This is a genomic window from Agromyces sp. NPDC057865 (genome assembly GCF_042796995.1).
Lineage (GTDB): Bacteria > Actinomycetota > Actinomycetes > Actinomycetales > Microbacteriaceae > Agromyces.
In genome coordinates this window covers 1-53,610 of the sequence record NZ_JBHVMJ010000002.1, presented here as the reverse complement: position 1 = coordinate 53,610, position 53,610 = coordinate 1, and the positions used below count along the sequence as shown (strand labels likewise).

Sequence of the window (53,610 nt, the reverse complement as noted above, 5' to 3'; positions counted from 1 at the left end):
ACACGTAGGCGGCCACGACACCGCCGCCGACCGCGACCCGCGTCATCTCGGCGAGCCCGCGGTCGGGATCGGGCACGAAGTTGAGGGCGAGCCCCGACACCACGACGTCGATGGAATCGTCGTCGATCGGCAGCGCCTCCGCCCCGGCCCGGTGGAAGGTGACGCGGTTGCCGAGCTCGGTGACCGCCGCCTCGAGGAAGCCCTCCGAGGGGTCGACGCCGTCGACGGTGGCGGGCATCGCCTGCTCGATGATGGCGGCGCTGAGCGCACCCGTGCCGCATCCGACGTCGAGCCACCGCAGCCCCGGCGGCTGCCGCAGCCACTCGAGGAAGCGCGGGGCGATCTCGCGACTCCACCGTCCGACGTAGGACTCGTACGCGCGTCCGTGCGCCCACGTGTCGGGCTCGCGTTGCTGAGCCATGCCCTTCACGCTACCCGGGCACGCCGATGCGGTCGAGCGCGTCCTGCACGATCGTCAGGCCGTCGAGTCCCGGCATCCCGCTGATGCTGTCGTCGACCTTGCGTGCCGCCCGCCGCCCTTCGGGGCCGCTCATGAGGTGCGTCATGACGTGCCGGACGTCATCGTCGGACGAGATGCTCGAGCCGACCGGCGCCCAGAACCGGCTCAGCGCGAAGCGCGTCACCTTCCGCGCCTTCGCGCTCGCCGCCAGCCGTTCGCGCGCCTGCGAGGTGTAGAACGCGACGTGCCTGGCCTCCTGCTTCGCGATGCGGCGCAGCAGCTCGGCGAGCACCGGATGCTCCTCGAGGTCGGCCATGCGCTGGTACGCCGTGATCGCCGACCACTCGTTCGCCGCGCCCCACGACATGTGCACCGCGACGAAGTCCGAGCCGACGAGGGAGCCGAGCACGGACTGCTTGATCGGGTCGAGCCGGTCGCGCCAGCCGAGCTTCAGCCGGCTCGCCTTCAGGGCGTCGTAGTCGACGGTGACGTCGTGCATCGCGAGCACCGCCGCGAGCGCCTCGCCGTGCCAGAACTCCTCGCGGTTCCACATCGTCATGAACGCGCTGACGTCGGCCTCGCGATGCGACGGCGTGGTGAGCAGGTCGCGGGTGTAGCAGACGGTGTGGTACTCCACGTCGGCCATGTAGCGCAGGGTGCGCAGCGACTCGGCCGGCAGCGGCGAATCGCGGAACGACTCGAGGTCCAGGTCGTCCCAGTGCACGCTCACCGAGGTCGCCGTGTAGCGGTCGATGTCGAACGCCATCAGGCCCCCTTCCCGCCTGCGACCATGCAATCACGCCGCGGGCCGGGCCGCGAGGGCGGCGAGGCTTGCGTTGACGGATGCCGCGGTGCGGGTGTCGAGGCCCGGCAGCCCCCGGATCTCGTGCTCGAGCCCGCGCAGCGCGGCGCGGCCGGCATCGCCGCCGAACGCGAACCGCCCGAACGCGTCGAGCTCCGCCGGCTCGAGCGCCGACCCGCCGAGGGGCCACGAGGTGCGACGCAGCTCGCGACGGGCGAGCCGTGCCGCACGCGCGGAGGTCCCGAGCCGCGCCCGCGCCTCCCCCTCGAAGAACTCCGCGTGGCGAGCCTTCACCCGCAGGATGCGGTCCACCGCGTCGGCGAGCGGTGGGCTGCCCGCGACGTCGACGACGCGCAGGTGGGCGGCGCGCAGCATCCGGTCGTCGACGAAGCCGACGGCCATGTGCACGCCGACCACGGCCCAGCCCTGCGTGAATCCCGCGAGCGCGCGGCGCACCGGCCCGCGCCCGGCGGATGCCGCAACCCGGCCGGTCGGCGCAGGCGCCGCGTCGGGCTCGCCGGCCGAGGCCGGCTCTTCGCCGGCGCCCGCCGCGACGATCGCGCGCAGCGCGTCTGCGATCCAGAACTTCTCGAACGCCCAGGTGACGAGGAACGCGGTCACCCGGGCGTCCTTGTGCGTCGAGGTCACGAGCACGTTGCGGAGGTGCGCCATCGTGGCGCCCTCGAGCAGGGCGAGGGCCGCGAGCGTGCGCGCGACCTCGTGCGAGAGCGGCTCGGCGGCGATCGCCGGGAGGTCGAGGTCGTCGCGCAGGCTCCCCTGCGCGGTGCGGGCGAACTCGCGCACGTCGAATGCAGGCGGCTCATGGTGGGCCGCGCTCACCGTCATGGGCCGAGGCTACTCCCAGCTTCCGGCTCTGGCGGCGCGATGCGGGCTGCCGTAGCGTTCGGCGTGGCGACCGGAGACGAGTCGCCGCTTCGTATCGAGGAGGGGAAACGACATGACGGATGCGACGACGAAGCCCACGATCGTGCTGGTGCACGGGGCGTGGGCCGACGGTTCCAGCTGGGACGCCGTGACGAGGGCGTTGCAGGCGCAGGGCTATACCGTGCTGGTGCCGCCGAACCTGTTGCGCGGACTCGCCGACGACGCCGCGTACGTGGCGTCGTTCCTCGCCCAGCGGACGAGCGGGCCGGTCGTGCTCGTCGGCCACTCCTACGGTGGCGCCGTCATCACGAACGCGGGGAACCAGGCCGGCGATGTCCGAGCGCTGGTGTACGTGAACGCCTTCATGCCCGATGAGGGCGAGAGCGTGCTGCAGATCCTCGAGGGGTCGTCGTCCGCGCTCGCCGTCGCGGACCCTACCACGGTGTTCGACATCGCGGGCTATCCCGGCGCTCCCGAGGGCGCGGCCGAAGTCTTCCTGAAGCCCGAGGTCGTGCACGGGTCGTTCGCGCAGGACCTGCCCGAGGCCGACCGCTGGACCATCGTCGCGAGCCAACGGCCGGCGTCGCTCGTGGCGAACGTCGTCCCGTCGGGGCCACCCGCCTGGCGCACCATCCCCAGCTGGGCGGTGATCGGTACGGCCGACCGAGTCATCCCGGTCGATGTCCTCCGCCGCCTGGCGGAGCGCGCCGGGTCGACGGTGAGCGAACTCGACGCGTCCCACGTGTCGATGGTGTCGCATCCGGATGCGGCGGTGGACGCCATCCTCGCCGCAGCAGGTTCGATCGAGCCGTAGCCCGGTCCCGAGCGCCCCGGCCGCCGCGGCTGCGGCGCGGCCGGGGCGCTCGTCGTCGGAACGGCTAGAACTTCTCGCCGAGCGCCTTGCGCTTCAGCGCGTCGTACTCGCCCGCGCTGATGACCCCTTGGTCGCGTAGCGCAGCGGCCTTCGCGATCTCCTCCGACGGACTCGCGAACGAGATCTTGCGCAGCTCCTCGTCGGAGTACTCGACGTACTGCGGCCGGCGCTCGGCCGAGCGCTCGGCCATGCCCTTGCCGCGCGCGATGAGGTAGACGAGCGCCGTGATGAACGGCACGAAGATCAGGAAGATCAGCCAGACGGCCTTCAGCCAGCCGTTCAGCGAGTGGTCGCGGAAGATGTCGATGACGATGTAGATCAGCACGAAGAGGTAGGCGACCCACACGAACACCCAGAAGAAGAACCAGAAGATGTCCCAGACACTGCCGATGAAGTTCATCGATTCCCTTTCGCCCCGCCCCAGGACCCGCCGGCGCGGCAGGTCGTCACATGCGACAACCTACTCGCGGGGTGCGATCGGGCGCTCGTGAATTCCGTGTCGGCGTGTCGTGCAACTCGCGGCGGGCTCACAGGATCGATCGGATACAGTCCCGTCGGGAGCCCTGAGTTCCACCCCCGCCGCGCGAGGGATCCGAGGAGTCGACGAGGACGTCGGCGGCCTCGTCGAGAACTCGCGCGGCGGCACAGCGGGTGTCGCGTGTCGAGCTCGCGCGCACCGCATCGGCTGCTCAGTGCGTCGCGGCCAGCCCCGTCAGGAGCGCCCGCACCGACCTGCGGAACTGCTCCTCGGAGCCGTAGTCGGCGAGCGTCTCGGCCGCGGCGGCGGTGTGCGGCAGCCCCTCGACGTCGCGGATGCGCCCCACGACCTCGTCGCGCTCCTGCGCGTCGGGCGAGTGGCCGGCCGCGGTGGTGAACGCCGCCGTGCCGTAGACCACGGCGAGGGTCGCCGTGAACGCGACCGCCGCCGTGCGGGGATCGAGCCCGCGTGCGAAGGTACGGAGGTAGTGCTCCCCCGCCATCGCCGCCGCCGGGCCCGGGTTCGGGCGTGCGAGCAGCACGGGCACGGCCCATGGGTGCGCCGTGAGCACTGCGAGGTGCGCGGACGCCCGGTCGACGCCAGCGTCGATCCAGTCGCCGGTGCCGTCGTCGGGACCGGGGAGCTCCGCGAGCACGCGGTCCGCGACGGCGTCGAGCAGGTCGGCCTTGGTGGCGATGTGTGCGTACAGTCCCATCGGCGACGCGCCGATCCGAGCGGCGACGCTCCGCAGGCTCACGTCGGTCGCGCCCTCCTGGTACAGGTCGAACGCCGCGGAGACGATCTCGTCGCGGCTGAGGCTGTTCCGCCGTCGTCTGGCGATCGGCCCGCTCGTCGTTTCCATAACGTACATCGTACGCTATGCTTTGCCGCATGATCGCGCTCGCCGTGCTGCTCATCGCCACACCGCTCCTGTTCAACGCGGGCTACGCCGGCCTCGCCGTCCGCTTCGACTATCCGGGCATCCTGCGCCGGCCCACGGGCGAGATCCTCGAGCGCTTCCGCGCGGGCGGCACCGGGCTCGTGCTCCTCTGGTTCGCGTTCGCCTGGTCGGCACTGCTGTTCATCCCCGTCGCGGTGCTCGCCGGCGGGCTCATCGCCGACCCCGGGCTCGCCGCGCTCGCGGTCGCGGTGGGCGTGATCGCCGGCACGGTGCAGGCGCTCGGGCTGCTGCGCTGGGTCTTCGTCGTGCCGTTCCTCGCGCGCGAGCATGCGGCGGGAGCCGACCGACCGACGGTCGACCTCGTGTTCCAGGTGCAGCACCGCTACCTCGGCGTCGCCGTCGGCGAGCACCTCGGGTACCTCACGACCGGTGCGTGGACCATCCTCGTCGCCGCGGCCGGCGGTCTCCCGCTCTGGCTCGCGATCCCCGGCATCGTGATCGGTGCGATGCTCGCCCTCGGCTCGCTCGAGTTCGTGGGTCCGTTCGAGCAGCGCGGCTGGTCGGTCGCCGGCGTGCTGGTGCCGATCGGCTACACGCTCTGGTCGCTGTGGCTCATCGCGCTGGGTGTGCTCCTGCTCGTGCGCTGACCGCGAGCGGGGATCAGGCGCCCAGCAGGTCGTCGCGCTCGACGACGCGCTCCTCGTCCCACGGCTCGACCCAGCCGAGCTCGTCGAACATGCGCGACAGCATCAGCCCGGTCACGCCCCACACGACGCGCCCGCCGACCTCGAATGCCGGCGATCGCCAGGTGCGGCCCTGGTAACTGCCGACCACGTTGCCGCGGTTCGCGGGATCGAGCAGGTCGGCCACGGGCACGCGGAACACCTCGACCGACTCGTCGTGGTCGACCGCCGCGACCTCCGACGGACGCGTCCACCAGGCCGGCACGGGTGTCACGACGTGGTTGCTCACGGGCACCGGCATCGGCGGCAGCGTGCCGAGCGGATCGATGCCGTCGGGGTCGAGCCCGGTCTCCTCGACCGCCTCCCGCAGGGCTGCGGCGATCGGGCCGTCGTCGGATGCCTCGAGGCGCCCGCCCGGGAAGGCGATCTGCCCCGCGTGGCTGGCGAGCGTCGCCGCCCGCCGGAGCAGCAGCACGTCGAGGTCACGTGGCATCGTGCCGGCCGATCGGGCGGGCACGGAATCGAGGACGCCGAACAGCACGAGCACCGCGGCCGGACGCGCTCCCCCGGCATCCGCCAACGCCCGCGTGAGGTCGGGCCGCCACTCGAGGCCCCGCTCGCACAGCGCCACGAGCTCGGACCGGGGATCTGCTGACGTCGGCGGCATGGGTTCATGCTACGAGGGCTCTCGGCCGGTCAGTCCACCGGCCGCTCGCTCGCCGGCTCGGGTCGATCGGGAAGGACGCCCGCGGCCCGGGCCGGTTCGGCGTACGCGCACGCCAGGTCGGCGACCGTCGCGTGCGCGTTGAGCCCGCTCGGGTTCGGCACGACCCAGAGTTGCGCGTCGGCGATCGGCTCGTCCTGCCGCCCGGCGCGGGACTTCGGGCGGTCGAAGCCCTGGCGGTACGCGGTGAGGCCGACGATGGCCACGACGCGGGGCCGCCAGCGCGCCACGTCGTCGGCCAGGCGCGCGGCGCCCGCGCGCAGCTCGGCTCGGTCGAGCTCGTCGGCGCGGGCGGTCGCGCGGTGCACGAGGTTCGAGATGCCGATGCCGGCATCGAGGAACATCCGCTGGTCGGCCTCGCTGAGCCCGTTCGCGAACTCGGGGACCCGCGGGATGATGCCGGCCGCGGCGAGCGCCGGATAGAAGCGGTTGCCCGGGTACGCGAAGTGCGAGCCGGTCGCCGCCGTCCACAGCCCGGGGTTGATGCCGACGAAGACGAGCCTCGGATGCTCGGGCATCAGGTCGGCGACGCTCGCTCCGCGGAACGACTCGAGCTCCGCACGCGTGAATCCCATGAGACGATTCTGCGGCCCGCGTGTGACCTTCGCCTCGCCGGCGACATTTCCAAGGTGAGGAGGTGCACGTGGATGCAGAGGAGGACACCGATGCCGAGCTCTTGCGGAGAGTGGCGGTCGGTGACCAGAAGGCGTTGTCGATCGTGTTCGATCGCCACGCGAAGGCCGTGACCCGGTACGCGTGGGCGCTGGCCCCGAGCCGCATGGACGTCGAGGAGGTCGTGCAGGACACGTTCGTCACGATGTGGCGCAAGGCGGCAACGATCACGATCGCCGAGGCGTCGCTGCTGCCGTGGCTGCTGGTGACCTGCCGGTTCCTGGCGCAGAACGCCGTCCGCAAGGCGGCGCGCAACCGGGCGGACGCCCTGCCCGAGGAGCACTCGCGCGACCTGCTCGCGCTCGGCGGCCGGCGCGACGACGCGGATCGTGCGCGTGAGGACCTGCGGTGGGTGCTCGAGGAGATCGAGCGACTCGATCCGATCGATCGTCAGGTGTGCGAGCTGTGCCTCGTCGAGGGCGTGCCCTACGCCCAGGTCGCACGCCGGATGAACCTCACCGTGGGTGCGGTGAAGCAACGGGTGTCCCGAAGCCGGGCACGACTGCGGAAGGCGGTGACCGTCGATGAGAACTGATCCTCCCAAGGGCGACGAGCTCGATCGCATGCTCGCTGACCTCAAGGGCCGGGTGCTGGATGCCGCGGCGCACACTCCTGCGTCCCGTCGCACGCGATTCGACCGCATCGTCGGCGCCGTCGTGGCGGCGGTCCTGGCGCTCGGGCTCGGATCCGCCGGTGCGGCCTTCGCGTTCGGGATCCTGCCGCAGGGCCCGGCGGCTCCGCCCGTCGCTACGACGGTCGCGAGCCCGACCGCCACCGCACCTCCTGCACGCACGTTCCCGGTCGAGACGGCACCGCCGGTAGCGGTCGATCCCGGGCCGACGCCCCGGATCGGGCTGACCTGCGACGACCTCGTCGACACGGCCAGGCTCGACACGTTCCTCGGCGATCGAGGGGTTCCGCTCACTGGGCCGATGAGCCCGTTGACGGTACCGGCAGGAACGGGGCTGTCGAGCGCGGATCGCGCTGCGGGCGAGCAGCTCGGTGCACTGGAATGCGAATGGCGGAGCGGCTCCGACGACGTGTGGGCCGCCGGTACCGGTGGGCAGGCCTTTCTCCTCCGCGTGCTGCCGGAAGGCACCGAGGACGCCGTCCGCTACATCGACGATTTTCAGCTCCGAGACCCGACGTACGGACCGAACGTGCAAGGGCCGCGTTGCCTGTCGGATGGGGGCGGCATCGGCGTGGGCTACTGCGAGCTCTTCGGCGTGATCGGCTCAACCTGGGTCGAGCTGCACGCTTCGGGGATCGTCGCCGTCGGAGTCTCCGACGAGGAGTTGCGTGCATCGTTCCTTGCCGTCACCGATCCGCTCGTGGAGCGCCTGAGGAACGCGTCGATCTCCGACCGGTGGGTCCCGCGGACGACGAGTCCGACCTCCTCCGCCGACTGCGACGCGATCGCGGCGACCAGCGTCGTTGCTCCCCTCACCGGTGTGGACGACCTCCACGTGGCCGAATGGTGGGACGGACCGAGGATCGGACAGTACTGGTACGCGAAGGGGCAGGTGGGAGCTCAGAGCTGCTCGCTCCAATTCGGCACGGGCGATGCGTCTCTCGGCGCCATCGGAGTCCTGCCGAACGGTGCTTGGGCCGTCGCGCGACACGCCGAGGCATGGTTGTCCGACGGTGGCCGAAGGATCGAACTGCCAGCTGCGACGACCGGATCGGCCATTCTCCGATGCGGCGATATTGGCAGCGTGTGCCGTCTCGACTTCGTCGCGGGCGACGACTGGGTGAGCGTTCTCGTCCCCCCGTCCCCGGAGGGAGAGGGTGTGGATCGCGCGCCATTCGAGACGACCCGGGCCAACATCCTCGCCATCGGGACGATCGTGGCCGAGCGGATCGCGGCGCTGTCGAAGTAGGTCCGACAGACGGAGCTCTGGTGGACACCTGTCCACCAGGGCTCCGTCGTGCCCCGTGCGGCGCGTCAGCCGACCAACTCGTCGGTACCCATCTCGCGGGCGATGACCTCGAAGTCGTGCTTCGTGAGCTCGAGGTGACCGCGCCGCAACTGGAAGCCCCAGTTCGCGTTGCCGCGCGTCAGGTCGAGCACCGGCAGGAGCGGGGCGATAAGCGCGGCGTGGGCGTGAGACGAGTAGGCCACCGCACGCCGCCACGGGCGGAATCCGGCCATGAGGTTCGGGTCCGACTCGGCCTGGTAGACGTCGCCGTCGGCGACCCGGCCGATCGCGGTGAACTCGCGGAGCGGGTCGCCGTCGGGGTGGCTCGTCTTCGGCGAGTAGTACACGAACCCGTCGCCCGGCTGCATCCGCTGCACGCCGGCCCGCTTGCCGTGGTTGGTCTGCGCGATCCCCCACTCGACGCCGAGCAGTACGTGCGCACGCTGCACCACGCCGAGCCAGTACCTCGTCATGCGCACATCGTGTCACCGACCTCGGACACGGCGACGCGGCATCCGAGCGGCCTCGGTCTCATCGATCGCTGAACGCTTCGAGGAATCGGTCGCGGAAGTCGTTCATCGGCCAGACGGGCGCGTCGGGCGACGGCAGCATCCCGTCCTGCCAGCGCCATCCGTCGATCGCTGCGAGCACGGCCGGGTCCTTCGCGATGATGCTGATCGGCACGTCGTGGCCGGCGCCCTGCCCGCTCACGATCGTCGCCGGCTGGTGGTCGCCGAGCACGACGATCACGAGGTTCGGATCATCGGCCTGGTGCAGGAAGTCGAACGTCGCGCCGAGCGAGTACTCGACGGACTGCCCGTACGCCTGGCGCACCCGGTCGGGATCCCGCCAGACCTCGGTCGCCGACGGCCCCTGTTCCGGCTGAGGATCGAAGACGGAACCGTCGCCGATCTCGGACCAGGGCACCAGCTTCGGGAGCGGCGCCCACGGGGTGTGCGAGGAGACGAGGTCGATCTCGGCCATGACCGGCCGGTCGTCCCGGGCGAGCTCGGTGTCGGCGAAGTGCTTCCAGGTGTACTGGTCGGGGATCCGCGCGTACCCGAAGGACGGGCCGCCGTAGCCCATGTTGTGCGCATCGAGCAGCGTGTCCCAGTGGTAGAACGACGTGCCGAACGGCCACGGGTCGGTGTTCGACGGGATGACGCTCACCGTGCGCCATCCGGCCGCACCGAAGGCGTCGCTCAGCGTGAACCGATCGCTCCGGATCAGCTTGCTGTAGAGGGGCTGCCGGTCGATCCACAGCCCGGTCTGGAGCGTCGAGTGCGCGAGCCAGCTGAGCCCGCCGAAGGTCGGCGAGGTGAGGAACGCGCTTCGGGAGGCGTAGCCGTCGGCGCGGAGCTGCTCCTCGCCGTCGCGCAGCACCCGCCGGACGCCGGCCGAGAGGTCGGAGCCCTCGACCGCGACCCGGCCGTAGCTCTCGACGAAGGCGAACACGACGTCCTTGCCCTTCAGCGCGGTCAGGAGCTCGGAGCCGGGGACGCCGCGGTAGGGATCCGTCGCGATCTGCTGCGAGAGCTCGGCGACCGCGGCGATCCCCTCGGCGGCCTGCGTGGTCGATGCGGAGATCGAGCCGAATGAGGCGGCCGCGGCGGTCGGCTGGCCCGCCACGATGTGAGCGCCGACCAGGGCTGCGATGATCCAGGCCGCGGCGATCGCCGAGAGCACCGCTGTGCCGCGCACGCGCGGCCGAAGCACGCCGGCCACGCGGAGCGCCGCCCATGAGAGCCCGACGATCGTGCCGACGGCGACGAGCACGAGCAGGGCGAGCAGCGCGCTCGCGGCGGGCCCGCCGACCGACCCTTGGACGACCCCGTATGCGTCGCTCAGCTGCTGCCAGTCGAGCGGATCGAAGTGGATGTCGAGCACCGTCCGGTAGCCGGAGTCGATCGCGGCGAGCACGAGCGCGAGCACGATGAGGACCCCGAAGCCGACCGCCACCACGACGCGTGCCACCCGCCAGGAAAGCAGCACGAGCAGGGCCAACACGATGATCGACTCCACCGGAAGCCCGATGAGCGGCGCCGGCGAGCCGTGGGTGATCGCTGCCGGCGCGAGCGGCACCTCGACGAGGATCAGGACGGCAACGACGAGCCAGACGACCTTCCACGCGGTCAGCCTCGGCGCGGGTGAACCCTTTGGGCCGCCGTCTCGTGTCACTCCTAGCGTCTCCGCCGGAGGCTTCGATCGGAAGCGAGTCTGACCATGACTGGAAACACTGGCACGACCATGACCCGAACCCCCAACACGACCCTCCTCTGGGTCATGCGGATCCTCAGCGCGATCGTGCTCCTCGCCGTCGGCGGGATCCACCTCTACCTGGTCTTCGTCGGCGTCGGCGGCCTGCTCGGCGTGCTGTTCGTGCTCAACGCCATCGCGGCGCTCGTGCTGGCGATCGGCATGCTGTTCCTGCGCGGACGGCTGCTGAGCATCACCACGGTGCTGAGCCTGCTGTTCGTGATCGCGACGCTCTCGTCGCTCCTGCTCGCGCTGACGGTCGGCTTCTTCGGCATCACCGAGGTGTGGAGCTTCACCCTCGTCCCCGAGACCGTGATCATCGAGTCGATCGGCATCGTGGTGCTCGCGATCGCCACGGCCGTCGTGCTCCGCGCCCCGCGGACGGCATGACCGCTGCTCCTCCTCGGCCGGTTCGGCGGGTGCATCGATCACGGCGCATCCACCTCGGCTGGGCGCGCTCCGTCGCCGGCGAGGGTCCGAGCGGTGCCACGGCGGCGCAGCGCGAGCCAGATCACGTCGCGACCGAACGACTCGACGAGCAGGGCCAGCGCGATCGCCACCCCCACGCCGGCGAGCATCGGCGCCAGTCCGGATGCCGCGAGCGCCAGCGCGATCCCCTGCACGGCGGTCACGACCTTGCGCCAGTACCGCGGCGGGAGGTGCCCGCGCATCCAGGGCAGCACCCATCCGGCGACGACGAAGGCGTACCGCATCAGCCCGATCGCGAGCACCCATGGCCCCAGGAGCTGCGCCACGAACGCGCTGAGCACGAGGAGGAGGAACGCGTCCACCTCCATGTCGAACCGCGCGCCGAGTTCGGTGATGGAGTCGGTACGACGCGCGACCCAGCCGTCCACGGCGTCGAGCGCGAGCGCGGGCACGGCCAGTCCGATGAGCAGCCCAACCGGGATCGGCTCGATGAAGGAGGCGACGACCAGTCCGGTGATGATGCCGACCAGCGCCGATCTCGTGGCTGTGACGACATTCGCCCAGCCGAATCGAACCGCCTGGCCGCGTCGCAGCCCACGCAGCAGCAGCGCGGTGCTCACCACGAGGTACGTCAGCGCCGCCCACCAGCCGACGGCGGGCAGCGCATCGGCGGCCCAGATCGCCGTGACGCCTCCGGCGCCGAGGGCGGCCAGCGCGACGGGTGGGAGCTGAACCTCGTCGCTCGCCATCACGTGTCCTTGTTCAAGAGCGTCGCACGGAGCATATTCATGAATACGGAGGAGATCGTCGGATGGTTCATCGAGGGAGACGTGTCGGTGCGTGAGGCCGTGGCCTTCTGGGTCGACGAGCCGGGCGTCGGGGACCTGCGCCGCGAGTCGATCGCCGGCGCGAGCGAGGGCGAGGTGCTGGTGCGCACCCGGTGGACGGGCGTCAGTCGCGGCACCGAGGCATCCGTCTTCCTGGGGCATGTGCCGCCGAGCGAGCGGGAGCGGATGCGCGCGCCGTTCCAGGAGGGCGACTTCCCCGGACCAGTGAAGTACGGCTACCTCAATGTCGGCGTCGTCGAACAGGGGCCCGACGCGCTCCTCGGGCGCACGGTCTTCACGCTGTTCCCGCACCAGTCCGCCTTCGTCGTCCCCGCCGAGGCCGTGGTGCCGGTCCCCGACGGCGTTCCCGCTCGCCGCGCGGTGCTCGCCGGCGCCCTCGAGACCGCCGTGAACGTGCTCTGGGATGCCGCTCCCCTCGTCGGCGACCGGGTCACCGTCGTCGGTGCCGGCATGATCGGATGCTGCGTGGCGCGCCTGGCCGGCGGCATCCCGAGCCTCGACGTCGTGCTCGTCGACGTGGACCCGTCGCGTCGTGCGGTCGCCGACCGACTCGGGGTCGGCTTCGCGGAACCCGGCGACGCACCGGGCGACCGCGACCTCGTCGTGAACACGAGCGGGTCGGAGGCCGGGCTGCAGCTCGCGCTCGAGTCCGTCGTGGCGGACGGCGAGGTGATCGAGGCCAGTTGGTACGGCGACCGGCCCGTGACGCTCGCCCTCGGCGCGGACTTCCACTCGCGCCGGCTGACGATCCGGTCGAGCCAGGTGGGCGCCGTTGCCCGACGTCGACGCGGAACACGTTCGACGCGCGATCGGCTGGCGCTCGCGCTCGACCTGCTGCAGGACGACGCCTTCGACGCCCTGCTCACCGGCGATTCCCCGTGGAGCGAGCTGCCCGCGGTCATGGCGGAGCTCGCCGAACGACCGGGCCCCGAACTCTGCCACACGATCGATTGGACGGACGCCTCGTGACCTTCACCGTGACCGTGCGAGACCACATCATGATCGCCCACAGCTTCACCGGGGAGATGTTCGGCCCCGCGCAGCGCCTGCACGGGGCGACCTTCGTCGTCGACGCGTCGTTCCGCGCGAGTGAGCTCGACTCCGACGGCGTGGTCGTCGACATCGGGCTGGCGTCCGAGGTCCTGGCCGAGATCACGGGCGCGCTGACCTACCGCAACCTCGACGACGAGCCTGAGTTCGCCGGGGTGAACACGACCACCGAGCGGCTGTGCCAGGTCATCGCCGACCGCCTCGCCGAACGCGTCGCCGACGGTCGGCTCGGGGCATCCGCCGCTCGGCTCTCGTCGATCGAGGTGACCCTCCACGAGTCGCACATCGCGTGGGCGAGCTACGAGCGCGAGGTGTGAGCGGATGACGGACGCGACCGTGCACTTCCTCGTCCCCGACGGTTTCGACGACGACGAGCGCGTCAGCGGCGGCAACGTCTACGACCGGCGACTCGCCGAGACGCTGCGAGCTCGAGGCTGCGACGTGCGGATGGTTCCCGTGGCGGTCACCCGAGTGACGGATGCCGCGCGCGCGATGTCGGCGCTCCCCCACGACGCGCTCGTGCTCGTCGACGGCCTGCTCGCCGTCGCGGCATCCGCCGTGCTGGAGGCTCAGGCGAGCCGGCTTCGGATGGTCGTGCTCGCGCACATGGTGGCGAGCGCCCTGCCGGGCACGCCGGGCCATGCGCGAACCGCCGAGCGGGAACGCGTCGCCCTCGGTGCCGCGCGACGCGTGATCACCACCAGCGAGTGGACCCGTTCCGAGCTGGTCGCGCGGGGGCTCGCGGACGCGGATCGGATCACGGTCGCCCTGCCGGGCACGTCCCCGGCGACGGCGGCTTCCGGCTCCGGATCGGGAGGCCACCTGCTCAGCGTCGGCGCCGTCGTCCGGCACAAGGGGCAGGACGTGCTCGTCAACGCGCTGGCGGGCATGACCGACCTGCCCCGCTGGCGTTGCACGATCGTGGGCTCGCTCGATGCCGATCCCGAGTTCGCGGATCGCGTGAGGGGCGTGATCCGCTCCGGCGGGCTCGTGGATCGAGTCGTCCTCACGGGCGTGCTCACCGGCGGCCGGCTCGAGGATGCGTACCGCACCGCGGACCTCGTCGTCGCGCCGTCGCGGTCGGAGAGCTACGGGATGGTCGTCGCCGACGCGCTCGCCCGTGGCATCCCGGTCGTGGCCGCGCAGGTGGGCGGGGTGCCGGAGTCGATCGCCGGCAGCCGGGGCGGCATCCTCACGCGACCCGACGATCCGGTGGCGCTGCGCGCGGTCCTGCGGCGGTGGCAGGTGGATCGCGGATGGAGTGCCGTGCTCGAGGCGGAGGCGATGCGCTCGCGGACGGTCTTCGCGACGCGGACCTGGGATGCCACGGCGACGATCGTCACCGCGGTCCTGGGTGAGCTCCGCAAGGCGGCCGACGTCGAGTTCGAACGGCGGCGCACCGCATGAACGAGATCATCGAGGTCAGCAGCGACTGGCTCGCGCTGCGCGAACCCGAGGACGCGCGGGCGCGGTCCCGCGAGCTCGCCGTCGCGGCATCCGGCCTGCTCCGACCCGGCCCCGTCGAGGTCCACGACCTGGGCAGCGGCACGGGCTCGATGATGCGGTGGCTGGCGCCGCTGCTGCCGGGCCCGCAGACGTGGGTCCTGCACGACTGGAACCCCGACCTCGTCGAGCTCGCGACGAACGGCGCGGCGCCGCTCGACCGTGACGGGAGGTCCGTCGCCGTCCGCACGCGAACGGGCGCGCTCGGGGCGCTCGACGCCGGCGAGCTCGACGGCGCGTCCCTCGTGACCGCGTCGGCGCTGCTCGATGTGCTCACCTTCGAGGAGCTCCGCGCGATCGCACGGGCGATCATCGCGGTCGGATGCCCCGTGCTCCTGAGCCTGAGCGTGACCGGCGACGTGCTGCTCGATCCGCCCGATCCTCGCGACGCCGGGGTCGCGGCCGCGTTCAACGCGCACCAGGAACGCCTCGTCGGCGGGCGCCGGCTCCTCGGGCCCTCCGCCGCCGCACTCGCGCAACTCGTGTTCCGCGAGGCGGGCTGGAACGTCCGCACCGCCGAGACCCGCTGGCGGCTCGGCCCGCACGAGCCGGACCTCCTCGAGCAGTGGTTCGACGGCTGGATCGATGCGGCGCTCGAGCAGCGTCGCGACCTCGAGGGCGAGTGTGCCGCCTACCGCGCGCTCCGGTCCGGACAGTTGCGGCGCGGCGCGCTCTCCGCCGTCGTCGTGCACGCCGATCTCCTCGCGTGGCCGTGATGTCCGCGTCGACGAGCGCCCCTCGGATCCGCGCGATCCTGTCGTCGACGTGGTTCCGGCTCGCCGCGCGTTCGCTCGTGGGCATCGTCGTGCTGGTCGCGGTCATCGCGCAGGTGGGGTCCGGGCCGTTCCTGGAGGGACTGGCCGGCATCGACCTCCGCGTGATCGCGCTCGCGCTCGCGCTCTCGTTCGTCGCCACGGTCGCGGCGGCCTGGCGCTGGAGCATCATCGCCGGGCGGCTCGGCGTCGGCCTTCCCCTCCGGCAGGCCGTCGGCCTGTACTACCGCTCGCAGTTCTTCAACACGGTGCTCCCCGGCGGCGTGGTCGGCGACGTGCAGCGGGCGGTCACGCAGGGTCGCGACGCAGGCAACGTCGCGCAGGGCGCCCGCGCCGTCGTCATCGAGCGCACCATGGGCCAGGTGGTGCAGATCGTGATCGCGGTCGTCGTGCTCGCCGCCTTCGGCTTGGAGTTCGAGGGGTACGTGCTCCCCGCGCTCGGCATCGTCCTCGCGGTGATCGCCCTCGCCGTGTTCGTGACCACCGCGACGAGCGCTCGTGCGCGGCGCGCGCTGCGACGCGAGCTCGGCGAACTGTCGGCGGGCGTGGGCTCCCCCGGTGCGTTCGTGCGCGTCGTCGCCGCCTCGATCTTGGTGGTCGGATGCCACGTCGCGACCCTCGGCATCGCGGTCGCCGCCGTCGGGGCGAGCGTGCCGCCGCTCCGCCTCGCCGCGCTCGCGCTCGTGATCCTGCTCGCCGCGTCCATCCCGTTCAACGTCGGAGGCTGGGGTCCGCGTGAGGGCATCGCCGGCTGGACGTTCGCCGTCGCCGGCCTGGGCGCAGCGACCGGGGTCGCGGCATCCGCGCTCTTCGGCGTGCTCGCCATGATCGCCGTCGCACCCGGGCTCGTGCTCGCCGTGGCCTCCGCGGTTCGCCGGACTCGAACCCCGGAACCGGCATCGGCGGTCGAGCTCGCCGGTGCGCGTGGCAGGGTGGACTCGTGAGCGATCGGCCCTATGTGATCCTCAGCGCCGCGATGTCGATCGACGGCTACCTCGACACCGCAGCCCCTCCGCGCCTCGCGCTCTCGAATGCGGCGGACTTCGACCGGGTCGACGAGGTGCGCGCGCACAGCGACGCCATCCTGGTCGGTGCGCGCACCGTGCGCCTCGACAATCCACGGCTACTGGTGCGCAGCGACGAGCGACGGACCCGGCGCGAGGCGGAGGGCCTGACGCCCACACCCGTGAAGGTGACCGTGACCGCGACCGGCGACCTCGATCCAGCCTCGGCGTTCTTCGCCACGGGGCCGACGGAGAAGCTCGTGTACTGCCCGCGATCGGCGGCCCGCGGGATCCGTGACCGGCTCGGTGAGCTCGCCACCGTGGTCGGGCTGGGCGAGGAGGTCACGATGGCCGACCTCGTCGACGACCTGGGCGACCGGGGCGTACGCGCGCTGCTGGTCGAGGGCGGGCGGACGATGATCACGCAGTTCCTGGCGTCCGACCTCGTCGACGAGCTCCAGCTGGCCATCGCCCCGTTCTTCGTCGGCGACCCGCGAGCTCCGCGGCTGATCGGCGACGGCACGTTCCCGTGGACGCCCGAGCGTCACGCCGTGCTCGCCGAGAGCCGCCAGGTCGGCGACATGGTGCTGCTGCGGTACGCCCTCTCGGAGCGCTGCGTCACCCGCTCGTGAATCCGGAAGTCAGCGGGTCCGCATGCTCCGCTTCGCGAACTCGTCGAGGTTGCGGATCACGTCCTGCGCCACCCACAGGCGGTTGCGGCTCTGCGACGTCGTCTCGGTGAGCACGCCCCGCTCGACCAGCTGGTCGAGGCCGCGGAACACCGCCGGCCCCGACCTGTCGACCTCGGCGCGCACGAAGGTGGAGGTCAGCACGGGGTGGCCGATGGCGAGCCGGGCGATCTCGCGGGCCGCCGAGTCCGAGCGCAGCCCCGACATCCGCTCGGCACAGTGCTCCTGGGTCGCCTCGATGTCGTCGACCAGCTGTCGCCCGTTGACGATCGCCAGCACGGCGCCGTCGGCGAACACCCGGACGATCGGCTCGACCTCGCCGGAGCGGTAGGCGTCCAGCGCGTCGAAGTACCGGTTCCGCTGCTGCAGGATGCCCGACGAGATCGGGACCGTCACGCTGCGCGTCAGGCCGGTGCGACGGAGCGCGGCCTGCACCAGCGCTCGCCCGGTGCGCCCGTTGCCGTCGGGGAACGGGTGGATCGTCTCGAACTGGGCGTGCGCGACCGCGATGCTCGCGAGCGGGAGGGTCGCCACCCGGCCCGAGTACGCCTCGAAGTCCGCCATGGCGGCCACGACGCGATCGTGGTGCGGCGGGATGAAGTCCGCGTCGTGCGGGCTGTAGCTGCCGCCGCCGATCCACACCTGCTGGGTGCGGTACGTGCCGGTGATGTCGGGATCCGTCCGGAACAGCAGCTCACGATGCATCCGGATGATCGTCTCGGCGTTCAGGTCGTCGGCCGCGTCGAGCGCAGCCTGCAGCGCGCGGACGTTGTTCACGATGAGCGGCGCGTTGCCGTCGGCGCGCTCGCCGAGCTCCGCCTCGGCGATCGCCCGCGCCCCGCTGGTGAGGTTCTCGATCTGCGAGCTCGACGCCGACTCGCTCCGCAGCAGGATCGACGCGAACGGCGCCGTGACCGACCCCACCTCCGTGTCGAACCGCACGAGCTGCTGCTGCGCGTTCGTCACGTCCTCGACGAGCTCGTCGGGCAGGTCGAACTCGAGGCCCGCGATGACGGCCGGCACGGATGCCTCGTAGGGCCGCGTGATCCGCTCCCAGACGCGTCGACTGACCACGTCCTGCGCGATCGTCGGGCGCCACGGGCGCGACTCGAAGCCCACGGCCGTCCCGGCGGCGGACTGGTGCGAGATCGACGCTGCCATCCACGTATCCTTCATCACGAAGCGAACGTGGTTAACGTTATCGCATAAACGCAACTATGGCGACGCCACGGTCAATGATGCGGCATCCGCCCGAATGCGCTACGAAAGAAGACCGATGAACATCGCAGACTCCCCCGACATGCAGCCCCGACTGATGAAGGCCCTCCGAGCCCACGCCCGGGGCGGGCCCGAGCAGCTCGTCTACGAGGACGCGCCGCTGCCGCCGCCGCCCACCGGCTCCGATGTCTGCGCCCGGGTGACGGCGGCCGCCGTCACGTTCGACGAGCTGACGTGGCCCGAGACCTGGGAGTCCGACGGAGTCGACCGGACCCCGATCATCCCGTCGCACGAGTTCGCGGGGGTGGTCTTCGCCGTCGGGCCCGACGTGCACGACTACTCGATCGGCGACCAGGTCTTCGGCCTCGTGCCCTTCGACCAGGACGGTGCCGCAGCGGAGGTCGTTCGCCTCCCGGCCGCCAACCTCGCCCGCAAGCCGGCGAACGTCTCGGACGTCGTGGCGGCCGCAGCGGTGCTCCCCGCACTCACGGCGATGGAGGCGGTCGAGGAACACCTGCGACTCGAGTCCGGGCAGCGGCTGCTCATCCGCGGCGGCACCGGCGCGGTGGGCTCGTTCCTGATCCAGTTCGCGCACCGCGCGGGGATCGCGGTCACCGCGATCGTGCGGTCCCGCGACGCGGTCGAGGTCGTCGAGCGGCTCGGTGCGCGGGAAGTGCTCGTCGGCGACGAACCCGACGAGGTCGCGCCGGCGAGCTTCGACGCCTCGATCGACTCGGTCGGAGCGGGAACTCCCGAGTGGTTGTATCGGGCGGTTCGTCCTCGGGGGCGGGTCATCACACTGCAAGAGGCACCGGATGCCGCGCTTGCCGAGGCGTTCGACGTCGATGCGCAGTTCTTCGTCGTCAGCCCCGACGCCGAGCACCTCGATCGACTCGCCGCGCTGCTCTCCGACGGAGGCATCGAGGTCGCCGTGGCGCAGACCTATCCGCTCTCCGAGGGGCGCGCCGCCTACACCGACCGGGGTCGGGCGGGCCGTCTCGGGAAGACCGTCCTCGAGGTGCCGACGTCGTCGGAGTGAGTCGAGCGGACATGCCGAGGGTGCTTCTTCCGCGCCCTTGCGGCCGTGGCCCCGCAGTGCGATCCTGCTGATAATCCGCACGTGCGGAATTCCTTGGTCCGAAGGACGAGGCAGATGGGCGAAGCGAGCCGGGCACTCTCCGTCGACGAGGACGTCGCCCTCGTCCTCGATCTCGCGCAACTGTCGGCCGACGACCTCGCGGCCGTCGGCGGCAAGGCCGCGAACCTCGGCGAGCTGATCCGCGCGGGCTTCGACGTGCCGCCCGGCTTCTGCATCACCACCGAGGCCTATCGGCTGGCCGTACGGGGAACGACCGTCGAGGCCGGCACGGGCACGGATGCTGCGGCGGCGCGTGCGGCAGTGCTCGATGCACCCTTCCCCGAGTCGGTGGCCGCCGCAGTGCGGGACGCGTACGCCCACCTGGAGTCCGGCACCGACGGACCGGTCGCGGTGCGATCGTCCGCCACCGCCGAGGACCTGCCCGGCGCGAGCTTCGCCGGCCAGCAGGACACCTACCTGAACGTGAGCGGCATCGACGACGTGCTCGACGCCGTGCAGCGCTGCTGGGCGTCGCTCTGGACCGATCGGGCGGTCGCCTATCGCGCGGCCCAGGGCATCGACGGCTCCGGGGTCGCGCTGGCCGTCGTCGTGCAGCGGATGGTGGACGCCGAGTCGGCGGGCGTGCTGTTCACGGCCGATCCCGTGACCGGCCGGCGACGGCAGGCCGTCCTGGATGCCGCGCGCGGCCTCGGCGAGGCGGTGGTGTCGGGTGCCGTGGACCCCGACCACTTCGTCGTCGACACCGGAACCGGGCGGATCCTCGACCGGCGGCGGGGCATCCCCTCCACTGGACAGGCGGCCGTCACGGACACCGAGGTGCGAGCGCTGGCATCGCTCGGCGACCGCGTGGAAGTCGCGTTCGGCAGCCCGCAGGACGTCGAGTGGGCCGTGGACGAGGACGGACACCCGTGGCTGACGCAGTCCCGGCCGATCACGACGCTGTATCCGGTCCCGGTGCGCGCAGTGCCACCGCCCACGGACGAAATCCGTGCCTTCTTCTGCATCACGCTTGCGCAGGGCCTCCACCGGCCCGTCACGCCGATGGGCATCGCCGCGCTCCGGGTGATCGGCTCGGGATTCCTGAACCTCGTCGGCCGTCCACCCGAGCGGATCGTCGACGGGCCCGGCGGGTTCGCCGTCTCCGGGGGTCGCATCTTCGTCGATGCCACGCCAATCCTACGTTCGTCGGTGGGCCGGGAGATCTTCCCCCGCGCGCTGGACGTCATGGAGGCGCGCTCGGCCGTCGTGCTCCGAGGGTTGTTCGACGACCCGCGGTTCTCCGTGCTGCCGAGGTCACGGCGCCGCTTCGCGGGACCCGCACTGCGTCTTGCCGCCCGGGTCCGGCTGCCGCTTCTCGTCGCGCAGGCACTTGCCAGCCCGGCGGCGGCCCAGCGCCGCGTGCGGCGACTCGCGGATGAGGTGCGCGCCGGGGCCGTGCCGGCGGGCGACATCCGGACGCGCGTCGACGGCGTCGTCGACCTGCTCTTCCGCGCGATGCCGCTCGCTCCGCGCAGCCTGCCCGGAGCGGTCGTCGGCTTCGGCATGCTCGGGCTCGCGGGGCGCCTGCTGCGAGGATCGGCGCAACCGGGCGACCTGCAGACGGTCCTCCGAAGCGCGCCCGACAACGTGACCACCGAAATGGATCTCGACCTGTGGAACGTCGCCCTGCGCGCGCGGGACGACGCCGACTCCGCGGCCGCGCTGCGCACGCAGACCGGACGCGAGCTCGCCGACGCCTACCGCGGCGGCGGCCTGCCCACCGTGCTGCAGCGCGCCATTACGGCCTTCCTGGACCGTTACGGCCATCGCGCCGTCGCCGAGATCGACCTCGGGATGCCGCGGTGGTCCGAAGACCCCACGCACCTGTTCGGCGTGCTCTCGGGGTACCTCCGCCTCGACCCCGACGCGGCCACGCCCCAACAGCACTTCGCCGACGGCGCGCGCGACGCCAAGGCCATGATGCGCACGCTGGTCGGGCGTGCACGGCGGCGCGGCCCCATTCGTGCCGCGGCGGTCCGGTTCTGCCTGCGGCGCGCCCGGGCGCTCGTCGGGATGCGCGAGATGCCCAAGTTCCTCGTCATCACGGCGATGAGCGGGGCGCGAGCGACGATGTCGCAGATCGGGCGCGAGCTGGCCGAGTCGGGCCGCATCGCTGAGCCCGAGGACGTGTTCTTCCTCGACTTCGACGAGACGAAGCGTGCCGCCGCGGGCGACGACCTGCGGGCGACGGTCACCGAGCGACGGGAACGCTACGACGCCGAGCTGCGGCGCCGGCACGTGCCACGGGTCCTGCTGTCGGACGGGACCGAGCCCGAGGCCGTCGGCTCCGCGTCGGCGGTCGCCGCGGGGGCGTTGCGCGGAACCCCCGCGTCGGCCGGGACCGTCACCGCGCCAGCCCGCGTCATCCTGGACCCGGTCGGCGCACACCTCGAGCCGGGCGAGATCCTGGTGGCACCGTCCACCGACCCGGGCTGGACGCCGCTCTTCCTCACGGCCGGCGGGCTCGTCATGGAGATGGGCGGCGCGAACAGCCACGGCGCGGTGGTCGCGCGCGAGTACGGCATCCCCGCGGTCGTCGGCGTGCCGCGAGCGACGGAGGCGATCGCGACCGGTGCCGAGGTGACCGTCGACGGAGCCGCGGGCGTGGTGAGCCTCGCGACGCCTGACACCGAGTCGAGTGGCGATACCGCGTAGGCTCGCTCACCATGGCGACTGGCGCAACGATCCACACCTTCGCGGTACAGCTGGCCGACATGGACCGCGGTGTCTACGAGGACCTCACGCTCCGCGTCGCACGCCATCCCTCAGAGACGGACGCGTTCATGTTGACGCGCCTGCTCGCGTACTGCCTCCAATTCCAGGAGGGGATCGCGTTCAGCGACGGCATCTCGGCGACGGACGAGCCGGCCGTGTACGTACGCGACCTCAGCGGCAAGCTCATCGCGTGGATCGAGGTCGGCGCACCGGACGCGACCCGGCTGCACTCCGGGAGCATGCAGGCCGAGCGGACCGTCGTGTACACGCACCGCGACCCGGCGAAGGTCGCCGCACCGTGGGCGGGCAAGCGGATCCACAGAGCGGACGAGATCGCCCTGTTCAGCTTCGACCACGGCTTCCTCGACGCCGCCACCGCGCTGCTGGAACGACGCAACTCGATCGCGCTCTCGATCACCGAGCACCGCATGTACCTCGAGATCAACGGCACGATGCTGGAGTCGGTCGTCCACGAGTACCCCGTCGCATAGCGGCGCTGCGAAATGGGTGTCCGGACATCTGAACACAGTGGGAGGAAGGCGGGATGCTCGAGATTCTCACGTTCCCTGATCAGCTGCGGCTGATCGACGAACGGTCGGCCGCCTTCCTCGCTGCGGTCGCCGCAGCACCCAGCCTCGACGTGCAGATGCCGACCCATCCCGAGCGGACGCTGTTCGATCACGTGGAACACGTGGGCATGGGCCGCCGCAAGGCAGCCGCAATCGTCGCCGCCGGACCCGCGGACGCTCCGCCGGACGAGTCCGCATGGGGAGGCGGCACGGGTGCGCCTCGGGAGCGCGAGGCGCTCCTGGCCTGGTGGGTCGAGTCCGTCGAGCACCTGGCGAGCGTGCTTCGCGAGGCGGGCCCGGATCGCGCCTGCTGGACCTGGTGGGGTGACTCGCCGTCACCGCAGACCTCCGGGGCCTGGGCGCGGCGCCAGCTCCACGAGATCGCGGTGCACACCTACGACGTCCAACTCTCCGGGGGCGCCCCGCAGCCGATACCGGAACGAATCGCCCTCGACGGTTTCGACGACTGCCAGTTCACCCTCTGCGCGACGACGGTCGCCTGGCCGCACGACCCCGCCCTCGTCGACTACCACGCAACCGAGGGCCCATCCTGGCGCCTCCGGCTGTCCCACGACGGCGCACAGGTCGCCCGCCTCACGCCCGCCGCCGGCGAGGACCCCGACACGGCCGACGCCTCCGCCCGGGGCACGGCCAGTGACCTGGTCCTGTTCTTCTACGGCCGCATACCGCTGGATCCGCTGGAGTTCGACGGCGATCGCCGTATCTTCGATCAGCTCGCGGCCTGGGACCCGTCGGTGTGACACCCTGGCGGGACGACGAAGGCCCGGCAAGATTTGCGTCTCACCGGGCCTTTCCCGCGTCGGGCTGACAGGATTTGAACCTGCGACCCCTTGACCCCCAGTCAAGTGCGCTACCAAGCTGCGCCACAGCCCGATGCCGACCGATTCCTCGGAAGGCAACTCGACCATCATAGCGGCATCCGGAGGCGTGCTCGTGCACGCACGGGCCCGCGAGCAGCACTCGGCAGCACGACGAGCCGCCCAGCCGATGCATCGTCCGGACATACCTCCCTCATAGGGTTCGGGCATAGGCTCTCCACAATCCATGCGTTCGATCGTCGAACGCCCGCGCCCGCGCGGACCATTTCCCCGGAGGACACCTTGCCTGACGCCACGCCCCGCCGCCTCGCCCTGAACATCCCGCTCATCGTGCTGTGGGTCGCCTCGATCGCCGTCGGCGCGATCGGCTACTGGCAGCTGCGCACGGGCAACGCCGGCCAGGCCGACTTCTACAACAACGGCGGATCCGACTACCTCACCTACCTCGACCTGCAGACGCAGTCGACGGTCGGTGGGATGCTGCTCATCGCCGGCATCGTCGGCGTGCTCGTCGCGCTGGCCGTGCACGCGCGCAACCGCCACGCGTCGGTCGTCGCACGCGAGGCGCTCGCCGCCGCGGCGCCCGTCGGCTTCGTCGAGGTCGACGAGTACGAGCTCGACGACCTCGACGAGGCGGATGCCGCGACCGACGTCCCGGCCCGCGACGAGGCCGTTGCTGCGGTTCCCGCCGCCGCATCCGCCGAGACCGCGAGCGACGTGCCGGCCGAGGCATCCGCCGCCGTCACCGCGACGGAGGCGCCCGGCCCCGACGCCGAGCCCGCTGCGGCCGAGACCGCCGACGTCGCGGCATCCGATGCCCCCGTTGCCGACGCCCCCGTCGCCGACGGCGCGCCCGCCTCGACCGAGACCGACGGCGACACCCCGAAGGCCTGACCCGCGGGTCGCCGCCCGGAGGCGTTCAGAGGTGCTTGCGCACCTCGTCCATGAACGCCTTCGGGTCGTCGGCCCAGATCCGCACCGCGGTGATCTGCTGCGCACCGCCCTTGGGGGGATGACCCGGCAGGCGCACGATCGTCGGTCGCTCGAGCTCGATCTCGATGACCGTCTCGTCCTGCATCCGGAACGTGAGCGCCCGCCCGGCCTCCGTCTCCACGATGCGCAGTGACTTCGGCTCGTCGACGCGCTTCACGCGCGCGACCGACGCGATGTCGTCCCAGGCGAGCGGGAGGTCGACCTCGAGCCCCTGTCGCACGCGGATGCCGTCGGGCCCGACGGTGTGCGGCCGCATGAGGTAGGCGCTGAGCAGCCCGAACATCCAGGTGACGCCCCAGATCCCGAGGACGAGGAACCCGATTCGGACGGCCGGCCACCGGTGCACGATCAGGTCGACGATCGGGATCTCGACCGCCGACAGCACGATGAAGATGACGAGCACGGTCAGCACCGGCCTGTGGTAGCCGAACCCGGCCGCACCGCGCGGGATCGCCGGGCGGCGGGCGATGAACCGCCCGATGTTCGCGTAGATGCCGAGTTCGACGCGCAGCGCCCGCTGCAGGAACGACCCGGTGCGCCGCCAGACGGATGCCGCGGGGCGGCGCTCGATCGAGACGCTCATGCCCCGGCCGCCTCACGCGCGGCCCGCGCGGCGACATCGGCCGCGACGAGCTCGCGCAGGCGTGCGGCGATCGCGTCGACGCCGCGCTCGAGCGCCGACCGGTCGGCGGGGTCGACGGCGCCGAGCAGGTCGGCGGTGAGCTCGGCGTGCTCGCGCTGCATCTCGCGCATGCGTCGGCGAGCCTGCGCCGTGAGCGACACGATCGTGGCCCGGCGATCGGTCGGATGCGGCGACCTCGCCACGTGACCGCCGTCCTCGAGTGCGTCGACCAGGCCCGTGATGTTGCGGGCGCTCACCTCGAGGCGCGTGGCGAGGGCCTGCTGCGTCATCGGACCCGCGTGCGACAGCTCCCAGAGCACGCGCACCCGCGCCGGCGTGAGCGACGTGCCCTCGAACGCCCGCGCCATGTCGTGCTGGAACAGTTCGCCGATCTCGAGCAGGCGATCGAGCACGGTCGGGATCGGCGCTGCGGAGCCGCCGTGTGCACCGTGTGCGACGGGCTCGGTGGGGGGCATATCGTGATGCTACTACATCGTTACCTCACTTCACGAGTTGCCCGATCGACGCTCCGTCGGCAACGGGTCGACGGATGTCGCACGCCCGCGTTACGGTGACGACATGCAGCCTGCGACGACCGACGACCCGCGCACCGACGACCTCCGCGTCGTGCCCGCGCAGGAGGCGCCCTTCGCCGACGTCGAGGCCGTGTTCGGCACCAGGGGCGACCCCGCGCACTGCTGGTGCCAGTGGTACAAGATCCCCGGCAGCAATTGGCGATCCGTGGGCGACGAGGCCCTGCGCGGCCGGCTCGAGGCGCAGCTCGCCACCTCCGACAGCGGCCCTGGGCTGCTCGCCTACGACGGGGACACGCCCGTCGGGTGGTGCGCCGTCGAACCGCGCGCCAACCTCGTGCGACTGCCCCACAGCCGCATCGTCGCGGGCGGCACGCCCGACCCCGACTTCGACGATCCCGGCATCTGGGCCGTCTCGTGCTTCGTGGTGCCGCGGGCCTACCGCAAGCGCGGCGTCGGCGGAGCCCTCGCCGAGGCGGCGGTCGCGTACGCGCGCGAGCACGGCGCGCGCGTGCTCGAGGCCTACGCCATCGATCCCACCGCGCGCGAGAAGGTCCCCGCAGCCGAGCTCTTCCACGGCACCGTCGGCATGTTCGAGCGCGCGGGCTTCACTGAGGTGGCGCGCCCGACGCGTGACCGGGCGATCATGCAGCTGCGCCTGCGCGACTGACTGCGACTGCCCGTCACCGCGATGACCACGCCTTCGACGCGGACTCGAGGTCGTGCACGACCTTCGTCAGGTGGTCGAGCCGATCGTCGGCCCGCCGGTCTGCCGCCTCGGCGAGCCGCTCGTAGGCGTCCACCGGCTCGCCGTCGTGCCCGGCGTGCGCGCCCGCGCGGCGCACGTGCTCCGCGAACAGCACCTCGTCGCGGTGGTCGCCGAGCACGTCGTGCACGGCCTCCCCGGCCTCCGCGAGGGCCGCGGCGTGGTCGCCGAACAGCACCAGCGGCTCCTCGGTGACGGCTTCGGCCGCGTATCGCAGCCGCCGGCCGGCCTTGCGGGCGTCGTGCAGCCGCTCGGTTCCGGATGCCGCGTCGACGCGTCGCCCTCGGCGCACGGCGCGCTTCGCCTCACGCTCCAGCAGGTGCGCGAGTTCCTCGCGAGCGGGCTCGTCGGCGCGCAAGGTTCGGGCGGGCGCCTCGAGGAAGGAATCGAGGGTGCCCCGTCGGGCGGCCGCCCGCGGCATCCGCTGGCGTTCGACGAGGCGTGCGTGCGCGAGCCGGTGCGCCTCGACCTCGTCGTCGACCAGGCGTGAGCGCATCGACGCGATGACCGCGGCGTCGATCCCCCACTCGTCCTCGGCCTGCTGGACCGCCGTCTCGGCGACCTGCACGCGCACCTCGATGTCCCGGACCGTGCCGAGCTCGTGTCCGAGCTCGCGGAACGACTGCCGCACGGACTGCACCACGCCCGTGTCGAAGAGGGGCGCGTAGGCCGCGAGCACGCTGCGCAGGCGCCGCACCTGCGTCCGGAGCTGGTGCACGGCGTCGGGCTCGTCCACGAGCGCCGCCGGCTCGAGTTCCTCGAGCCGTTCGCCGATCGCGCGGATCGCGGTCAGCGCCGCATCGCCGGCGTCCATCGCGTCGAGGTCGGACTTCCACGCCGCGCCGTCGCCGCCGTCCTCGTCGCGATCGCCCATGGCGCCATCGTAGGCGCGGGCGCCGGGAACCGTCAGTCGACCCCGCCGACGGCCACGCGCTTGATGCGCGCGGTGTGACCGCGGAGGATCACGACGTCGCTCCGGCGCACGCCGTAGTGCGCGGCCAGGGCGCGGATGACGCCCTCGTTCGCCGCACCGTCGACGGCGCGCTCGCGAACGTGCACGGTCGCCGACGCGTCGGGATCCTCGGGCGTCTCGTCCACGAACGGGCCGCGCCGGCTGCCGGGCTTCACGCGGACGGTGATCTCCATGGGTCTCCTCCGTGGTGCGATCGCCCCGCCTGCGGAATCCCCCGTGGCCTGCCGCGATGCTACCGCTGGCGTCGCTCGCGCACCCGCATGTTCAGCACGATCGGCGAGCCCTCGAAGCCGTAGATCTCGCGCAGGCGCCGCTGGATGAACCGGCGGTAGCCCGGGTCGAGGAACCCGGTCGTGAACAGCACGAACGTCGGCGGCCGGGTCGCGGCCTGGGTGCCGAACAGGATGCGCGGCTGCTTGCCACCGCGCACCGGGTGCGGGTGCTCCTGCGTGAGCTCGGTGAGGAAGGCGTTGAACTTGCCCGTGGGGATGCGCGTGTCCCACGAGTCGAGCGCGAGCTCGAGGGCGGGCACGAGCTTCTCGAGGTGGCGCCCGGTCTTCGCCGAGATGTTCACCCGCGGCGCCCACGACACGTGATGGAGGTCCTGCTCGATCTCGCGCTCGAGGTACCGGCGACGGTCGTCGTCGAGCAGGTCCCACTTGTTGTACGCGAGCACGAGCGCCCGGCCCGACTCGAGCACGAGGTCGATGATGCGCACGTCCTGCTCGGAGATCGGCTGCGAGACGTCGAGCAGCACGACCGCGACCTCGGCCTTCTCGAGGGCGGCCTGAGTGCGCAGCGACGCATAGAAGTCGGCGCCCTGCTGCAGGTGCACGCGACGACGGATGCCGGCGGTGTCCACGAACCGCCAAATCTTGCCGCCCAGCTCGACCTGCTCGTCGACGGGGTCGCGGGTCGTGCCGGCGAGCTCGTTGACGACCACGCGCTCCTCGCCCGCGGACTTGTTCAGCAGGCTCGACTTGCCCACGTTCGGTCGGCCGAGGATGGCGACTCGGCGGGGTCCGCCGAATTCGTCCTTCGCCACCGCGGAGACCTGCGGCAGCACCTTGAAGACCTCGTCGAGCAGGTCGGCCACGCCTCGGCCGTGCAGCGCCGAGACGGGGTACGGCTCGCCGAGGCCGAGGTTCCAGAGGGCGGCGGCCTCGGGCTCCTGGCGTGCGTCGTCGACCTTGTTGGCCACGAGGAAGACGGGCTTCTTCGTCTTGCGCAGCAGCCGCACGACGTGCTCGTCGGTCGCGGTCGCGCCGACCATGGCATCGACCACGAACAGCACGACGTCGGACAGGTCGATCGCGACCTCCGCCTGCGCCGCGACCGAGGCGTCGATGCCCTTGGCGTCGGGCTCCCACCCGCCGGTGTCGACGAGCGTGAAGCGCCGGTCGAGCCACTCGCCCTTGTAGGACACGCGGTCGCGCGTGACGCCCGGGGTGTCCTCGACGACGGCCTCGCGACGGCCGAGGATGCGGTTCACGAGGGCCGACTTGCCCACGTTGGGCCGGCCGACGATCGCGATGACGGGGAGCGCCGGGAGGTAGCGGATGCCCTCCTCGCCCTCCTCCGACAGCTCGAGCACGTCGAGGTCGTCCTCGTCGAGCTCGTAGTCGGAGAGGCCCGACCGCAGGGCGGCCGCGCGCTGCTCGGCGAGATCCTCGTCGACGTCGGCGAGGCGCTCGGCCAGGTCGTCCTCGGCGATGGACTCGTCGTCGTACTCGTCGCGCTGGTCGGTCATGGTCTCTCCTCGGAAGTCTTGATGGGCCGGGCTCCGGCCCGTCGCGGCGCTAGCGCACCGCCTCGGGCTGCGCGGCCCGGATCACGCCGATCACGGCCTCGACCGTCTGGTCGAAGTCGAGCTCGGTCGAGTCGACGGTCGTCACGCCGTCGGCGGCGGTCATGAAGTCGACCACCTTGGCGTCGGCCTCGTCGCGCCGGCGCAGCTGCTCCCCCGTGTACTGGGCCGGAACGTCGGCGAGCTCAGCGGAGCGCCGAGCAATTCTAACCTCCTCCGACGCGGTGAGCAGGATCCGCACCGGCGCATCGGGCGCCACGACCGTCGTGATGTCGCGGCCCTCGACGACGACGCCCGGATGCCGTTCGTCGGCCATGACGCCGCGGAACAGCTCGATGAGGTGCGTACGCACCTCGGGAACCCGGGCTACGCGGCTCACGATGGCCGAGATGTGCGGCTCGCGGATCGCGGTGGTCACATCGACGTCGCCGACGTGCACGGCGTAGCCGGTCGGGTCGGTGCCGATGCGGTAGGCGAAGGTCGACAGGCTCGAGACGACGGATGCCGCGTCGTCGGTGTCGATGCCGGATGCCTCGGCGTGCCACGCCAGCGCGCGGTAGGCGGCACCCGTGTCGAGGAATCCGTAGCCGAGACGGCGCGCAACCTCCTTGGAGACGCTCGACTTGCCGCTGCCTGCGGGGCCGTCGACGGCGACGACGAGGGGAATGACGGGGGTGTGGGGCACGTTCATCCTGCGATCCGCCAGCCGCGGTCGGCCAGCTCGTTGGTGAGTCGGTCGGCCGCCTCGGGGAGCACGGCGATCTCGGCGAGGCCGACCTGCCGACCGGGCGAGTGCTCGAGCCGGAGGTCCTCGAGGTTGACGCCGATCTCGCCGATCTCGGCGAGGAGGCGCGCGAGCTGGCCGGGGCGGTCGTCGACCATGACGATGACCGTCGTGAAGCGCTTGTCGGTGCCGTGCTTGCCCGGCAGGCGCTCGACGCCGGTGTTGCCGCCGGTGAGCTCCTCGGCCACGCGTCGACGGGCTCCGGGCGCGGCCGGGTCGGCGAGCGCGTCGATGAAGCGGTCGAGGTCCTCGCGGTAGGCGAGGAGGATGTCGCGGACGGGTGCTGCGTTCGCACCGAGGATCTGCACCCAGAGGTCGGGATCGCTCGCGGCGATGCGCGTGACGTCGCGCACGCCCTGGCCGGCGAGCCCGAGGGCCGCGTTCGGCGCCTCGATGAAGCGCCGGGCCATGATGCTCGAGACCACTTGCGGCACGTGCGAGATGAGCGCGACGCCACGGTCGTGCTCGTCGGGCGTCATCTCCACGAGGGTCGCGCCGAGGTCGAGGATGAGGTCGTCGATCGCGCTCGCGCGCCGGTAGCTGATCTCGTCGTGCGCGGCGACCACCCAGGGGCGGCCCGCGAAGAGGTCGGCGCGCGCGGCCAGGGGTCCGCCGCGCTCCCGCCCGGCGAGGGGGTGCGAGCCGATGTACCGCGACACGTCGGCCCCGGCGGCCACGAGCTCGTCGAGGATGCCGGCCTTCACGCTCGCGACATCCGTCACGATCGCCTCTGGGAATGCGGCCAGCTCGGCCGCGACGACCGAGGCCGTGACATCGGGCGGCACGGCGACCACGATGAGCTGCGGGGCGTCGTCGGGCTGGGACCGGCGTCCGGCGCCGAGGTCGACGGCGATGGCGACGTGCGTGGGCGAGGCGTCGGCGAGGATCACGTCGATGCCGCGGGCGCGGAGTCCGAGCGCCACGCTCGTGCCGAGCAGCCCGGCCCCGACGACGCGCACGGGCCCGATCAGCCGTGATTCGACCACGTCAGCGCTTCCCCTTCCGGCCGGCGTCCGCCGCACGGGAGAGGGTGAGGAGCTGGCCGAGTTCCACCTTAGTCAACTCGCGCATGGCGCCCGACCGCAGGGTTCCGAGGTTGAGCGGCCCGAAGCTGCGGCGCACGAGGTCGACCACCGGATGCCCCACCGCGTCGAGCATCCGCCGCACGATGCGGTTGCGACCGGAGTGCAGCGTGAGCTCCACCATGGAGTGGCGCGCGTCGCCCTGGGCCTGCAGGATCCGCGCCCGGTCGGCGTGGATCGGTCCGTCGTCGAGCTCGATGCCGGTCTTCAACCGCTGCAGCGTCGCCGGCGTCACACGGCCGCGCACCTTCGCGATGTACGTCTTCTCCACGCCGAAGGACGGATGCGCGAGCACGTGCGCGAGCTCGCCGTCGTTCGTGAGCAGCAGCAGTCCACTGGTCTCGGCGTCGAGGCGGCCGACGTTGTAGACGCGCTCGTCGAGGTCCTTCGTGAACCGCGTCAGGTCGGGCCGTCCCTGCTCGTCGCGCATCGACGACACGACGCCGCGCGGCTTGTTGAGCATGTAGTACCGCTTCGCGGTGTCGAGCTGCACCGCGACGCCGTCGACGGCGACCAGATCGGTCGCCGGGTCGATGCGCGAGCCCAGCTCGGTGACGATATGTCCGTTCACCTCGACGCGGCCCTCGACGATGAGCTGCTCCGACACGCGACGGCTCGCGACACCGGCGGCGGCGAGCACCTTCTGCAGGCGCTGTCCCTCCGTCGGCAGGCCCGCACCCTCGGCGCCGTCGGGTACGTCGCCCGGCTCTCGGTCAGTCACGATCGAATCCCTCCTGGCCGTCGTCGAGCAGCGGCGAGATGTGCGGCAGCTCGTCGAGCGAGTTGATGCCGAGGTTCACGAGCAGCTGATCGGTCGTGCCGTAGAGGATCGCCCCGGTCTCCGCATCGGTCGCGACCTCGGTGATGAGTCCCCGGCCGACCAGCGTGCGCACGACGGAGTCGACGTTCACCGCGCGGATCGACGCGATCGACGACCGCGAGATCGGCTGCTTGTACGCGATGACGGACAGCGTCTCGAGCGCCGCCTGCGAGAGCCGCGTCGACGACTGGGTCAGCACGAAGTCGGCCACGAGCGCGTCGTACTCCTCGCGCACGTAGAACCGCCAGCCGCCGCCGACCTCGCGCAGCTCGAAGCCGCGACGGATGCCACGTGCCGAACGCTCCTCGCCGGCCACGTCGGTGCGCGGCTCCCCCGACGTGCCCTCGCCGTCGTAGTCCGCCCGCAGGCGCGCGATCGCCGCGCGGATCTCCGCAACCGGACGCGCGACGGCCGCCGCGAGCGTCACGACGCCGAGCGGCTCGTCGGCGATGAACAGGATCGCCTCGAGCGCGCGGTCGAGGTCGAGCCGCGGCTGTCCGGGCACGTCGAGCGGCGTCACGATCGAGAGCTCGGGGCCCTCCGCACCCACCGCGGCATCCGTGTCATTCGTCATAGTCGGCCCCCAGGGTCTCGAGGTTGGCGTCGTCCCACGACTCGGCCGCCCAGCGCAGGGTGAGCTCGCCGAGCGGCTCGACCTGCTCGAAGCCGATCGCCGCGTGGCGGTAGAGCTCGAGCACGGCGAGGAAGCGCGCGACGATCACGCCGGGCTGCCCGATGCCGGCGATGAGCTCGCGGAAGGTCACGGCATCGCCGCGTCGCAGCACCGCGACGACGTGGGCGGCCTGCTCGCGGATGGACACGAGCGGCGCGTGCAGGTGGTCGAGCCCCACCGTCGGGATCTCGCGCGGCGTGAGGGCGAGCGTCGCGAGCGCCGCGAAGTCCTCGAGCGTGAGGGTCCAGCGGAGCTCGGGCTCCCGCTGGCGAAACCGCTCCTCGAGCCGCACGGTGCGGGCGTGGCGCCGCGACTCCGCCTCGAGGTGCCCCCCGAACCAGCGCGACGCCTCCTTGAAGGCGCGGTACTGCAGCAGGCGCGCGAAGAGCAGGTCGCGCGCCTCGAGCAGGGCCACGTCCTCGGCGTCGACGAGCTCGCCCTGCGGCAGCAGCCCCGCGACCTTCAGGTCGAGCAGCGTCGCGGCGACGACGAGGAACTCCGAGGCGCGGTCGAGCTCCTCCGCGGAGTCGAGGCCGCGCAGGTAGGAGATGAACTCGTCGGTCACCGCGGAGAGCGACACCTCGGTGATGTCGAGCTCGTGCTTCGCGATGAGCGAGAGCAGCAGGTCGAAGGGCCCCTCGAAGTTCGAGAGCGCGACCCGGAACCCGGGGTCGGATGCCTCGATGTCCGCGCCCCCTTCCGCCGGCGCACCGGCGGGCTCGATCATGCCGTCCTCCGCCGACACCGTCGCGCCGGTCACGCGCTCCCCCGAAGCCGGCTCGGCCTCAGGCGACCGCGCCACGGAACACCAGCTCCCTCGCGAGCTGCCGGTACGCCCGCGACGCCTGGTGGTCGGGGGCGAACTCGGTGATCGGGGTCGCGGCGACGGTCGCGTCGGGGAACTTCACCGTGCGCGTGATGACCGTCTCGAGCACCTTGTCGCCGAACGCGTCGACGACCCGCTCGAGCACCTCGCGCGAGTGCAGCGTGCGCGCGTCGTACATGGTCGCGAGGATGCCGTCGAGCTCGATCGCGGGGTTGAGCCGGTCGCGGACCTTGTCGATCGTCTCGATGAGCAGGGCGACGCCGCGCAGCGCGAAGTACTCGCACTCGAGCGGGATGACCACGCCGTGGCTCGCGGTGAGCGCGTTCACGGTGAGCAGGCCGAGCGACGGCTGGCAGTCGATGAGGATGACGTCGTAGTCGGCGGCGACGCGGCGCAGCACGCTCGCGAGGATCTGCTCGCGAGCGACCTCGGTGACGAGGTGCACTTCGGCGGCCGAGAGGTCGATGTTCGCCGGGATGACGTCGAGGCCCTCGAGCCCGGTGTGCTGGATCGCGTCGGCCGGGTCGATGCCGCGTGAGAGCAGGAGGTCGTAGATCGTCGGCACGTCGTGGGTCTGCACGCCGAGGCCGGCCGAGAGCGCGCCCTGGGGGTCGAAGTCGACGGCGAGCACGCGCCGGCCGTACTCGGCGAGGGTCGCGCCGAGGTTGATCGTGGTGGTCGTCTTGCCGACGCCGCCCTTCTGGTTGCAGAGGGCGATGATGCGGGCGGGCCCGTGCGAGCGCAGCCGCTTCGGCTCGGGGAAATCACGAAGGGGACGCCCGGTCGGACCGACCTCCGGCTCCAGCGAAAGGACTCCGTCCGCCGGGTCGTGCGTCTGGTGGGTCACGTCTGGTCTCTCTCCTGCGTCCTGCGGGCCGTGCGTCCGTGCGTGGGCTTGGTCGATTCTAGCGAGCACGGGGGTGGGCAGCCGTGTACATCTCCCGGAGTGTATCGGCTGTGACGAGCGTGTAGATCTGGGTCGTCGCGACCGACGAGTGGCCGAGCAGCTCCTGCACGACGCGCACGTCGGCGCCGCCCTCGAGCAGGTGCGTCGCAAACGAGTGCCGCAGGGTGTGCGGCGACACGGATGCCGCGAGCCCGGCATGTTCGGCCGCCCGGTGGATCACGTCCCACGCCGCCTGTCGCGACATCCGTCGCCCGCGCAGGCCGAGGAACAGCGCCGGCGTGGCCGGCCCCCTCGCCGACAGCGTCGGACGCGCCCGCACGAGGTACGCGTCGACGGCCCGACGCGCGTACGAGCCGAGCGGAACCACGCGCTGCTTGCCGCCCTTGCCGAAGAGGCGCACGACCTCGTCGTCGACGAGGTCATCGACGTTGAGCGACACCGCCTCGGACACGCGGGCCCCCGTCGCGTAGAGCAGCTCGAGCAGCGCCGCGTCGCGCTGCTGGTGCAGCTCCTCACCGCCCGCCGCGGCGATGAGCGCCTCGACGTCCTCGACGGGGATGGCCTTCGGCAGCCGCATCGGCAGCTTCGGCGGGCGCAGTTCCTTCGAGACATCCGTCGCGATCGCGCCTTCATCGGCCAGGAAGCGATGGACGCCGCGCACCGCCGAGAGCACGCGCGCGATCGACGACGTGGCGAGCGGCGGCTGCCGCTCGGCGCCGAGGAACCGCACGAAGTCGGCGAGGTCCTGCTCGCTCACCGCGCCCGGCCCGTCGAAGCCGTGCGCCGCAAGCCAGTCCGCGTAGATGGCGAGGTCGCGACGGTACGAGGTCACGGTGTTCCGGGCGAGGCCGCGCTCCACCGCGAGGTGCCGGAGGTATCCGGCGGTCCACGCGGCATCCGTCATCGCGGTGCGGGCTCCTCGCGCGGGGTGGAGCGTCCGGGCCACGCGGCGTCGGCGGCGGCGAGCCCGGCCCACCCTCGCGCGCGCGCGACCTGGGCGGCGAGCACGCCGATCACGAGCGTGGGGTTCTGCACGCGCCGCTCGAGCACGGCATCGACGCACGCGTCGAGGTCGAGCCAGCGCGTCTCCATGTGCGCCTCCTCCTCCTCGCGTGCGAAGGGCTCGTCCGTCGGCGTGAGCCCGCGCGCCAGGTAGATGCGGATCGCCTCGTCGCTGCTGCCCGGTGACGAGAAGAAGTCGGTGAGCACCGCCCAGTCGGATGCCGCGAGGTCCCCCTCCTCGGCCAGCTCGCGCTGCGCCGCGGCGAGCGGCTCCTCGCCGGGCACGTCGAGGAGTCCCGCGGGGATCTCCCAGTCGCGCGCGCGGATCGGATGCCGGTACTGGCAGATCAGGAACACGCGATCGTCGTCGTCGAGCGCGAGCACGGCGACCGCACCCGGGTGGTCGACGTACTCGCGCACGATCGTGCCCTCGCCGAGCTCGACCACGTCGCGTCGGAGGTCCCAGACGCGGCCCTCGTAGACCTGCTCGCTCGACTGCACCGGCAGCGCAGCCGGCTCGTCGGCGATCGGCGGGAGGCCGGCCGACCGATGGTCGGTCGACGGGAGGTCAGCCATTGGCCACATCGAACAGCAGGCTCGCCTGCTGCCGCTCGAGGGCCGCGCCCACGAGCCCGCGGAACAGCGGGTGCGCGTCGTTCGGGCGGCTGCGCAGCTCGGGGTGCGCCTGCGTGCCCACGTAGAACGGGTGCACCTCGCGCGGGAGCTCGACGAACTCGACGAGGTTGCGGTCGGGCGACAGGCCCGAGAACACCAGCCCGGCGTCGGCGATCCGGTCGCGGTAGCCGTTGTTCACCTCGTAGCGGTGGCGGTGACGCTCGCTCACGTCGGTGCTGCCGTAGAGCTCGGCCGCGATCGAGCCGTCGGCGAGCCGGGCCGGGTACAGGCCGAGGCGCATGGTGCCGCCGAGGTCGCCGCCGGCGATGATCTCGACCTGCTCCTCCATCGTCGCGATGACGGGGAACTCGGTGTCGGGGTCGAACTCGCTCGACGACGCGCCGTGCAGGCCGACGACGTTGCGCGAGTACTCGATGACCATGCACTGCAGGCCGAGGCAGAGTCCGAGGACGGGGATGCCGTTCTCTCGGGCGAAGTGAAGCGCACCGAGCTTGCCCTCGATGCCGCGCACGCCGAACCCGCCGGGCACGCAGATGCCGTCGAGGTGCGCGAGGTGCTTCTGCGCGCCCTCGGGCGTGCGGCACTCGTCGGACGGGATCCACTCGATGTTGACCTTGGTGTCGTTCGCGAACCCGCCGGCGCGCAGCGCCTCGGTGACCGAGAGGTACGCGTCGGGCAGGTCGATGTACTTGCCGACGAGGCCGATCGTGACCTCGTGCTTCGGGTCGTGCACGACGTCGAGCAGCTCGCGCCATCCGGACCAGTCGACGTCGGCGGCCTTGCCGTCGAGGCCGAGCGTCTCGATGATGTAGGCGTCGAGGCCCTGGTCGTGCAGCATCGTGGGGATGTCGTAGATCGACGGCACGTCGACCGCGTTCACGACGGCCGCCTCGTCGACGTCGCACATGAGGGCGATCTTGCGCTTGTTCGCGTCGGTCACGGGACGGTCGCTGCGGAGCACGAGCGCGTCGGGCTGGATGCCGATGGAGCGGAGGGCTGCGACCGAGTGCTGCGTGGGCTTGGTCTTCTGCTCCCCCGACGCGCCCATGAAGGGCACGAGCGAGACGTGCACGAAGAACACGTTCTTGCGACCGAGCTCGTGGCGCACCTGACGCGCCGACTCGATGAAAGGCTGCGACTCGATGTCGCCGACCGTGCCGCCGATCTCGGTGATGATCACGTCGGGCTTCGGCGTCTCGGTGGCCTGAAGTCGCATCCGGCGCTTGATCTCGTCGGTGATGTGCGGGATGACCTGCACGGTGTCGCCGAGGTACTCGCCGCGCCGCTCCTTGGCGATCACCGTCGAGTAGATCTGGCCGGTGGTCACGTTGGCGGCCTGGCTCAGGTTGATGTCGAGGAACCGCTCGTAGTGCCCGATGTCGAGGTCGGTCTCCGCGCCGTCGTCGGTCACGAAGACCTCGCCGTGCTGGAACGGGTTCATCGTTCCCGGGTCCACGTTGAGGTACGGGTCGAGCTTCTGCATGACCACCCTGAGGCCCCTGGCCGTCAGGAGGTTGCCGAGACTCGCCGCAGTGAGTCCCTTGCCCAACGAAGAAACGACACCACCAGTCACGAAGATGTGCTTGGTCGTGCCGTTCGAATTGTCTCTGCCGCGATCATCCACCACGGGCTTGTAGTCTAACCGACGATCCTGACCGTCTGCTCCGACATGCCCCACGCGGTCCCCCTTTTCCTCCTGCGGCATCCCCGTCCGCTCTTGTGCGCCGCCTCCGCCGTGGCGGTCGCGGCCTCCGTCAGGCCGCCCGATCCGCGGCGATCTCCAGCAGTTCGCGTGCGTGCGCGAGCCCGCTCTCGGAGTCGCTGAGGCCCGAGAGCAGCCGCGCCATCTCGGCCTCGCGCTCGGCGCCGGCCAGTTGCCGCACGCTCGACGACGTGACCTGCCCGTCGGTGCCCTTCACGACGCTGAGGTGGTTCGTGGCGAACGCCGCGACCTGCGCGAGGTGCGTGACGACGATGACCTGCGATCGCTCGGCGAGCCGGGCGAGCCGGCGGCCGATCTCGATGGCCGCCGCGCCGCCGACGCCCGCGTCGACCTCGTCGAAGACGAACGTGGGCACGGGATCGCTCCCCGCGATGACGACCTCGATGGCGAGCATCACCCGCGAGAGCTCGCCGCCCGAGGCGCCGCGGGACACCGGCCGCGGCTCGGTGCCCTGATGCGGCTGCAGCAGGATCGCGACCTGGTCGCGACCGTGCGCGGTGGGCTCGTGCTCGGCGTCGACGTCGACCGTGACGCGTGCGTCGGGCATCGCGAGTGCGCCGAGCTCGGCGGTCACCGCGTCGGCGAGGCGGGCCGCGGCCTCGGTGCGCAGCTCGGTGAGCCGGCCGGCGAGTCGGTCGACCTCGGCGGTGTGCCGGTCGACGGATGCCGCGAGCTCCTCGATGCGCTCGTCGTCGCCGTCGAGCTCGACCAGCCGCAGCCCGCCGTTGCGGCGGAACTCGAGCACGTCGTCGAGCGTGCCGCCGTGCCGGCGCACGAGCCCGGCGAGGAGGGCGCGTCGTTCCTGCACCACCTCGAGCTCGCGGGCGCTGTCGGCGTCGAGGCCGTCGAGATAGCCGGAAAGCTCGGTCGACGCGTCGGCCAGGATGAATCCGGCGGTCTGCAGCGCTTCGGCGATGGGCGCCAGCGCGGCGTCGTGCTCGACGACGCGTTCGAGATGCCGGCGGGCGCTGTCGACGAGCCCGATCGCGTCGGGTGCACCGTCGACGAGGTCTTCGGCTGACACCAGCCCGCGCGCCTGCGCCGCCGCGAGGCGGAGCTCCTCGAGGTTCGAGAGCCGGTCGGCGCGCTCGGCGAGCTCGACGTCCTCCCCGGGCTGCGGGTCGGCGGCCTCGACCTCGTCGAGGGCCTCGCGGAGTTCTTCGGCCTCGCGGGCCCGAGTGTCGTGCGCCTCGCGGAGCCGCTCGAGCTCGGCCGAGTCGGCACGCCAAGCGGTGAATGCCGCGCGGTACTCCGCGGCGGCCTCCTGCACCGGAGCGCCGGCGAAGCGGTCGAGCGCCTCGCGCTGGGCGACCGCGGAGCGCAGTCGCTGCTGGTCGGCCTGGCCGTGCACGACCACGAGCTCGTCACCCAGCTCGCCGAGCACGCCCACGGGCGCGCTGCGACCGCCCACGACGGCACGGCTGCGCCCCTCGGACGAGACGGATCGACCGAGCAGGAGCTCGCCCCCCTCGACGTCGCCGCCGGTCTCGCTCACGCGCTCGGCGATGGCGCCGTCGTCGGGCACGAGCCAGCGACCCTCGACCCACGCCTGCTTGGCGCCGGAGCGGACCGCCCCTGCATCCGCCCGTGCGCCGAGGAGCAGGCCGAGCGCGGTGACGACCATGGTCTTGCCGGTGCCGGTCTCACCCGTGACGGCGGTGAAGCCGGGGCCGAGGGGCAGCGTGGCCTCGGCGATGACGCCGAGGTCGCGGATGCCGAGCTCTTCGATCATGCGCGGCCCTCACTCACGGCCGACCGGCCCTCGCCAGCCCGTGACGGGCAGCTGGAACTTGTTGACGAGCCGGTCGGTGAACGGCGCCTCGTGGAGGCGCGCGAGCCGCACGGGCACCGACGACTTGCGCACGATCACGCGCGCGCCCGGCGGGAGGTCGAACGTCCGACGGCCGTCGCACCAGATCACGGCCGCGGCCTCGGTGCGCTGCAGGATCTCGACCGCGAGCGACGAGTCGGCGCCGACGACGAGGGGCCGGGCGAACAGGGCGTGGGCGCTCAGGGGGACCAGGAGCAGCGCCTCGAGGCTGGGCCACACGACGGGCCCGCCCGCCGAGAACGAGTACGCAGTGGAGCCCGTGGGCGTCGACATGACGATGCCGTCGCACCCGAACGACGAGAGCGGACGGCGGTCGACCTCGACCACGACCTCGAGCATGCGCTCGCGCTCGGCCTTCTCGACCGTCGCCTCGTTGAGCGCCCAGCTCTCGTAGACGACCTCTTCGCCGACCTTCGCGCGCACCGAGAGCGTCATGCGCTCCTCGACCGCGTAGTCGCGGGCGAGCGCGCGGGCGACGGTGTAGCCGAGGTCGTCGCGCTCGCTCTCGGCCAGGAAGCCGATGTGGCCGAGGTTGACGCCGAGGAGCGGGATCGGGTGCTCGCGCATGAGCTCGGCGGCGCGCAGGATCGTGCCGTCTCCGCCGAGGACGATGACGAGCTCGATGCGCGACGGGTCGACCTCCTCGAACCGCTTCACCGCCCCGTCGAGCTCGGGCACGAACGTGTGCACGTCGTCCCAGTGCTCGGCGGCGATGACGGGCACCGCGCCGGACGCGAGCAGCTGCGTGCACACCTGGCCGGTCGCCTCGAGGGCGTTCTGCCGGCCGGTGTGGGAGACCACGAGGAAGTGCCGTGCGTCGTTCACGCGTTCGCGCCTCCCGTCAGTTGGTCCACCCGACGCATCCATTCTGTCGGATTCGGAGGACGTTCCGTCGAACCCTTGTAAACACGGGGGTCTGCGGTCTCACTCCAGAGGCCATGCCACTTTTCGGTGGCACGTTGCCATCCGTCGAACTCGCCCGAAGAACAGGACTACCAAGCGAGAGGACACAAGATGGCGAACTACAGACAGCTTCCGAGCGGCAATGTACAGGCCCGCTTCAGCTACGAGGGCAGGAAGTACACGCTCACGGCACCGACCAAGCGTCAGGCTCAGATTGCCGTGGCGAAGCAGCTCGCGGACTTGGACCGCGGCACCTTCAAGGAGGACTCGGCAGGCAAGCAGCTCTTCGAGGACTGGGCCGAGGAGGTCATGCAGGCACGTGCATCTCGTCTCGCCCCGGGCACGATGGTCAACTACCGGACGTGGCTGAAGAAGCACATCAACCCGACCTTCGGGAGCATGCAGCTCCGGCACATCCGGAAGATCGACGTTGACCAGTGGTTCAGCAAGATGGACAAGACCACCCTCCGGAAGAACTGCCACATGGTGCTGAGCATGGTGCTCCGGGAGGCAGTGGACAACGAGCTGATCCAGACCAATCCGGCAAGCCGTGTCAAGGACGCGCGGAAGGACGTGAGTCCGAAGCGGCCTACTTTCACGAAGGCGGAATTCGACCGGATCTATGAGGAGGCCACGCCGGACTTCAAGGCGCTGCTCACGCTGCTCTTCTGGAGTGGCATGCGGATCGGTGAGGCGCTCGGATTGGATCGTCGCCACGTGGATTTCACCACCGGATGGATCGACATCGAGCAGCACTTCGCCAACGCACCGGGGGGCTGGAAGATGTTCCCCGGCACGAAACACTCGGACACCGGTCGCCGCGTGCATCTGCCAACGGATCGGCTCGGGCCGGTGTGGGCCTACGTGGACCGTCACCCGGCACTCAGCAGTGATCCCTTCTTCACGGGCAAGCTCGGACACCGGCTGTCGAAGCGTGCGGTGGACACTCAGTGGAGTGAGTGTCGGGAGCGCGCTGGTCTGCCCACGTTCCGCATCCACGACATCCGTCATCTGCATCTCACGCTCTACGCGCAGAGGGCCTCGCTGAAGGAGGTCATGGACCGTGCTGGCCAGAGGGACTACCGGTCGGTCCTCCGCTACCTCCACTCGGACGAGCAGCGTCAGATGGCGCTCACCCAGAGCCTCTCGGAGATGATGTCGTGAGGCCGACTGATTGGACTACCGCTTCGTGACAACGCCCAGATCCAGTCGGACCGCCTCTAAGAAGTCAGCCAGGCGGTCGCGGTATTCGGATTCCTCCACCGTTTCGTGACCGTCTTCGACCGATTCGCCAAATGTCAACAGGGCCGTGTAAGCCTCCGTGGCTGCGTCGAACGCTTCGTCGCTTGCGAAGATCCTGAGGCGTTCGAGTGCCTCGAAGGCGGGGAGGTGCCAGAGGTTTTCGAGGTCCGGTCCGCTGCCGTGTCCCGCATTGTGAACTGCTAGCGATGCCTTTCTTAGCTCGATGAAGAACTCGAAGTAATAGTCGCGCTGCATATCACTGATGCGGGTTCGATCCGCACGCTCCCATGCCTTTCGCTGGTCCTCCCTTTGAAGCTCTAGACGCTTGTCCTCGCGGTCCTCCCGCTTCCGCTCACGACGATTCGTCGCTGCATTCGTGATGAACACGATCGCCAACGCAACGGCATTACCGATGAGGGCGATCCAGAGCGCTTCCATGCTCCACAAGCTATCGTCAGTCGGTTGGCATGGCTCCATCCCTCTGGAGGATGTCGAGCTTCCGAATAGATCGATCCAGAGCACTTCCATGGCCACACGCTAGTGTCAGGCGTTCGGCTACGGTCAAGCTGTGGAGGAGGTCGAGCTAGTCGAACTGTCGCCCCGCAAGCGCGGAGAGCTTCCCCAATGGGCAGTGCGCCTCTTAGGGGTTGAGCTAGGGCGCATCGAGACCGTACGGCTGCGAGGAGCGCGCGTGACCTTCTACAGGGCGTTGGCAGTCATCCCCGGCAGTCGGGAGCTGGCGAATCTCGAACTGGACACGGACCGCGCGAGGCAGGTTCAGAAGCTGCTCCAGTTCCGTGACGATCCCCGGTCATTCAAACGGCACCTGACCTACTCGCAGCAGAGATTCTTGTTTGGGCCTGAAGATAACAAGAATCCCAAGTCGGGCTGACCAAGGATTCTTGTTTGAGATTGCTACTCCCCTACATCTCCATCGCCCGGTAGACGCTGGCCCGCGAGATCTTCAGGTGGTCCGCGATTCTCTGTGCGCCCCACTTCTGCGCCTTCAGCGCCTTTACGGCCTCGACGTTCTCAGGCTTCAGGGCCGTCTTACCCCGACCGGACTTCTCATTCTTCGCAGCTCGGGCTGCGCGTGCCTCTGCTGCCCGCTCGTTGATGTTCTCGCGCTCCCACTCAGCGATGGCAGCCATGATCGTGAGGACCAGCTTTCCTGTGATGCCCTCGAACTGTTCCCCGGGCTTCAGGCTCCGAATCTGAATTCCGCACTCGGTCAGCTCTTCGATGGTCTGGAGGATTCCGAGCGTGGTACGCCCGAAGCGGTCGAGAGAGGTCACGACGATTGAGTCTCCGCTGCGAGCGGCCCTGAGGAGAGCGCCGATGCCGTCACGGCTCATAGTCTTGCCGGTCTTCTTGTCAGAGTAGATCCGGTCAGCCGGGATGCCCACGGCTTCGAGAGCTGCAAGCTGCCGCTCGTGACTCTGCTGCACAGAGCTGACGCGCATATAGCCGTAGACGTAGGGGGTCGAGTTGATCGCTGTATCTGCCATGCCCCCATCGTCTCACGTCTGTAAAACGAACACAACAGATGAGACGAGACTCAGACTGTTTCAACTGCTGCGACCAGAACGCGGCTTGACACAGATTCGGTCGGGTCTCCCTGCGTCTCAACAAGCCTGCTACTGAGACGCGCCAGTGTTCTGCCGGTCTCCCGCCGACCGAACCGGAATACTTCAGGGGTGACCGACTGGCAACCACTATCTGTCCGCCGGGGCCTCAGAGCACCCATTGGGCTTAGCGAGGAGATCTCGCCTCAACTCACCCGCAGCCTTGCGTATTGGGTCGAATCGGCCTTCGGATACAGGTCAAGGGCCGGAACCAACGAGTCGCTGCTGCTCTCCATCGGTGTGATGGCGGGTATTGATCTGAACCGAAGTGCGACGCGAACCGAAATGTTGACCGATCTCGTGTCGCGAGCAGAGAGTGACGATGACGTGATGCTGGACGTGCTCGATGCACTCCTGCACAAAGGCAGGTATAACGAGTCGCCAGAGAACCTTCGCATGATCCTCATGGAAGGCAATTCGGCGTGGACAGTCAGTCACGACGGACAAGCGTTGGAACGGCGAGTCGATGCCACGGCGAGCAACGTCTTCGAACGCGCGCTAAGCGTTGAGGAAACCGCCAGTCTGGAGCTGGCCGAAGCCTGGACGAAGGTCTACGGCACTAACCCTGATGCATCCGACGCATGGGACCACGCAATCAAGGCGGTTGAGGAAGTGCTCATTCCGGTCGTGGTTCCCGCCAAGGCGAAGGCGAACCTCGGCTCCGTCGCGGGCGAACTAAAGGCACATCCAGACCGGTTCGTCCTCCGACTCTCACCGGAAGGGGCCACACAATCCAGCAGCACCCTCGAAGGGATGCTGAGGCTCATTTGGCCAAACCCGGACCGCCATGGGGCTGGCGAGCGCCGCACCCCAACCCTTGATGAAGCTGGGACGGTCGTCGGAATTGCAGTCCTCATTGTGCAGTGGGCGCGTGATGGGGTGGTACAGCGCGCCTAGGGTGAGAACGGGAAACCCCGCGGTGTCTTGGCAGATACAGACCGCGGGGCTTCTAGTCCTATGCTAGACGCTCCTCAACGTGCGCTACGAGGACGTTGCAACATTTCGGATCCGGATACTCGGAAGCTGAGAGTCTCGCATATGCGAACTGATCTCATGCCGAATTGCCCATTCCAGAATCCTGCGGAGTCCGGAGAACCCGATCGGTTCGGTTCGCTTCATCTCCGACCCGACTGAGGACCGCAGGACCGAGGACTGATCGATCGATTTCGACCCGGTGTGCACGAACTTCGATCGTGCGTCGTACGTTGCGAGGAGCCGTCGCCGCAGTACAGCCTCATCCATTGGGACGAAGTTCTCTATAGGGATGGATCGCCCTTCGCTCATCCCGGTGTATTCGCCGCCGCTCTCGGCGGTCATCGTGAGGCCCGGAGTGTAGTCGCGCACGCTGACACCCCAGAAGTCTGGCGTGAGCCTATCGATCACATAGCTAACAAACCTCTGGCGGAGTCGGGTGTGTTTGTCACTGAGAAGCTCATGTCTCATCCGGTCCGCCTGCTCCTGTGAAAGGGCCAGCTCTTCAAAGAATCCATCCCACCGCTCGGCATCGATAAAAGTGCTCCACGTCGCGGCCTCCGGCTCGAAGTGGCCAGAGAGCGTCTCTATCCCAGCGACAAGCAGCGTGTGGGCGGTGTGCAAGTCGATGTCGTAAAGCTGGGTTGCTGCGTAGTGGGATTCGATTGCGGAGACAATCGCTCCAGAGTGTTCGTCGGGCAGTCCGGCGAGATCCATCAATAGGCGCTCGAATGCGCTCTTGGGGTCCACTTCCGGGGGACCCAGCATTTCTCGATCCACGATCGTAGAGGGCAGAAACGTCATGATCGAGCTGCCTTCCATTTGCAGTGGAACCTCCGCGGAGGCCACTCGAACCCTGCGACGTGTGGCGAACGTTAGGACCGCGCCCAACTGACTCGCCAGCGTCTGATCTCCAAATGCATCGGACTCGCCGGTATCCATGAATGAGAGCACGGACATCGGCATCGGCAGACTGCCGAAGCTCTCGACCATCTTTTCGGCGCTGATTACTCGAACGAACGAGTCATCGAAATCCAGTGGCGCTGTTGCGATGAGACGGAAGTTAGCGCCATGTGTCTTGATGCTTCCAGGCTCCGCGACATCCAAGGTCGCAAGGCGAGCCAGCCAATCCAAGATCTCAGGCACCGTGGCTCCATCCTTCCCCAGCCTGCTCCCGCTGTGTACGGGCGCAGATGAACCCCGACGCGAAGCGGCACCTTGCGAGGGGGTCAAACATCAACAGCCTAGGGCGAGACCCCCGGGCAGCCGCGACTAGAGCTTTGATGCGGCCCGGGGGTCTCTGGAGAGGGTGGACGATGACTGATGCCCTCTCCGGCTCGTGCCCGGTTCCTACCGGATTGAAGAGGCCGTGCAGCCCCGGGCGCGAGACGACTGAAATCAGGTAGCGATCCTGACCGCCTCCCTCATGGCGACATCTGCCAGCACCTGAGCGGCGCTGGCGATGGTGGCAGCCTCACGGCGGTCAACTCGAACCCAACCACGCTGAAGGGCTTCCTGAGCCGTCAGGACGCTCTGAAGCGCGTCAAGAACGGGCGTGGACGGTTGTTCGGTGGACATGATCAGATCTCCCAGTCCGCAAGTTGTTCGAGCGCGACGCGCGCGGAGATGAGCGCTCGAAGCTGCGCTTGACTGCACCATGATTCGCCCTCATCGATGCCACGAAGAAGCCGCTGGAGCGCTTCCAGCGCGTCCTGAGCCAGCTTGGTGCTCTGGTTCATGCTGCGACCCTCTCTTCCAGCTCCTGAAGGCGCTCCAGCCGCTGGAGTACGCGCCCAAGCGTGTCGAGTGTGCAGACCACGTACATCTCGCCCGTGTCCCGCTGCTCGCGGTGCTGGATGAGGAATCCGAGCGACTTCCGGTCGGCTCTCGCCGCTTCTACCGCGCGGTCGAGTCCAACCGTGAGGTTGAGTGTCCTACGCGCCTGGACGGTGAGGGCAACGTCCGGGATCCCGCGGAGATCGCCAAGTTCATGAAATTCAGGATTCGCTTGGTACTGAGCGGCGGGCGGCGTGCGCCATGGTCGGCGGCGGGTCACGATTCGGAACTCCGCAGCGAGATACAGAGAGACCAACTCTCTGAACCGCTCCGTACGCGTTCGGTTGTCGCTGCCCATGGCTCAGTCTCCGGCGATGTGCTGAAGTGTGCTCGATGTCGTCGGAGCCGCCCCGAAGTCCTCTGTGACCTTGCGCCGGGCCGCCGCCCTGGCCTCAGGGTCCTGAAGGCTCCACGCAGCCTTGCGCGCGATCTCACGGGCTTCCGTCCACTCAACCGATCCCGGCACGAGAACAGGCTCTGCCTCGGGCCACGGCCCGATCCCGAAGACCACCCGACCCCAGCGGGCGACCTGTGCATCCGGATCGTCGGCAAGCGCGAGCCACGAGTTCCCTTCGCGGTCGATGGACTGCTCGATGATCGCATCCGTGATGGTCACCGTTTCGCCTCTGCGCGCCATGTATTCCCCGGCAAGCCACGAGTCCGAGATGCCGAACGAGTGCGGCTGCAGAAAGTGAATCTGATCTCCCGGCGAGACAGGGAGCTTGGTCTTCGTGTTGGTGGTCATGCTGCGATCTCCGATTTTCTTGAAATGGCTTCGAGCTGGTCGGCAACGTCTTCGAGGTCAGCGGCGCGGATCTCCGCGATGAGCGGCGCGGCCCCGATGGGGTGGGTTCGGGCGAACCGCCCAACCGCCTGCACGAGACTGCGGGCATCGGTAAGTGCTTCAAGAGCACTCGTGTCTTCGATTCCCAGCCGAGTCGCCAGCATGTCGAGCGCCCGCAGTTCGACGGCTGCGAGGCGGGTTGCTGTCGTGCGCTGATGGCTGGCCTGAGCTGCAAGCCGTTCGCGGCGCAGGTCGTCTGCGAGAGAGGAGACCCGAGTGCCGATGTCGGAGATCTCCACGTCTTCGACTTCGGCAGGCTCGGGAAGGTGCCGCACCTTGTGGCGATGGAGGCTCGAAGCGCTGAGATTGTGCAGTGTGGCGAGGGCTGTGACGGCCACGCCCATTTGCAGTGCCTGATCAACCTCCCGCCTGCGCGAGTAGTCGCATGTGCTGCACCGCCTTGGCATGATCGCTGCTCCCTTCCCCGCCGCTCAAACCGGGGGTCTCAGTACTACTATCGAGCGCCACCGCCCCAAGCTGATCGGAATCCCTGCACTTTCCTTGCCCAGCTCTCGACGGGCCATTTCATGAATCTCGGAGCGATGAAATCGGTATATCGAAGCCAGCCGGAGGGGGCTGCCTCATCGGTTCTCGATTCGAGTGGTGCCCCGCAGGCAGCCCCCCGAGGCGGTCCAGCGGCGACGCTTGGCCGTAGTGAATCCCTCCAGCTCTGCCCACAGCTCTGCCGCTTCTGCGCCCCCTGCTTGGAAGCTTCTGAGGATGTCACCCGGGGTCTGGCGGTCCGTGCGCCTGGACGGCTCCATAAGGCCCTTTGTGACGTACCGAACGCTCTCCGCGATATCCGCGCTCATTGCCGCATGCTGGCCCCGCGTACTGGCGCTCAGGGCTTCCGCGTGCGCGCTCTGGATCCAGTGCTGCGGCAGCTCGCTCACGAGTCGGCGCAGCTCCAAGGCATTTTCATGAAACAGAAGCCAATGGCTGTGCACGTGCCAACCGTGGTCAGCGGAGTGTGTTGTCTCTGTCGCTCGAAACCATCCAGCGGTGCGGCCAGTCAGCCAGCCGTTCCTGCTGAATCTGGAAATGGCTCGCTGATGATCGCTCCACGCCTGAGTGAGATCGTGACTGGATTCAAGAGAGCTGGTGAACTGCACCACGTCCGAGAACTGCCGGAGACGGGGAGCAATGCCGTCGCGTGTGGATGCCGCTACGCGGCGAGAGCACCATGGGCAGACCCGCCGCCGACACGGCATGCCTCTCTTGCAGAGTCGCAGAGCCTTGATCTTGGAGTTCTCATAGATGAACTGCCGAAGCTCTGGAGAGCGCTGAAGGCGTAGATTTTTACTTCTGTCATAGATATGAACGGGGTGCCGCTGGTCGCTGAGCGCGTCGCCAGTAGCCAATAGACTGGCCATGAGCTGAACCTCAGAAGAAGCCGCCCGATGATTTCGCAGTCGTGGGCGGTTTCTTCATGTGAAGAGATGAGAACAGCCACCACGGTGTGATGACTCCCGGCTCCGTACCGGGTCCTGTGTTCTTTGCTCTTCTTCGGCTCAGCGGCCTTAACCGGGTTTGCAGGCCCGGCAGCAACAGGATACTTCGCATTCGAGGCCCTCAGGCCTAAGCCAATTTCTTGATCTTCAGATTCCCGCCAACGAGCCTCTCTACCCGGGGAAAGAATCGTGCGGCGCGGCGTTCCAGGGCATGCCTACGCCCACTGCCAGTATCGCCACATGACCACGAACGGTGCCGACGTTCCGCCGAATGCGCACACCGAGGACTCAGCAGCCACCGCCCGAGCGGCGGATGACTCCATTGAAGTACCGGGCTGGGTCCGAGCCAGATACGAGTGGCTCGACTCAAATGAACATCGGAAGACGATGAGACGGATCGTCATCATGTTCGGTCTCGGGTTCTTCACACTCCTCGTAGTTGGGCTAGTAGTCGTCCTTCTCAACCAGGAGGACTCCCTGACAGTCGTGCTCCTTTGGCTCGCGCCGCTATTCCTCACCTTGTTGCTACTGGTGTTGGCAATGATTGCCTACTACACAACGAAGCGACGCGACTTCCGGATTCGAAGCCGCCTGGGCCTGCTGCGCCATGACCTTGAGGAATCGGAGAAGGCGTTAGCCGAAAACGATGAACAGCTGAGTCTCACGAATCTCTGGGCAGTCACACAGAAGCGGATCGAGTACTACCACCAGATCGCGACGACGCAGTCAGAATCCAGCTTCCGGAATGCGGCCATTGCCAGCGGAGTTGGCTTCCTGCTGCTCGTGGTCCTTGGTGTAGTCGGCATCCTTTTCGCGTCAAGCGTGGCCGCCTCAATCGCGATCGGCGCAATCGGAGCCTCGGGGGCCGCCATGGCGGGCTACCTAGGCGCAACCTTCATCCGGCAACAGGCCCAAGCCTCAACCCAGCTGAGTGAGTTCTTCGCTCAGCCAGTGGAGCTTCTTCGAATGCTCGGCGCAGAACGTCTAATCGAGACACTTCCCGAGGGGGAAAGGAGTAACGCGGTAGTCCTCGTCATCAAGGCAATGATGCGCCCAGACGCAATACGCCCCGTTACCACCGGGACGCAGGAAGCTGCTTCCAGTAGTCCGCGAAGTTCCGCTCGGCGTGGTGCTGGTCGACCGGCGTAAGCCGCTGAACCCGGAACCGCGTTCGGTCGAGGGTGCACCCGTCGTCGTGCCACTTTCATGCCACTTTTTCGTGGCACGAGGACTACTGTGATCCCAAGCGTGAGCGACCATTTTCAAGAAAATACTGGCCTCAACCAAGTTCCGACAGGTGGTGCATCCATTCTGTCGGATTCACGCCTCGGGTCGCGCTGAGGTGGGCGAGGTATTCGTGGTTGCCGTGGCTGCCGGCGATTGGGGAGGACAGGATGCCGACCGTGCCGAGGCCCAGGTCGAACGCCGCCCAGAGCACGTTCGCGACCGCCTCGGAGCGGAGTGACGCGTCGCGGACCACGCCCTCGCGCACGCCGCCGCGGCCCACCTCGAACTGCGGCTTCACGAGCAGCACGAAGTCCGCGTCATCCGTCGCCGTCGTGCGCAGGGCGGGCAGCACGGTCGTGAGCGAGATGAACGAGAGGTCGGCGGTGACCAGCGTCGGCGGCTCGTCGACGCCGGTGAGGCCCGCGAGCGTGGACCGATCGAGCGTGCGCACGTTGCAGCCCTCGACGAGCACGAGGCCCGGCGCACCGTGGAGTCCGGGAGCGAGCTGGCCGTGGCCGACGTCGACGGCGAGCACCGTGCGCGCGCCGCGCTCGAGCAGCACCTGCGTGAAGCCGCCCGTCGACGCGCCGGCGTCGAGCACGACGCGATCCGACGGGTCGACCCCGAAGCCGTCGAGCGCCGCGATGAGCTTGTGCGCGGCCCGGCTCACGTAGTGGTCGGATGCCGCGACGACGATCTCGCTCGCTTCCCCGACCTTCGCCGAGGGCTTCACGACCGCCGTGCCGTCGACCGTCACGACGCCCGCGGCGATGAGCGTCGCGGCGTGCGTGCGGGACCGGGCGAGTCCGCGCGCAGCGAGGGCCGCGTCGAGTCGCTGCTCGGTCATCGCCCGTTCGTGCCGCGGGCCGGATCGGACTCCTCGAGCTGCATTCGGAGCTGCTCGGCCAGCTGCAGGTAGCCCGGAGCGCGCTCCGCGAGCGGCTGCGACTCGAGCTCGTCGAGGGCGGCCCGCAGCTCATCGGATGCCGCGCCGGCACGCTCGTCGTCGACGCTCGGCCCCGCGGCATCCGTCGCCACCGCGTCGCCGGGCTCGGGCTCCGCAGCAGCCTCGGGATCGCGGGTGTCGTCGTCAGTGCTCACCCGACCAACGCTACCCCGAGCCGCCGACCCGGGCGTCGTTCCGCTCGCTCGCGCAGGAGGCGCGTTCAGCGATAGAGACTCGCCGGCACGTCGAGCGCGTGGATCTTCGTGCCCGACTGCCAGATGGCCGCGCACGCGGCGCGCAGCAGGTCGAGCCCGCCGTCGCCGTCGGACACGATCACGACCCGGCGCCCGTCGACGCGCACGCGCGCCTTCCCGACGCGCACCGCACCGTCGCGCACGGTCTCGACGACCGGGTACGGCTCGTGCAGCCCCCGCAGGTCGCCGAGGATGAAGTCGGGGCGGCTCGCGGCATCCGCGGCGAGCACTTGCTTCGCCCGGTCGATGCCGGTGAGCACGACGGCGCTGGCCATGCCCGCGCGGTTCGCACCGAGGATGTCGGTGTCGAGGCGGTCGCCGACCACGAGCGGACGCTCGGCGCCGAAGCGGCGTTTCGCCTCCTCGAAGATCGGCGTCTCGGGCTTGCCGGCGACGACCGGGAACCGTCCGACCGCGGTGTGCACCGCGGAGACGAGCGTGCCGTTGCCGGGCGCGATGCCGCGGGCGACGGGGATCGTCCAGTCCATGTTCGTCGCGATCCAGGGGATGCCGGACTCTTCCGAGTCCGGTCCGCCGTGCGCGTTGAGCGCGAAGGAGGCCTCGGCGAGCTCGCGCCAGCCGACGTCGGGCGCGAAGCCCTGCACGACCGCCGCGGGGCTGTCGTCGGCCGACCGCGTGACCCGGAACCCACGCTTCTCGAGCTCGGTCACGATGCCCTCGCCGCCCACGACGAAGACCAGCGCGCCGGGCTCGACGCGCTCCTCGAGCAGACGCATCGCCGCCTGCGGCGACGTCACGACGTCGTCGGGCACGACGTCGAGGCCGAGCTCGGCCAGGTGCTGCGCCACCGAGGCGTCGCTGCGCGACGCGTTGTTCGTGATGTAGCCGACGGCGCGCTCGCGCTTGGTGCGGTTGAGGCTGTCGACGGCGAACGGGATCGACCCCGCACCCGCGTACACGACGCCGTCGAGGTCCGCGAACACCGCGTCGATCCCCTCGAGCGGCGTCGTCGCCTCAGTCCTCGCTCGGAACAGGCCCACGGGCGCCGTCCTCGTCGGTGTCGTCGGCCTGCGCTGCTTCGGGTTCGTCGGCGTCGTCGAGCGCCTCGCCGCGCTCGAGCGCCTCGCCCTCGGCGAGCACCGCGGCGACGTCCTCCTCGAGCACGGCGCCGAAGTCCTCGGGCAGGTCGTCGTGCTCGGCGTCGTCCGAGTCGGATGCCGCGTCGTCGGCGTCCGATGCGTCGGATGCCTCGGCCGGCTCGACGTCCGCCTCCGACTCGCCCGCTTCCGCGTCAGTCGCCGCCGGCTCCTGGACCTCGTCCGCGTCATCCTCGAGCTCGACCTCGAAGATCTCCACGAGCTCGGACTCCGTCGGCGGGTTCAGCACCTCGTCGGCGCGGTCGGCGCGCGCACGCCATGCGGCGGCCTCGGGACCGCGACCGAGCTCCTCGAGCACCTCGGCGTAGGCCGAGAAGAGCGCGGGGCTGTACGAGAACGCGCGATCGGGGTCGAGCTGCGGGATCTCGAGCTCCGCAAGCGCGAGCTCGGGCTGCTCGAGATCGAGGCGCGCGCCGGACATGGCGATCGCCAGACCGACCTGCACGGCGGCCGGAAGCTCCGCACGGTCGACCGAGCGGCCGACCTCGAGCGCCCGGTCGGGGCGTCCGACGCCGCGCTCACTGTCCACCATGAGTGGCAGCTGGTCGTTGCTCCCCGAGATGCGTCGGAACGTGCGCAGTTCTCGCAGTGCGAGGGCGAAGTCGCCGGTCGCGTAGGCCGTGATCGCGAGGGTCTCGCGTACGACGGCGATGCGGCCGCCGCGGCGGGCCGCCGAGAGGGCGTGCTGGTGGGCGAGCTCCGGGTCGCTGTCGAGATACTCGGATGCCGCGACCATGTGCCGCGCGACCCAGTCGGCGTTGTCCTTGCTCAGCGTCTTCAGCTCGGCGCGAGCGCCCTTGTCGAGCTGCCGCGCCTCGATGCGGTCGGGCAGGATCGGGTCGTCGTGCCGCGGCCGGATCGCGCGATCGGCGGCTCCGTGCGTCTCGCGCGGGCCGTCGTGATGACCGCCTCGCGTGTCGGGACGGTCTCCACGTCGATCGTCGGTGCGGCGGCCGGCGCCGGCGCGCTCACCGTAGGGACGCTTCTGGTCCCGGTCACCATACGGACGCTTCTGGTCCCGGTCACCATACGGACGCTTCGCGTCACGGTCACCATACGGACGCTTCGCGTCACGGTCACCATACGGACGCTTCTGGTCCCGGTCACCGTAGGGAAGCTTCGCGTCACGGTCACCGTACGGGCGCTTCTGGTCCCGGTCACCGTAGGGAAGCTTCGCGTCACGGTCACCGTACGGACGCTTCTGGTCCCGGTCACCATACGGACGCTTCTGGTCCCGGTCACCATACGGACGCTTCTGGTCCCGGTCACCATACGGACGCTTCTGGTCCCGGTCACCATACGGACGCTTCTGGTCCCGGTCACCATACGGACGCTTCTGATCGCGGTCACCGTACGATCGCTTGCCCTCCCGGTCGCCGGACGGCTTGCCGCCGCGGTCGCCGTACGGGCGACGCTCGCCGTCGCGCTGCGATCCTCCACGAGTGCCCTGGCCGGACCGTGTGCTCGAGGAGCCGCGGTCGCTCCGTTGCGTCCGCTCACCGCCCCGATCGTTCCGTGCGGGACGCTCCTGGTCCCCCGAGTCCTGCCTCGAATCGCTCACGATTGTCCTGTCGTGTGTGGAGTCCTCATCGGGACTCAACCGTACTCCGGCCTGCACTACGGCGGCCCGTTAACGAGAAATGGCCACCCGCCAACGCTCCCAATTGAACGCTGTGGGTGGCCACTCCTCAATGAATGTCCGGCGGTGTCCTACTCTCCCACAGGGTCGCCCCTGCAGTACCATCGGCGCTGCGAGTCTTAGCTTCCGGGTTCGGAATGTGTCCG

60 protein-coding genes, 1 tRNA gene and 1 rRNA gene (1 of these 62 only partly in view) are annotated in these 53,610 nt (G+C 70.1%); 21 read left to right on the top strand and 41 right to left on the bottom strand.

Going from position 1 to position 53,610, the window contains the following annotated elements; translation table 11 throughout:
- The 3 genes in view from ACFVN5_RS07865 to ACFVN5_RS07855 are tightly spaced (at most 30 nt apart) and all read right to left on the bottom strand, a layout consistent with a single transcriptional unit that may run on beyond the window.
- Positions 1-421: the 5' portion of a class I SAM-dependent methyltransferase gene (locus tag ACFVN5_RS07865; RefSeq protein WP_376954413.1), read on the bottom strand. It extends 383 nt beyond the left edge of the window; the window shows 421 of its 804 coding nt (coding positions 1-421); the start codon lies at positions 419-421; its stop codon lies off the left edge, out of view.
- Between the two features lie 10 nt (positions 422-431).
- On the bottom strand, positions 432-1,226 hold the full coding sequence (locus ACFVN5_RS07860) for a ferritin-like domain-containing protein (protein WP_376954412.1): 795 nt from the start codon (positions 1,224-1,226) through the stop codon (positions 432-434).
- Positions 1,227-1,256: 30 nt separating this feature from the next.
- Complete coding sequence (locus tag ACFVN5_RS07855) at positions 1,257-2,108, bottom strand: hypothetical protein (RefSeq protein WP_376954411.1); 852 nt, start codon at positions 2,106-2,108, stop codon at positions 1,257-1,259.
- A 112-nt stretch (positions 2,109-2,220) separates the two neighbouring features.
- On the opposite strand from ACFVN5_RS07855, the gene ACFVN5_RS07850 reads away from it, so the two are divergent.
- Complete coding sequence (locus ACFVN5_RS07850) at positions 2,221-2,961, top strand: alpha/beta fold hydrolase (protein ID WP_376954409.1); 741 nt, start codon at positions 2,221-2,223, stop codon at positions 2,959-2,961.
- A 64-nt stretch (positions 2,962-3,025) separates the two neighbouring features.
- Here the strand turns inward: ACFVN5_RS07850 and ACFVN5_RS07845 are convergent, their stop codons facing one another.
- Positions 3,026-3,421, bottom strand: coding sequence for an SHOCT domain-containing protein (locus ACFVN5_RS07845; RefSeq protein ID WP_376954408.1), 396 nt, complete (start codon positions 3,419-3,421; stop codon positions 3,026-3,028).
- A gap of 289 nt (positions 3,422-3,710) precedes the next feature.
- On the bottom strand, positions 3,711-4,361 hold the full coding sequence (locus ACFVN5_RS07840) for a TetR/AcrR family transcriptional regulator (protein WP_376954406.1): 651 nt from the start codon (positions 4,359-4,361) through the stop codon (positions 3,711-3,713).
- Positions 4,362-4,390: 29 nt separating this feature from the next.
- Between ACFVN5_RS07840 and ACFVN5_RS07835 the strand changes: the two genes are divergently transcribed.
- Positions 4,391-5,047 carry a DUF4386 family protein gene (locus ACFVN5_RS07835; RefSeq protein WP_376954404.1) on the top strand — a complete coding sequence of 219 codons (657 nt, stop codon included), beginning with the start codon at positions 4,391-4,393 and terminating at the stop codon, positions 5,045-5,047.
- Between the two features lie 13 nt (positions 5,048-5,060).
- On the opposite strand, the gene ACFVN5_RS07830 is transcribed toward ACFVN5_RS07835, so the two are convergent.
- On the bottom strand, positions 5,061-5,750 hold the full coding sequence (locus tag ACFVN5_RS07830) for an NUDIX hydrolase (RefSeq protein WP_376954403.1): 690 nt from the start codon (positions 5,748-5,750) through the stop codon (positions 5,061-5,063).
- 29 nt (positions 5,751-5,779) lie between these two features.
- A complete protein-coding gene (locus tag ACFVN5_RS07825; RefSeq protein WP_376954401.1) occupies positions 5,780-6,382 on the bottom strand; it encodes a mismatch-specific DNA-glycosylase in 603 nt (200 codons plus the stop codon).
- Positions 6,383-6,450: 68 nt separating this feature from the next.
- Between ACFVN5_RS07825 and ACFVN5_RS07820 the strand changes: the two genes are divergently transcribed.
- A complete protein-coding gene (locus tag ACFVN5_RS07820) occupies positions 6,451-7,014 on the top strand; it encodes an RNA polymerase sigma factor (protein ID WP_376954400.1) in 564 nt (187 codons plus the stop codon).
- Positions 7,015-7,042: 28 nt separating this feature from the next.
- Positions 7,043-8,359 carry a hypothetical protein gene (locus ACFVN5_RS07815; protein WP_376954399.1) on the top strand — a complete coding sequence of 439 codons (1,317 nt, stop codon included), beginning with the start codon at positions 7,043-7,045 and terminating at the stop codon, positions 8,357-8,359.
- 65 nt (positions 8,360-8,424) lie between these two features.
- Here the strand turns inward: ACFVN5_RS07815 and ACFVN5_RS07810 are convergent, their stop codons facing one another.
- Both ACFVN5_RS07810 and ACFVN5_RS07805 read right to left on the bottom strand, forming a co-directional pair.
- Positions 8,425-8,871, bottom strand: coding sequence for an EVE domain-containing protein (locus tag ACFVN5_RS07810; protein ID WP_376954398.1), 447 nt, complete (start codon positions 8,869-8,871; stop codon positions 8,425-8,427).
- 58 nt (positions 8,872-8,929) lie between these two features.
- On the bottom strand, positions 8,930-10,576 hold the full coding sequence (locus ACFVN5_RS07805; RefSeq protein WP_376954397.1) for a CDP-alcohol phosphatidyltransferase: 1,647 nt from the start codon (positions 10,574-10,576) through the stop codon (positions 8,930-8,932).
- Between the two features lie 69 nt (positions 10,577-10,645).
- On the opposite strand from ACFVN5_RS07805, the gene ACFVN5_RS07800 reads away from it, so the two are divergent.
- Complete coding sequence (locus ACFVN5_RS07800) at positions 10,646-11,044, top strand: hypothetical protein (protein ID WP_376954395.1); 399 nt, start codon at positions 10,646-10,648, stop codon at positions 11,042-11,044.
- 38 nt (positions 11,045-11,082) lie between these two features.
- On the opposite strand, the gene ACFVN5_RS07795 is transcribed toward ACFVN5_RS07800, so the two are convergent.
- Positions 11,083-11,832 carry a CDP-alcohol phosphatidyltransferase family protein gene (locus ACFVN5_RS07795; protein ID WP_376954394.1) on the bottom strand — a complete coding sequence of 250 codons (750 nt, stop codon included), beginning with the start codon at positions 11,830-11,832 and terminating at the stop codon, positions 11,083-11,085.
- Positions 11,833-11,871: 39 nt separating this feature from the next.
- Between ACFVN5_RS07795 and ACFVN5_RS07790 the strand changes: the two genes are divergently transcribed.
- The 6 genes from ACFVN5_RS07790 to ACFVN5_RS07765 are packed head-to-tail and all read left to right on the top strand — an operon-like array spanning position 11,872 to position 16,893.
- A complete protein-coding gene (locus tag ACFVN5_RS07790; protein WP_376954393.1) occupies positions 11,872-12,900 on the top strand; it encodes a zinc-binding alcohol dehydrogenase in 1,029 nt (342 codons plus the stop codon).
- Positions 12,897-13,298 (top strand): 6-pyruvoyl tetrahydropterin synthase family protein, encoded by a 402-nt coding sequence (locus tag ACFVN5_RS07785; RefSeq protein ID WP_376954392.1) that lies wholly within the window; start codon positions 12,897-12,899, stop codon positions 13,296-13,298. The genes ACFVN5_RS07790 and ACFVN5_RS07785 overlap by 4 nt, the downstream gene beginning before the upstream one ends.
- 4 nt (positions 13,299-13,302) lie before the next feature.
- A complete protein-coding gene (locus ACFVN5_RS07780) occupies positions 13,303-14,388 on the top strand; it encodes a glycosyltransferase family 4 protein (RefSeq protein WP_376954391.1) in 1,086 nt (361 codons plus the stop codon).
- On the top strand, positions 14,385-15,200 hold the full coding sequence (locus tag ACFVN5_RS07775; RefSeq protein ID WP_376954390.1) for an SAM-dependent methyltransferase: 816 nt from the start codon (positions 14,385-14,387) through the stop codon (positions 15,198-15,200). The genes ACFVN5_RS07780 and ACFVN5_RS07775 overlap by 4 nt, the downstream gene beginning before the upstream one ends.
- Positions 15,200-16,201: a lysylphosphatidylglycerol synthase transmembrane domain-containing protein gene (locus tag ACFVN5_RS07770; protein ID WP_376954389.1), complete on the top strand. Its 1,002-nt coding sequence runs from the start codon at positions 15,200-15,202 to the stop codon at positions 16,199-16,201. Before ACFVN5_RS07775 ends, ACFVN5_RS07770 begins: the two co-directional genes overlap by 1 nt.
- Positions 16,198-16,893, top strand: a complete 696-nt coding sequence (locus ACFVN5_RS07765) for a RibD family protein (protein WP_376954387.1) — start codon at positions 16,198-16,200, stop codon at positions 16,891-16,893. Before ACFVN5_RS07770 ends, ACFVN5_RS07765 begins: the two co-directional genes overlap by 4 nt.
- A 9-nt stretch (positions 16,894-16,902) precedes the next feature.
- Here the strand turns inward: ACFVN5_RS07765 and ACFVN5_RS07760 are convergent, their stop codons facing one another.
- Entirely contained in the window at positions 16,903-18,111 is a 1,209-nt protein-coding gene (locus ACFVN5_RS07760) for a Fic family protein (RefSeq protein ID WP_376954386.1), read from the bottom strand.
- Between the two features lie 115 nt (positions 18,112-18,226).
- Here ACFVN5_RS07760 and ACFVN5_RS07755 point away from each other — a divergent pair, with 115 nt between their 5' ends.
- From ACFVN5_RS07755 to ACFVN5_RS07740, 4 genes are all read left to right on the top strand, one after another.
- Positions 18,227-19,207, top strand: a complete 981-nt coding sequence (locus tag ACFVN5_RS07755; RefSeq protein ID WP_376954385.1) for an NADP-dependent oxidoreductase — start codon at positions 18,227-18,229, stop codon at positions 19,205-19,207.
- Positions 19,208-19,321: 114 nt separating this feature from the next.
- Positions 19,322-21,961, top strand: a complete 2,640-nt coding sequence (locus tag ACFVN5_RS07750; protein WP_376954384.1) for a PEP/pyruvate-binding domain-containing protein — start codon at positions 19,322-19,324, stop codon at positions 21,959-21,961.
- Between the two features lie 11 nt (positions 21,962-21,972).
- Positions 21,973-22,512 carry a YaeQ family protein gene (locus ACFVN5_RS07745; protein WP_376954383.1) on the top strand — a complete coding sequence of 180 codons (540 nt, stop codon included), beginning with the start codon at positions 21,973-21,975 and terminating at the stop codon, positions 22,510-22,512.
- A 53-nt stretch (positions 22,513-22,565) separates the two neighbouring features.
- Positions 22,566-23,351, top strand: a complete 786-nt coding sequence (locus ACFVN5_RS07740) for a maleylpyruvate isomerase N-terminal domain-containing protein (RefSeq protein ID WP_376954381.1) — start codon at positions 22,566-22,568, stop codon at positions 23,349-23,351.
- A 59-nt stretch (positions 23,352-23,410) separates the two neighbouring features.
- Here ACFVN5_RS07740 and ACFVN5_RS07735 read toward each other — a convergent pair.
- A tRNA-Pro gene (locus tag ACFVN5_RS07735) sits at positions 23,411-23,484 on the bottom strand.
- A gap of 227 nt (positions 23,485-23,711) precedes the next feature.
- Here ACFVN5_RS07735 and ACFVN5_RS07730 point away from each other — a divergent pair.
- Positions 23,712-24,323: a hypothetical protein gene (locus ACFVN5_RS07730; protein ID WP_376955650.1), complete on the top strand. Its 612-nt coding sequence runs from the start codon at positions 23,712-23,714 to the stop codon at positions 24,321-24,323.
- A 25-nt stretch (positions 24,324-24,348) separates the two neighbouring features.
- Here the strand turns inward: ACFVN5_RS07730 and ACFVN5_RS07725 are convergent, their stop codons facing one another.
- Both ACFVN5_RS07725 and ACFVN5_RS07720 read right to left on the bottom strand, forming a co-directional pair.
- Positions 24,349-25,005 carry a hypothetical protein gene (locus ACFVN5_RS07725; RefSeq protein ID WP_376954380.1) on the bottom strand — a complete coding sequence of 219 codons (657 nt, stop codon included), beginning with the start codon at positions 25,003-25,005 and terminating at the stop codon, positions 24,349-24,351.
- On the bottom strand, positions 25,002-25,520 hold the full coding sequence (locus ACFVN5_RS07720; RefSeq protein ID WP_376954379.1) for a MarR family winged helix-turn-helix transcriptional regulator: 519 nt from the start codon (positions 25,518-25,520) through the stop codon (positions 25,002-25,004). The genes ACFVN5_RS07725 and ACFVN5_RS07720 overlap by 4 nt, the downstream gene beginning before the upstream one ends.
- A 103-nt stretch (positions 25,521-25,623) precedes the next feature.
- Between ACFVN5_RS07720 and ACFVN5_RS07715 the strand changes: the two genes are divergently transcribed.
- The gene (locus ACFVN5_RS07715; protein WP_376954378.1) at positions 25,624-26,247 is read left to right on the top strand and encodes a GNAT family N-acetyltransferase; all 624 of its coding nucleotides are present in this window, start codon (positions 25,624-25,626) and stop codon (positions 26,245-26,247) included.
- 13 nt (positions 26,248-26,260) lie between these two features.
- Here the strand turns inward: ACFVN5_RS07715 and ACFVN5_RS07710 are convergent, their stop codons facing one another.
- From ACFVN5_RS07710 to ACFVN5_RS07645, 14 genes are read right to left on the bottom strand one after another with little or no spacing between them, the layout of a single operon-like run.
- The gene (locus ACFVN5_RS07710) at positions 26,261-27,217 is read right to left on the bottom strand and encodes a CHAD domain-containing protein (protein WP_376954377.1); all 957 of its coding nucleotides are present in this window, start codon (positions 27,215-27,217) and stop codon (positions 26,261-26,263) included.
- A gap of 32 nt (positions 27,218-27,249) precedes the next feature.
- Positions 27,250-27,489 carry a DUF167 domain-containing protein gene (locus tag ACFVN5_RS07705; protein WP_376954376.1) on the bottom strand — a complete coding sequence of 80 codons (240 nt, stop codon included), beginning with the start codon at positions 27,487-27,489 and terminating at the stop codon, positions 27,250-27,252.
- A 59-nt stretch (positions 27,490-27,548) separates the two neighbouring features.
- A complete protein-coding gene (gene der / locus ACFVN5_RS07700) occupies positions 27,549-29,066 on the bottom strand; it encodes a ribosome biogenesis GTPase Der (RefSeq protein WP_376954375.1) in 1,518 nt (505 codons plus the stop codon).
- Positions 29,067-29,115: 49 nt separating this feature from the next.
- On the bottom strand, positions 29,116-29,814 hold the full coding sequence (gene cmk / locus ACFVN5_RS07695) for a (d)CMP kinase (RefSeq protein ID WP_376954373.1): 699 nt from the start codon (positions 29,812-29,814) through the stop codon (positions 29,116-29,118).
- Positions 29,811-30,893, bottom strand: a complete 1,083-nt coding sequence (locus ACFVN5_RS07690; RefSeq protein ID WP_376954372.1) for a prephenate dehydrogenase — start codon at positions 30,891-30,893, stop codon at positions 29,811-29,813. The genes cmk and ACFVN5_RS07690 overlap by 4 nt, the downstream gene beginning before the upstream one ends.
- A 1-nt stretch (position 30,894) precedes the next feature.
- A complete protein-coding gene (locus tag ACFVN5_RS07685) occupies positions 30,895-31,659 on the bottom strand; it encodes a pseudouridine synthase (RefSeq protein ID WP_376955625.1) in 765 nt (254 codons plus the stop codon).
- A 43-nt stretch (positions 31,660-31,702) separates the two neighbouring features.
- Positions 31,703-32,383: an SMC-Scp complex subunit ScpB gene (gene scpB / locus ACFVN5_RS07680; protein WP_376954371.1), complete on the bottom strand. Its 681-nt coding sequence runs from the start codon at positions 32,381-32,383 to the stop codon at positions 31,703-31,705.
- Positions 32,373-33,209 (bottom strand): segregation and condensation protein A, encoded by an 837-nt coding sequence (locus tag ACFVN5_RS07675; protein ID WP_376955624.1) that lies wholly within the window; start codon positions 33,207-33,209, stop codon positions 32,373-32,375. Before ACFVN5_RS07675 ends, scpB begins: the two co-directional genes overlap by 11 nt.
- Before the next feature lie 58 nt (positions 33,210-33,267).
- Positions 33,268-34,155, bottom strand: a complete 888-nt coding sequence (locus ACFVN5_RS07670) for a ParA family protein (protein WP_376954370.1) — start codon at positions 34,153-34,155, stop codon at positions 33,268-33,270.
- 58 nt (positions 34,156-34,213) lie between these two features.
- Positions 34,214-35,119, bottom strand: a complete 906-nt coding sequence (xerD, locus tag ACFVN5_RS07665) for a site-specific tyrosine recombinase XerD (RefSeq protein WP_376954369.1) — start codon at positions 35,117-35,119, stop codon at positions 34,214-34,216.
- Positions 35,116-35,793, bottom strand: a complete 678-nt coding sequence (locus ACFVN5_RS07660; protein ID WP_376954368.1) for an NUDIX domain-containing protein — start codon at positions 35,791-35,793, stop codon at positions 35,116-35,118. Before ACFVN5_RS07660 ends, xerD begins: the two co-directional genes overlap by 4 nt.
- Positions 35,786-37,558, bottom strand: coding sequence for a CTP synthase (locus tag ACFVN5_RS07655; RefSeq protein ID WP_376954366.1), 1,773 nt, complete (start codon positions 37,556-37,558; stop codon positions 35,786-35,788). Before ACFVN5_RS07655 ends, ACFVN5_RS07660 begins: the two co-directional genes overlap by 8 nt.
- 49 nt (positions 37,559-37,607) lie before the next feature.
- The gene (gene recN / locus ACFVN5_RS07650; RefSeq protein WP_376954364.1) at positions 37,608-39,308 is read right to left on the bottom strand and encodes a DNA repair protein RecN; all 1,701 of its coding nucleotides are present in this window, start codon (positions 39,306-39,308) and stop codon (positions 37,608-37,610) included.
- Between the two features lie 9 nt (positions 39,309-39,317).
- On the bottom strand, positions 39,318-40,274 hold the full coding sequence (locus ACFVN5_RS07645) for an NAD kinase (RefSeq protein ID WP_376954362.1): 957 nt from the start codon (positions 40,272-40,274) through the stop codon (positions 39,318-39,320).
- Between the two features lie 147 nt (positions 40,275-40,421).
- Here ACFVN5_RS07645 and ACFVN5_RS07640 point away from each other — a divergent pair, with 147 nt between their 5' ends.
- Positions 40,422-41,474: a tyrosine-type recombinase/integrase gene (locus ACFVN5_RS07640; protein WP_376954361.1), complete on the top strand. Its 1,053-nt coding sequence runs from the start codon at positions 40,422-40,424 to the stop codon at positions 41,472-41,474.
- 15 nt (positions 41,475-41,489) lie between these two features.
- On the opposite strand, the gene ACFVN5_RS07635 is transcribed toward ACFVN5_RS07640, so the two are convergent.
- Positions 41,490-41,990, bottom strand: a complete 501-nt coding sequence (locus ACFVN5_RS07635) for a hypothetical protein (RefSeq protein ID WP_376954360.1) — start codon at positions 41,988-41,990, stop codon at positions 41,490-41,492.
- Positions 41,991-42,243: 253 nt separating this feature from the next.
- Here ACFVN5_RS07635 and ACFVN5_RS07630 point away from each other — a divergent pair, with 253 nt between their 5' ends.
- On the top strand, positions 42,244-42,444 hold the full coding sequence (locus tag ACFVN5_RS07630; RefSeq protein WP_376954359.1) for a hypothetical protein: 201 nt from the start codon (positions 42,244-42,246) through the stop codon (positions 42,442-42,444).
- 31 nt (positions 42,445-42,475) lie between these two features.
- On the opposite strand, the gene ACFVN5_RS07625 is transcribed toward ACFVN5_RS07630, so the two are convergent.
- Positions 42,476-43,060, bottom strand: a complete 585-nt coding sequence (locus tag ACFVN5_RS07625; protein WP_376954358.1) for a recombinase family protein — start codon at positions 43,058-43,060, stop codon at positions 42,476-42,478.
- A gap of 189 nt (positions 43,061-43,249) precedes the next feature.
- Here ACFVN5_RS07625 and ACFVN5_RS07620 point away from each other — a divergent pair, with 189 nt between their 5' ends.
- Entirely contained in the window at positions 43,250-44,074 is an 825-nt protein-coding gene (locus tag ACFVN5_RS07620) for a hypothetical protein (protein WP_376954356.1), read from the top strand.
- A gap of 84 nt (positions 44,075-44,158) precedes the next feature.
- Here the strand turns inward: ACFVN5_RS07620 and ACFVN5_RS07615 are convergent, their stop codons facing one another.
- The 6 genes from ACFVN5_RS07615 to ACFVN5_RS07590 all read right to left on the bottom strand — a co-directional run bounded on the left by ACFVN5_RS07615 (position 44,159) and on the right by ACFVN5_RS07590 (position 48,040).
- On the bottom strand, positions 44,159-45,295 hold the full coding sequence (locus ACFVN5_RS07615) for a hypothetical protein (protein WP_376954355.1): 1,137 nt from the start codon (positions 45,293-45,295) through the stop codon (positions 44,159-44,161).
- A gap of 434 nt (positions 45,296-45,729) precedes the next feature.
- Entirely contained in the window at positions 45,730-45,888 is a 159-nt protein-coding gene (locus ACFVN5_RS07610) for a hypothetical protein (protein WP_376954353.1), read from the bottom strand.
- Entirely contained in the window at positions 45,885-46,283 is a 399-nt protein-coding gene (locus ACFVN5_RS07605) for a hypothetical protein (RefSeq protein WP_376954351.1), read from the bottom strand. Before ACFVN5_RS07605 ends, ACFVN5_RS07610 begins: the two co-directional genes overlap by 4 nt.
- 3 nt (positions 46,284-46,286) lie before the next feature.
- Positions 46,287-46,730 (bottom strand): hypothetical protein, encoded by a 444-nt coding sequence (locus ACFVN5_RS07600; RefSeq protein ID WP_376954349.1) that lies wholly within the window; start codon positions 46,728-46,730, stop codon positions 46,287-46,289.
- A complete protein-coding gene (locus ACFVN5_RS07595; protein WP_376954348.1) occupies positions 46,727-47,173 on the bottom strand; it encodes a hypothetical protein in 447 nt (148 codons plus the stop codon). Before ACFVN5_RS07595 ends, ACFVN5_RS07600 begins: the two co-directional genes overlap by 4 nt.
- A 237-nt stretch (positions 47,174-47,410) precedes the next feature.
- On the bottom strand, positions 47,411-48,040 hold the full coding sequence (locus ACFVN5_RS07590) for a protein rep (protein WP_376955623.1): 630 nt from the start codon (positions 48,038-48,040) through the stop codon (positions 47,411-47,413).
- Positions 48,041-48,520: 480 nt separating this feature from the next.
- Between ACFVN5_RS07590 and ACFVN5_RS07585 the strand changes: the two genes are divergently transcribed.
- Entirely contained in the window at positions 48,521-49,429 is a 909-nt protein-coding gene (locus tag ACFVN5_RS07585; RefSeq protein ID WP_376954347.1) for a hypothetical protein, read from the top strand.
- Positions 49,430-49,559: 130 nt separating this feature from the next.
- Here the strand turns inward: ACFVN5_RS07585 and ACFVN5_RS07580 are convergent, their stop codons facing one another.
- From ACFVN5_RS07580 to rrf, 5 genes are all read right to left on the bottom strand, one after another.
- The gene (locus tag ACFVN5_RS07580) at positions 49,560-50,354 is read right to left on the bottom strand and encodes a TlyA family RNA methyltransferase (RefSeq protein WP_376954346.1); all 795 of its coding nucleotides are present in this window, start codon (positions 50,352-50,354) and stop codon (positions 49,560-49,562) included.
- On the bottom strand, positions 50,351-50,608 hold the full coding sequence (locus ACFVN5_RS07575) for a hypothetical protein (RefSeq protein ID WP_376954345.1): 258 nt from the start codon (positions 50,606-50,608) through the stop codon (positions 50,351-50,353). Before ACFVN5_RS07575 ends, ACFVN5_RS07580 begins: the two co-directional genes overlap by 4 nt.
- 65 nt (positions 50,609-50,673) lie before the next feature.
- Entirely contained in the window at positions 50,674-51,708 is a 1,035-nt protein-coding gene (locus tag ACFVN5_RS07570; RefSeq protein ID WP_376954344.1) for an HAD-IIA family hydrolase, read from the bottom strand.
- Positions 51,683-53,386 carry a primosomal protein gene (locus tag ACFVN5_RS07565; RefSeq protein WP_376954343.1) on the bottom strand — a complete coding sequence of 568 codons (1,704 nt, stop codon included), beginning with the start codon at positions 53,384-53,386 and terminating at the stop codon, positions 51,683-51,685. Before ACFVN5_RS07565 ends, ACFVN5_RS07570 begins: the two co-directional genes overlap by 26 nt.
- A gap of 136 nt (positions 53,387-53,522) precedes the next feature.
- Positions 53,523-53,610: ribosomal RNA gene (gene rrf / locus ACFVN5_RS07560) — 5S ribosomal RNA — on the bottom strand; the annotation flags it as partial.

What these genes read in the sequence shown, in the direction of transcription:
- ACFVN5_RS07860 (WP_376954412.1), bottom strand. Translation starts at nt 1,226, where the DNA reads ATGGCGTTCGACATCGACCGCTACACGGCGACCTCGGTGAGCGTGCAC.
- ACFVN5_RS07855 (WP_376954411.1), bottom strand. Translation starts at nt 2,108, where the DNA reads ATGACGGTGAGCGCGGCCCACCATGAGCCGCCTGCATTCGACGTGCGC.
- ACFVN5_RS07850 (WP_376954409.1), top strand. Translation starts at nt 2,221, where the DNA reads ATGACGGATGCGACGACGAAGCCCACGATCGTGCTGGTGCACGGGGCG.
- ACFVN5_RS07845 (WP_376954408.1), bottom strand. Translation starts at nt 3,421, where the DNA reads ATGAACTTCATCGGCAGTGTCTGGGACATCTTCTGGTTCTTCTTCTGG.
- ACFVN5_RS07840 (WP_376954406.1), bottom strand. Translation starts at nt 4,361, where the DNA reads ATGGAAACGACGAGCGGGCCGATCGCCAGACGACGGCGGAACAGCCTC.
- ACFVN5_RS07835 (WP_376954404.1), top strand. Translation starts at nt 4,391, where the DNA reads ATGATCGCGCTCGCCGTGCTGCTCATCGCCACACCGCTCCTGTTCAAC.
- ACFVN5_RS07830 (WP_376954403.1), bottom strand. Translation starts at nt 5,750, where the DNA reads ATGCCGCCGACGTCAGCAGATCCCCGGTCCGAGCTCGTGGCGCTGTGC.
- ACFVN5_RS07825 (WP_376954401.1), bottom strand. Translation starts at nt 6,382, where the DNA reads ATGGGATTCACGCGTGCGGAGCTCGAGTCGTTCCGCGGAGCGAGCGTC.
- ACFVN5_RS07815 (WP_376954399.1), top strand. Translation starts at nt 7,043, where the DNA reads ATGCTCGCTGACCTCAAGGGCCGGGTGCTGGATGCCGCGGCGCACACT.
- ACFVN5_RS07810 (WP_376954398.1), bottom strand. Translation starts at nt 8,871, where the DNA reads ATGACGAGGTACTGGCTCGGCGTGGTGCAGCGTGCGCACGTACTGCTC.
- ACFVN5_RS07800 (WP_376954395.1), top strand. Translation starts at nt 10,646, where the DNA reads ATGACCCGAACCCCCAACACGACCCTCCTCTGGGTCATGCGGATCCTC.
- ACFVN5_RS07795 (WP_376954394.1), bottom strand. Translation starts at nt 11,832, where the DNA reads ATGGCGAGCGACGAGGTTCAGCTCCCACCCGTCGCGCTGGCCGCCCTC.
- ACFVN5_RS07790 (WP_376954393.1), top strand. Translation starts at nt 11,872, where the DNA reads ATGAATACGGAGGAGATCGTCGGATGGTTCATCGAGGGAGACGTGTCG.
- ACFVN5_RS07780 (WP_376954391.1), top strand. Translation starts at nt 13,303, where the DNA reads ATGACGGACGCGACCGTGCACTTCCTCGTCCCCGACGGTTTCGACGAC.
- ACFVN5_RS07775 (WP_376954390.1), top strand. Translation starts at nt 14,385, where the DNA reads ATGAACGAGATCATCGAGGTCAGCAGCGACTGGCTCGCGCTGCGCGAA.
- ACFVN5_RS07770 (WP_376954389.1), top strand. Translation starts at nt 15,200, where the DNA reads ATGTCCGCGTCGACGAGCGCCCCTCGGATCCGCGCGATCCTGTCGTCG.
- ACFVN5_RS07760 (WP_376954386.1), bottom strand. Translation starts at nt 18,111, where the DNA reads ATGGCAGCGTCGATCTCGCACCAGTCCGCCGCCGGGACGGCCGTGGGC.
- ACFVN5_RS07755 (WP_376954385.1), top strand. Translation starts at nt 18,227, where the DNA reads ATGAACATCGCAGACTCCCCCGACATGCAGCCCCGACTGATGAAGGCC.
- ACFVN5_RS07750 (WP_376954384.1), top strand. Translation starts at nt 19,322, where the DNA reads ATGGGCGAAGCGAGCCGGGCACTCTCCGTCGACGAGGACGTCGCCCTC.
- ACFVN5_RS07745 (WP_376954383.1), top strand. Translation starts at nt 21,973, where the DNA reads ATGGCGACTGGCGCAACGATCCACACCTTCGCGGTACAGCTGGCCGAC.
- ACFVN5_RS07740 (WP_376954381.1), top strand. Translation starts at nt 22,566, where the DNA reads ATGCTCGAGATTCTCACGTTCCCTGATCAGCTGCGGCTGATCGACGAA.
- ACFVN5_RS07725 (WP_376954380.1), bottom strand. Translation starts at nt 25,005, where the DNA reads ATGAGCGTCTCGATCGAGCGCCGCCCCGCGGCATCCGTCTGGCGGCGC.
- ACFVN5_RS07720 (WP_376954379.1), bottom strand. Translation starts at nt 25,520, where the DNA reads ATGCCCCCCACCGAGCCCGTCGCACACGGTGCACACGGCGGCTCCGCA.
- ACFVN5_RS07715 (WP_376954378.1), top strand. Translation starts at nt 25,624, where the DNA reads ATGCAGCCTGCGACGACCGACGACCCGCGCACCGACGACCTCCGCGTC.
- ACFVN5_RS07710 (WP_376954377.1), bottom strand. Translation starts at nt 27,217, where the DNA reads ATGGGCGATCGCGACGAGGACGGCGGCGACGGCGCGGCGTGGAAGTCC.
- ACFVN5_RS07705 (WP_376954376.1), bottom strand. Translation starts at nt 27,489, where the DNA reads ATGGAGATCACCGTCCGCGTGAAGCCCGGCAGCCGGCGCGGCCCGTTC.
- der (WP_376954375.1), bottom strand. Translation starts at nt 29,066, where the DNA reads ATGACCGACCAGCGCGACGAGTACGACGACGAGTCCATCGCCGAGGAC.
- cmk (WP_376954373.1), bottom strand. Translation starts at nt 29,814, where the DNA reads ATGAACGTGCCCCACACCCCCGTCATTCCCCTCGTCGTCGCCGTCGAC.
- scpB (WP_376954371.1), bottom strand. Translation starts at nt 32,383, where the DNA reads ATGACGAATGACACGGATGCCGCGGTGGGTGCGGAGGGCCCCGAGCTC.
- ACFVN5_RS07675 (WP_376955624.1), bottom strand. Translation starts at nt 33,209, where the DNA reads ATGATCGAGCCCGCCGGTGCGCCGGCGGAAGGGGGCGCGGACATCGAG.
- xerD (WP_376954369.1), bottom strand. Translation starts at nt 35,119, where the DNA reads ATGACGGATGCCGCGTGGACCGCCGGATACCTCCGGCACCTCGCGGTG.
- ACFVN5_RS07660 (WP_376954368.1), bottom strand. Translation starts at nt 35,793, where the DNA reads ATGGCTGACCTCCCGTCGACCGACCATCGGTCGGCCGGCCTCCCGCCG.
- ACFVN5_RS07655 (WP_376954366.1), bottom strand. Translation starts at nt 37,558, where the DNA reads ATGCCGCAGGAGGAAAAGGGGGACCGCGTGGGGCATGTCGGAGCAGAC.
- recN (WP_376954364.1), bottom strand. Translation starts at nt 39,308, where the DNA reads ATGATCGAAGAGCTCGGCATCCGCGACCTCGGCGTCATCGCCGAGGCC.
- ACFVN5_RS07645 (WP_376954362.1), bottom strand. Translation starts at nt 40,274, where the DNA reads ATGGATGCGTCGGGTGGACCAACTGACGGGAGGCGCGAACGCGTGAAC.
- ACFVN5_RS07640 (WP_376954361.1), top strand. Translation starts at nt 40,422, where the DNA reads ATGGCGAACTACAGACAGCTTCCGAGCGGCAATGTACAGGCCCGCTTC.
- ACFVN5_RS07635 (WP_376954360.1), bottom strand. Translation starts at nt 41,990, where the DNA reads ATGGAAGCGCTCTGGATCGCCCTCATCGGTAATGCCGTTGCGTTGGCG.
- ACFVN5_RS07625 (WP_376954358.1), bottom strand. Translation starts at nt 43,060, where the DNA reads ATGGCAGATACAGCGATCAACTCGACCCCCTACGTCTACGGCTATATG.
- ACFVN5_RS07610 (WP_376954353.1), bottom strand. Translation starts at nt 45,888, where the DNA reads ATGAACCAGAGCACCAAGCTGGCTCAGGACGCGCTGGAAGCGCTCCAG.
- ACFVN5_RS07605 (WP_376954351.1), bottom strand. Translation starts at nt 46,283, where the DNA reads ATGGGCAGCGACAACCGAACGCGTACGGAGCGGTTCAGAGAGTTGGTC.
- ACFVN5_RS07600 (WP_376954349.1), bottom strand. Translation starts at nt 46,730, where the DNA reads ATGACCACCAACACGAAGACCAAGCTCCCTGTCTCGCCGGGAGATCAG.
- ACFVN5_RS07595 (WP_376954348.1), bottom strand. Translation starts at nt 47,173, where the DNA reads ATGGGCGTGGCCGTCACAGCCCTCGCCACACTGCACAATCTCAGCGCT.
- ACFVN5_RS07590 (WP_376955623.1), bottom strand. Translation starts at nt 48,040, where the DNA reads ATGCCGTGTCGGCGGCGGGTCTGCCCATGGTGCTCTCGCCGCGTAGCG.
- ACFVN5_RS07585 (WP_376954347.1), top strand. Translation starts at nt 48,521, where the DNA reads ATGACCACGAACGGTGCCGACGTTCCGCCGAATGCGCACACCGAGGAC.
- ACFVN5_RS07580 (WP_376954346.1), bottom strand. Translation starts at nt 50,354, where the DNA reads ATGACCGAGCAGCGACTCGACGCGGCCCTCGCTGCGCGCGGACTCGCC.